Origin of the sequence: Cupriavidus sp. YAF13 (genome assembly GCF_052113425.1) — a bacterium.
Taxonomy (GTDB): Bacteria; Pseudomonadota; Gammaproteobacteria; order Burkholderiales; family Burkholderiaceae; genus Cupriavidus.
In genome coordinates this window covers 55,402-97,325 of the sequence record NZ_JBFRDD010000031.1, presented here as the reverse complement: position 1 = coordinate 97,325, position 41,924 = coordinate 55,402, and the positions used below count along the sequence as shown (strand labels likewise).

38 protein-coding genes and 1 pseudogene are annotated in these 41,924 nt (G+C 61.8%); 19 read left to right on the top strand and 20 right to left on the bottom strand.

Annotation, left to right across the window (positions count from 1 at the left end; translation table 11 throughout):
- Positions 1 to 370: 370 nt before the first annotated feature.
- Together AB4061_RS23870 and AB4061_RS23865 are read right to left on the bottom strand one after the other, a co-directional pair.
- On the bottom strand, positions 371 to 1,420 hold the full coding sequence (locus AB4061_RS23870) for a Bug family tripartite tricarboxylate transporter substrate binding protein (protein WP_441638093.1): 1,050 nt from the start codon (positions 1,418 to 1,420) through the stop codon (positions 371 to 373).
- A 196-nt stretch (positions 1,421 to 1,616) separates the two neighbouring features.
- A complete protein-coding gene (locus AB4061_RS23865) occupies positions 1,617 to 5,456 on the bottom strand; it encodes an SNF2-related protein (protein WP_441638091.1) in 3,840 nt (1,279 codons plus the stop codon).
- Positions 5,457 to 5,642: 186 nt separating this feature from the next.
- On the opposite strand from AB4061_RS23865, the gene AB4061_RS23860 reads away from it, so the two are divergent.
- The 6 genes from AB4061_RS23860 (at position 5,643) to AB4061_RS23835 (ending at position 10,387) form a co-directional block, all read left to right on the top strand.
- Positions 5,643 to 6,563, top strand: a complete 921-nt coding sequence (locus tag AB4061_RS23860; RefSeq protein ID WP_441638089.1) for a branched-chain amino acid transaminase — start codon at positions 5,643 to 5,645, stop codon at positions 6,561 to 6,563.
- A gap of 101 nt (positions 6,564 to 6,664) precedes the next feature.
- Entirely contained in the window at positions 6,665 to 6,859 is a 195-nt protein-coding gene (locus AB4061_RS23855) for a zinc-finger domain-containing protein (RefSeq protein ID WP_006158072.1), read from the top strand.
- 121 nt (positions 6,860 to 6,980) lie between these two features.
- Positions 6,981 to 8,003: a lipopolysaccharide heptosyltransferase II gene (gene waaF, locus AB4061_RS23850; RefSeq protein ID WP_183034520.1), complete on the top strand. Its 1,023-nt coding sequence runs from the start codon at positions 6,981 to 6,983 to the stop codon at positions 8,001 to 8,003.
- A gap of 57 nt (positions 8,004 to 8,060) precedes the next feature.
- The gene (locus tag AB4061_RS23845; protein WP_441638086.1) at positions 8,061 to 8,501 is read left to right on the top strand and encodes a YybH family protein; all 441 of its coding nucleotides are present in this window, start codon (positions 8,061 to 8,063) and stop codon (positions 8,499 to 8,501) included.
- A gap of 70 nt (positions 8,502 to 8,571) precedes the next feature.
- Positions 8,572 to 9,639, top strand: coding sequence for a YheT family hydrolase (locus tag AB4061_RS23840; protein ID WP_441638084.1), 1,068 nt, complete (start codon positions 8,572 to 8,574; stop codon positions 9,637 to 9,639).
- 154 nt (positions 9,640 to 9,793) lie between these two features.
- The gene (locus tag AB4061_RS23835) at positions 9,794 to 10,387 is read left to right on the top strand and encodes a DUF2946 family protein (RefSeq protein ID WP_441638082.1); all 594 of its coding nucleotides are present in this window, start codon (positions 9,794 to 9,796) and stop codon (positions 10,385 to 10,387) included.
- Positions 10,388 to 10,396: 9 nt separating this feature from the next.
- Here the strand turns inward: AB4061_RS23835 and AB4061_RS23830 are convergent, their stop codons facing one another.
- A complete protein-coding gene (locus AB4061_RS23830) occupies positions 10,397 to 12,109 on the bottom strand; it encodes a M48 family metalloprotease (protein ID WP_441638080.1) in 1,713 nt (570 codons plus the stop codon).
- A gap of 190 nt (positions 12,110 to 12,299) precedes the next feature.
- On the opposite strand from AB4061_RS23830, the gene moaC (AB4061_RS23825) reads away from it, so the two are divergent.
- Both moaC (AB4061_RS23825) and AB4061_RS23820 read left to right on the top strand, forming a co-directional pair.
- Positions 12,300 to 12,779 carry a cyclic pyranopterin monophosphate synthase MoaC gene (gene moaC, locus AB4061_RS23825; RefSeq protein ID WP_441638078.1) on the top strand — a complete coding sequence of 160 codons (480 nt, stop codon included), beginning with the start codon at positions 12,300 to 12,302 and terminating at the stop codon, positions 12,777 to 12,779.
- A gap of 138 nt (positions 12,780 to 12,917) precedes the next feature.
- On the top strand, positions 12,918 to 13,901 hold the full coding sequence (locus tag AB4061_RS23820; protein WP_441638076.1) for a tyrosine-type recombinase/integrase: 984 nt from the start codon (positions 12,918 to 12,920) through the stop codon (positions 13,899 to 13,901).
- A gap of 120 nt (positions 13,902 to 14,021) precedes the next feature.
- Here the strand turns inward: AB4061_RS23820 and AB4061_RS23815 are convergent, their stop codons facing one another.
- The gene (locus AB4061_RS23815) at positions 14,022 to 14,792 is read right to left on the bottom strand and encodes a hypothetical protein (protein WP_441638074.1); all 771 of its coding nucleotides are present in this window, start codon (positions 14,790 to 14,792) and stop codon (positions 14,022 to 14,024) included.
- A 278-nt stretch (positions 14,793 to 15,070) separates the two neighbouring features.
- On the opposite strand from AB4061_RS23815, the gene AB4061_RS23810 reads away from it, so the two are divergent.
- Positions 15,071 to 16,090 (top strand): DNA translocase FtsK, encoded by a 1,020-nt coding sequence (locus tag AB4061_RS23810; RefSeq protein WP_441638072.1) that lies wholly within the window; start codon positions 15,071 to 15,073, stop codon positions 16,088 to 16,090.
- Positions 16,091 to 16,115: 25 nt separating this feature from the next.
- Here the strand turns inward: AB4061_RS23810 and AB4061_RS23805 are convergent, their stop codons facing one another.
- The 3 genes from AB4061_RS23805 to AB4061_RS23795 all read right to left on the bottom strand — a co-directional run bounded on the left by AB4061_RS23805 (position 16,116) and on the right by AB4061_RS23795 (position 18,726).
- On the bottom strand, positions 16,116 to 16,604 hold the full coding sequence (locus AB4061_RS23805) for a YbjN domain-containing protein (protein WP_441638070.1): 489 nt from the start codon (positions 16,602 to 16,604) through the stop codon (positions 16,116 to 16,118).
- A gap of 92 nt (positions 16,605 to 16,696) precedes the next feature.
- Positions 16,697 to 17,011, bottom strand: a complete 315-nt coding sequence (locus AB4061_RS23800) for a hypothetical protein (protein WP_441638068.1) — start codon at positions 17,009 to 17,011, stop codon at positions 16,697 to 16,699.
- Positions 17,012 to 17,049: 38 nt separating this feature from the next.
- Positions 17,050 to 18,726, bottom strand: coding sequence for a lysozyme inhibitor LprI family protein (locus tag AB4061_RS23795; RefSeq protein ID WP_441638066.1), 1,677 nt, complete (start codon positions 18,724 to 18,726; stop codon positions 17,050 to 17,052).
- A gap of 120 nt (positions 18,727 to 18,846) precedes the next feature.
- Here AB4061_RS23795 and AB4061_RS23790 point away from each other — a divergent pair, with 120 nt between their 5' ends.
- The gene (locus tag AB4061_RS23790) at positions 18,847 to 19,149 is read left to right on the top strand and encodes a helix-turn-helix domain-containing protein (RefSeq protein WP_441638064.1); all 303 of its coding nucleotides are present in this window, start codon (positions 18,847 to 18,849) and stop codon (positions 19,147 to 19,149) included.
- 9 nt (positions 19,150 to 19,158) lie between these two features.
- Here AB4061_RS23790 and AB4061_RS23785 read toward each other — a convergent pair whose 3' ends face one another.
- Positions 19,159 to 19,794: a recombinase family protein gene (locus tag AB4061_RS23785; RefSeq protein WP_441638062.1), complete on the bottom strand. Its 636-nt coding sequence runs from the start codon at positions 19,792 to 19,794 to the stop codon at positions 19,159 to 19,161.
- A gap of 245 nt (positions 19,795 to 20,039) precedes the next feature.
- On the opposite strand from AB4061_RS23785, the gene AB4061_RS23780 reads away from it, so the two are divergent.
- The gene (locus AB4061_RS23780; protein ID WP_441638060.1) at positions 20,040 to 20,363 is read left to right on the top strand and encodes a glycine zipper family protein; all 324 of its coding nucleotides are present in this window, start codon (positions 20,040 to 20,042) and stop codon (positions 20,361 to 20,363) included.
- A gap of 1,151 nt (positions 20,364 to 21,514) precedes the next feature.
- On the opposite strand, the gene AB4061_RS23775 is transcribed toward AB4061_RS23780, so the two are convergent.
- Positions 21,515 to 22,291 carry a hypothetical protein gene (locus AB4061_RS23775; RefSeq protein WP_441638058.1) on the bottom strand — a complete coding sequence of 259 codons (777 nt, stop codon included), beginning with the start codon at positions 22,289 to 22,291 and terminating at the stop codon, positions 21,515 to 21,517.
- A gap of 1,279 nt (positions 22,292 to 23,570) precedes the next feature.
- Between AB4061_RS23775 and AB4061_RS23770 the strand changes: the two genes are divergently transcribed.
- Positions 23,571 to 25,466 carry an AIPR family protein gene (locus tag AB4061_RS23770; RefSeq protein WP_441638056.1) on the top strand — a complete coding sequence of 632 codons (1,896 nt, stop codon included), beginning with the start codon at positions 23,571 to 23,573 and terminating at the stop codon, positions 25,464 to 25,466.
- Positions 25,467 to 25,591: 125 nt separating this feature from the next.
- Here AB4061_RS23770 and AB4061_RS23765 read toward each other — a convergent pair whose 3' ends face one another.
- The 3 genes from AB4061_RS23765 to AB4061_RS23755 form a co-directional block, all read right to left on the bottom strand.
- Positions 25,592 to 26,527, bottom strand: a complete 936-nt coding sequence (locus AB4061_RS23765; RefSeq protein ID WP_441638054.1) for a competence protein CoiA family protein — start codon at positions 26,525 to 26,527, stop codon at positions 25,592 to 25,594.
- Positions 26,528 to 26,673: 146 nt separating this feature from the next.
- The gene (locus AB4061_RS23760) at positions 26,674 to 27,447 is read right to left on the bottom strand and encodes an HNH endonuclease (protein WP_441638052.1); all 774 of its coding nucleotides are present in this window, start codon (positions 27,445 to 27,447) and stop codon (positions 26,674 to 26,676) included.
- Between the two features lie 231 nt (positions 27,448 to 27,678).
- The gene (locus tag AB4061_RS23755) at positions 27,679 to 28,230 is read right to left on the bottom strand and encodes a hypothetical protein (protein ID WP_441638050.1); all 552 of its coding nucleotides are present in this window, start codon (positions 28,228 to 28,230) and stop codon (positions 27,679 to 27,681) included.
- A gap of 336 nt (positions 28,231 to 28,566) precedes the next feature.
- On the opposite strand from AB4061_RS23755, the pseudogene moaC (AB4061_RS23750) reads away from it, so the two are divergent.
- The 3 genes and pseudogenes from moaC (AB4061_RS23750) to AB4061_RS23740 all read left to right on the top strand — a co-directional run.
- A pseudogene (gene moaC / locus AB4061_RS23750) lies at positions 28,567 to 28,665 on the top strand (cyclic pyranopterin monophosphate synthase MoaC); the annotation flags it as partial.
- 252 nt (positions 28,666 to 28,917) lie between these two features.
- The gene (locus tag AB4061_RS23745; RefSeq protein ID WP_441638049.1) at positions 28,918 to 29,370 is read left to right on the top strand and encodes a hypothetical protein; all 453 of its coding nucleotides are present in this window, start codon (positions 28,918 to 28,920) and stop codon (positions 29,368 to 29,370) included.
- Positions 29,371 to 29,575: 205 nt separating this feature from the next.
- Positions 29,576 to 30,046 carry a YMGG-like glycine zipper-containing protein gene (locus AB4061_RS23740; protein WP_441638103.1) on the top strand — a complete coding sequence of 157 codons (471 nt, stop codon included), beginning with the start codon at positions 29,576 to 29,578 and terminating at the stop codon, positions 30,044 to 30,046.
- Positions 30,047 to 30,072: 26 nt separating this feature from the next.
- Here AB4061_RS23740 and AB4061_RS23735 read toward each other — a convergent pair whose 3' ends face one another.
- From AB4061_RS23735 to AB4061_RS23710, 6 genes are all read right to left on the bottom strand, one after another.
- A complete protein-coding gene (locus tag AB4061_RS23735) occupies positions 30,073 to 31,944 on the bottom strand; it encodes a PglL family O-oligosaccharyltransferase (protein ID WP_441638047.1) in 1,872 nt (623 codons plus the stop codon).
- A gap of 111 nt (positions 31,945 to 32,055) precedes the next feature.
- Positions 32,056 to 32,511 (bottom strand): pilin, encoded by a 456-nt coding sequence (locus AB4061_RS23730; protein WP_441638101.1) that lies wholly within the window; start codon positions 32,509 to 32,511, stop codon positions 32,056 to 32,058.
- Between the two features lie 383 nt (positions 32,512 to 32,894).
- Positions 32,895 to 33,590 (bottom strand): TerC family protein, encoded by a 696-nt coding sequence (locus AB4061_RS23725; RefSeq protein ID WP_441638045.1) that lies wholly within the window; start codon positions 33,588 to 33,590, stop codon positions 32,895 to 32,897.
- A gap of 305 nt (positions 33,591 to 33,895) precedes the next feature.
- Positions 33,896 to 34,777, bottom strand: a complete 882-nt coding sequence (gene sucD / locus AB4061_RS23720; protein WP_043343904.1) for a succinate--CoA ligase subunit alpha — start codon at positions 34,775 to 34,777, stop codon at positions 33,896 to 33,898.
- A gap of 81 nt (positions 34,778 to 34,858) precedes the next feature.
- On the bottom strand, positions 34,859 to 36,025 hold the full coding sequence (sucC, locus tag AB4061_RS23715) for an ADP-forming succinate--CoA ligase subunit beta (RefSeq protein WP_043343899.1): 1,167 nt from the start codon (positions 36,023 to 36,025) through the stop codon (positions 34,859 to 34,861).
- Between the two features lie 69 nt (positions 36,026 to 36,094).
- Positions 36,095 to 36,769, bottom strand: coding sequence for a DUF2889 domain-containing protein (locus AB4061_RS23710; RefSeq protein ID WP_441638042.1), 675 nt, complete (start codon positions 36,767 to 36,769; stop codon positions 36,095 to 36,097).
- A 23-nt stretch (positions 36,770 to 36,792) separates the two neighbouring features.
- Between AB4061_RS23710 and AB4061_RS23705 the strand changes: the two genes are divergently transcribed.
- Positions 36,793 to 36,984 (top strand): hypothetical protein, encoded by a 192-nt coding sequence (locus AB4061_RS23705; RefSeq protein ID WP_441638040.1) that lies wholly within the window; start codon positions 36,793 to 36,795, stop codon positions 36,982 to 36,984.
- Positions 36,985 to 37,097: 113 nt separating this feature from the next.
- On the opposite strand, the gene recX is transcribed toward AB4061_RS23705, so the two are convergent.
- Together recX and recA are read right to left on the bottom strand one after the other, a co-directional pair.
- Positions 37,098 to 37,565 carry a recombination regulator RecX gene (gene recX, locus AB4061_RS23700; protein WP_441638038.1) on the bottom strand — a complete coding sequence of 156 codons (468 nt, stop codon included), beginning with the start codon at positions 37,563 to 37,565 and terminating at the stop codon, positions 37,098 to 37,100.
- 128 nt (positions 37,566 to 37,693) lie between these two features.
- Positions 37,694 to 38,767 (bottom strand): recombinase RecA, encoded by a 1,074-nt coding sequence (recA, locus tag AB4061_RS23695; RefSeq protein ID WP_174428686.1) that lies wholly within the window; start codon positions 38,765 to 38,767, stop codon positions 37,694 to 37,696.
- A gap of 308 nt (positions 38,768 to 39,075) precedes the next feature.
- On the opposite strand from recA, the gene AB4061_RS23690 reads away from it, so the two are divergent.
- The 3 genes from AB4061_RS23690 to AB4061_RS23680 all read left to right on the top strand — a co-directional run bounded on the left by AB4061_RS23690 (position 39,076) and on the right by AB4061_RS23680 (position 41,756).
- Positions 39,076 to 39,762, top strand: a complete 687-nt coding sequence (locus tag AB4061_RS23690; RefSeq protein ID WP_441638036.1) for a response regulator — start codon at positions 39,076 to 39,078, stop codon at positions 39,760 to 39,762.
- Positions 39,763 to 39,876: 114 nt separating this feature from the next.
- Positions 39,877 to 41,433 carry a sensor histidine kinase N-terminal domain-containing protein gene (locus AB4061_RS23685; RefSeq protein ID WP_441638034.1) on the top strand — a complete coding sequence of 519 codons (1,557 nt, stop codon included), beginning with the start codon at positions 39,877 to 39,879 and terminating at the stop codon, positions 41,431 to 41,433.
- Positions 41,430 to 41,756 carry a DUF4212 domain-containing protein gene (locus tag AB4061_RS23680; RefSeq protein ID WP_441638032.1) on the top strand — a complete coding sequence of 109 codons (327 nt, stop codon included), beginning with the start codon at positions 41,430 to 41,432 and terminating at the stop codon, positions 41,754 to 41,756. The genes AB4061_RS23685 and AB4061_RS23680 overlap by 4 nt, the downstream gene beginning before the upstream one ends.
- Positions 41,757 to 41,924: the final 168 nt, after the last annotated feature.

The following is a 41,924-nucleotide window of genomic DNA, read 5'->3' as shown; positions in this document are numbered from 1 at the left end:
ATGCCCGAACACTCACCGAGCAAAGCGATGAGGGGCACCACCACGTGACCATTGGGTCATGCCATAGCGATATCCTTCGGGCCGGTTGGACACGCCAGCCAACACTCCGGGCCGTACGACGCAACCACCGAGGCTGAACAGCCTTATTGCTCTGCTCCCGGCAGGGCGGCTTTCTTTTCGTTAGTTTTCTTTGCCGGTCAAAGAAAAGTGACCGGCAGCCCCCGCAGGGGGATGTCGTATGGCTCTTGGGTCCAAAAACCATCGCCGATGAAATAAACAGCGACCAACCCCGCAGGGCAACGTCGTATGGCCCTTGGGTCCAAAAACCATCGCCGCTCAAAAAAACAGCGACCAACCACCCAACACAACATCAATCAATAGACGCCCCAACACTCCTAACCACCCCCGCCCATTTCTGCCGATCCGCCTTCACCGTAGTCCGGAACTGCTCAACCGTCTCAATCCGCGGCGAATTCCCCGCCTCGATCAACTTCTGCCGGATCGCCGGCGTTTCAAGAGCGACCTTGACCGCATCGTTGATCTTCTTGCTGATCTTGGGATCCAGCCCCTTGGGGCCGAAGAAGCCAAACCAGATGGTGCTGTTGAAGCCGGGCAACCCGCTCTCGGCTATCGTCGGCACTTCGGGAATCACCGCCACATGGCTCTTGGTGGTCACGCCAAGCAGCCGCACCTTGCCGGCGCGATACTGCGGCAACACGCTCTGCACCTGATTAAAAATGCAGCAGACCTCGCCCTTGAGCACGGCTTGCAGCGCATCGGGGCCGCCCTTGTAGGGCACATGGACCATATCCAGGCCGGCGCGCGCGTTGAATTCGGCGAAGGCCAGGTGCGTGCCGGTGCCGTTGCCGGTCGACGCGTAGTTGTACTTGCCGGGGTTGGCCTTGACCTTCTCGATGAACTCCTTGACCGACTTCACGTCGATCACGGCGGGGTTCACGGTCAGCACGTTGGAGACTTCCACCAGCGGCGCGACAGGCGTGAAATCGGCTTCGGCGTCGAACGGCAGGCTCTTGTACAGGGCCGGGTTGATGCCGTGGGTGGCGGCGGTGCCGAGCAGCAGCGTGTAGCCGTCGGGCTTGGCATGGGCCACCACTTCGGAGGCCACATTGCCACCTGCGCCGGGGCGGTAGTCATAGATGATGGTGGCCTTGAGCGACTTCTGCAGCGATTCCTGCAGCGTGCGTCCCACCATGTCCACGCCGGAGCCGGCGGTAAAGCCCATCAGGATGGTGATCGGCTGGGTCGGCCAGGCCGGGTCCTGCGCGCGGGCCGGTGCGGCCAGCGTGCCCAGCGCGGCGAGCAGGCCAAGGCTGGCGGCCAGGCGGGAAGCGCGGGACGAATGAGACGAACTGGACGAATGGAAAGCGGACGAGATGCGGCGGGTAGCAGTGCGGAACATGGGGTACCGTCGAAAAAAGGAATGCGGGTCGGGGCTGCCGGCCGGGGTCTGGCGCCCCGGGCCAAAACAGCAAGATACCAACGATCCGCCGCATTACCAACGATGGAGTTCGCTTGAAGGTATGCCATGTTGGTATAAGCAGACATGGACCGGAGTCCTGCCGCCGCCCGCACAGGCGAAAGCGCCCCTTGCGCCCCTAGCTGCGCAGCAGCCCAACCAGTTCGTCGATGTCCGGCAGCGCCGCCGCCGTGCCGACAAAGCCGGCACCGCCGTCCTCGCCCGCCTCCAGGATGCCATCGGCCAGCGCGCGCTTGCCGTGATGCAGCGTGAGGATGCGCTCCTCGATGGTGCCCGCGCTGATCAGCCGGTAGACGGTCACCGGGCGTTGCTGCCCGATGCGATGGGCGCGGCCCATGGCCTGGTCCTCTGCCGCCGGGTTCCACCAGGGGTCGGCGATGATCACGTAGTCGGCGGCCGTCAGGTTGAGGCCGAAGCCGCCGGCCTTCAGGCTGATCAGGAAGACATCGCCCTCGCCGGCCTGGAACGCCGCCACGCGCCGCGTGCGCTCGGCCGCTGGCGTGGCGCCGTCAAGGTACTGCCAGGCCAGGCCGGCCTCGTCCAGCCCTTGGCGCAGCAGTTGCAGGAAGTCGACGAACTGGCTGAAGACCAGCGTCTTGTGCCCGTTGGCGGCCAGCTCGCCCGCCAGTTGCACGAAGGCGCGCACCTTGGCGCCCGCCTGCCCGAGTTCCAGTTGCAGCTCGGGCGTGACCAGGCGCGCGTCGCAGGCGGCGCGCCGCATCCGCATGAGCTGCGCCAGCACATGGATGCGCGCCTCGGCAGCGGGCTGGCCGGCGGCGGTCTTGCGGGCCTGCGGGCCTTTGACCACGGCCTCGGCTTCGGCGAGCGCCTGGCGGCGCAGCGCTTCGTAGTGGGCCGCCTCGATCGGGTCCAGCTCGATGCGCAACACCAGCTCGGTGCGCGGCGGCAGTTCGTCCAGGACCTGGGCCTTGGTCCGGCGCAGCACGAACGGCGCGATCATGCGGCGCAGCCGCTGGGCCGCCTCGCGCACGCCATTGCGCTCGATCGGCACGGCGAAGTGCTCGTTGAAGCGGACCAGCGAGCCGAGCAGGCCGGGGTTGCAAAAGCGCATGATCGACCACAGCTCGGCCAGCCGGTTTTCGACCGGTGTGCCCGACAGCGCCATGCGGAAATCGGCCCGCAGCTCGAACACCGCCTGCGAGCGCTTGGTGGCGGCGTTCTTGAACGCCTGCGCTTCATCGGCCACCACCGTGTGCCACTCGCGCTGGCAGAAGGCGTCGCGCGCCTGCAGCAGCAGCGTGTACGAAACAATCACCACGTCATGCGGGCCGGCTTGTTCCAGCAAGGCCGTGCGCTCGCCCTCGGCATAGATGTGCACGCGCAGCGTCGGCGCGAAGCGCCTTGCCTCTTCGCCCCAGTTGCCGCACACGGAGGTTGGCGCGATTACCAGCGCGGCGCCGCCGCCGGCGCGCGCCAGCATCACGGCGAGCGCCTGCAGCGTCTTGCCCAGCCCCATGTCGTCGGCCAGGCAGGCGCCGAAGCCGGCCTCGGCGAGCGACATGGCCCAGCGGTAGCCGTCTTCCTGGTAGGGCCGCAGTTGCGCGGCCAGGTTGGCCGGCAGCGCGGCGTCGCTGTTGCGCGCCCGGCGCAGCCGCGCCACGCGCTGGCGGAAATGCTGGTCGGGGTCGATGCCGGCGCCGGCCAGCACGTCGTCCAGCCAGGGCGCCGCCATCAGCGGCACCTTGATACCGTCGGGCACGTTGTGCGCCACGCTGGCCAGGTCGCGCAGCCTGGCGCGCAGGCTGCGCGTGAGCGCCACATACACGCCCTGCCCCATCGGCATGAAGCGCCCGGCATGGCTGCCGGCCCAGGCCAGCAACTGGCCGAGCTGCAGCACCAGCCCCTCGGCCACGCCCAGCTCGCCGACCAGCTTGAACCATTCGCTCTCGGTCTCGATATGCACCGCCAGTTGCGGGATATCGGCGCCCACCACGCGGATTTCCTTGCCCCGGGGCCATTCCACCGCCAGCACGGCGGACAGCCCGGGCAACTGCTCGACCACCGACAACGCCTCCTCCGGATCGGCCAGGGTCCAGTCATATTCGCCGCTTTCGGGCGAGCGCGGCACCAGGAAGGGCAGCGCGTCGAACACTTCGGCCACGCTTGCCAATTCGGCCTTGAGATCGCGCACCGTGGCCAGGCTCTCCCCTTTGACCGCCGCCATCAGCCGCTCGCGCCCGCTGCCCGGGGCCAGCCGTGGCCCAAGCGGGCCCAGCGGCGTCACCACCAGGCGCAGCGAAAGGCCTTCGCCCAGCGGCGACAGCTCGGCGCGCAGCCGGCTCTCGGTCTCGAGCTCGCGGGCGCTGCCGTCGTGGTCGGAGTGCACCTGGAAGTGACCGGACAGCGCGCGCAGCGTGGCGTCAAGCTGCGCATGGGCCTCGGCCGGCACCGCCAGCCCGTCGGCGATCAGTTGCGCCGCGCCCTGCTGCGCGGGTGTCAGGCGGATCACGCGCAGGCGCTGCGAGCCTTCGCGCAGCACGGTGATCTGGCGCAAGGCCTCGGCGTCCGCGCGGCTGCCGGCAGGCAGGAAGCTGTCCATCGCCGGGGCCTCGCGCACCGGGGGTGAGACCCGCAAGGTGTAGCGGCCACCCTGGCGCACCACTTCCAGCGTGGGGGCGCCCTCCACCACTTCCAGCGTCTGCTCGGGCGCCTGCGCCAGCACCACGCCCGGATGCCCGACCAGCGCCAGCATGGCGGCGGCGCGATCGAGCACGTAGCGGCGGTGATAGGACTGGTCGCGGCGGACCGCGCGGGCGACGCGGGCGTCCCACGGCTCCAGCCGGTCGTCTTCGGCAAGGCGGGCCAGCGGGACGGGACGCGGCTTGTTCCAGCCGCGCGGGCCGCGCTGCTGCTCCAGCGGCTCGATGGTGCCGACCGCGCCGTCGGCGTCGATGGTCAACGCCCACAACAGGCGGCTGGCGCTGGCGCCGTCGGGCGCGCGCGTCTCGCCCGCCAGGGCCTGCAACGCTTCGAGCGCGAGCCGCCAGCTTTCCTGGCGCTGGCCGGCAAAGAAAGCTGGCGGCACCGGCTCGCCCGCATCCAGCGCCAGCGCGGCGTCCAGTTGCTGCGCGAACCAGTGCAGGCCGCAGCCTTGCAGGCGCGCACGCAGGGCCGCAACGGCCTCGGCGCGGGCGGCCGCCGGCTGGCGCCGCCCGCTGGCTTGCTTCACGTCGCCGAGCCAGGCGCGCAGCAGCACGCGCCAGAACTGCGCGAGCGGCGGCACCTCGGGGCGCAATGCGAACGCGGCCTCGTCCAGCCGCGCGTCACCCTTGTGCACGGCCAGCACGTGGCACCACAGCCCCCAGCGCTCGGTCGGCGCCGGGCTGCGTGTGCCCGCTTCCGCCTGGCAGAACTTGCGGGCTTGTTCGAGGTGGGCCGGCGTGCGCTGGGCCAGCAAGGACAGCGGATAGCAAGGCGCCAGTGAAGGCGGCAACAAGCCGGTTCGCTGGCGGCTTTCGGTCCGTAGCCGCTTGAGCGCCGCCTCGAAGCCCGCCTGGGCGGCTGGCCAGTCGCCTTCCTGCATGCGGGCAAAAGCGCGCAGGGCGTCGCCATCGCCGCCGCCCGCGTCGCCCATCGTGGATAGCAAGGCAAGGGCCGCCGGGCGCTCGCCGGCGTACAACCGGCCCTCGGCCAGCGCGGTGCGAATGGGGACCGGCAGCGCCTGCGGATCGTCGGCGTGGCAGGCCAGTCCGTAATCCAGGTAGGGCTGCAAGCGGGGATCCCAGTCGAAATAGAGACAGTCCAGGATCGCCAGCAAGATGCGCCAGCGCCAGGGCGGCACCACCTGGTCCAGCAGCGCGGCGTCGCCGCTGGCCAACGCCGCTTCCACCAGCATTTCGGCGCGGTCGGCTCCGTCCCCCCAAGGCGCCAGCATTTCGCCGATGGCCGCCTCCGAGGCTCCAGAGAACAGCATCTCGCGCAGCCGCCTGGCGTGCATGCGGCCTGGCGATTCACGATGGGAGGCGGAGGGTCCAGACGGCGGCGGCAGGGTCACGGGTGGCAGTGGCGGCATACACAATGTGACGATTTTAGACCCCGGCGCGCCCGCGCCCGCGTTGGCACAGGGGGTCTCGGGGTTTACAATGTCGCTTTTGCATGACTGATGGCGCTCTGGGAGAGAACCATGTCGATGGCGGATCGCGACGGTAAAATCTGGATGGACGGCAAGCTGATCGAATGGCGCGACGCCAAGATCCATGTGCTGACCCATACCCTGCATTACGGCATGGGGGTGTTTGAAGGCGTACGTGCCTACAAGACGCCGGCCGGTACCGCGATCTTCCGTCTCAAGGAGCACACCCGCCGCCTGTTCAACTCGGCCAAGATCTTCCAGATGCAGATGCCGTTCGACGCGGCCACGCTGGAGGCCGCGCAACGCGAGGTGGTGAACGCCAACCAGCTCGCGTCCTGCTACATCCGCCCGCTGGTCTGGATCGGCTCGGAAAAAATGGGCGTCTCGGCCAGGGGCAACACCATCCACGTGGCGATTGCCGCGTGGCCGTGGGGCGCCTACCTGGGCGAGCAAGGCCTGGAGCGCGGCATCCGCGTCAAGACATCTTCCTTCACCCGCCACCATGTCAATGTATCGCTGGTGCGGGCCAAGGCCAGCGGCTATTACATCAACTCGATCCTCGCCAACCAGGAAGCCACCAGCATGGGCTACGACGAAGCCCTGCTGCTGGATACCGAAGGCTACGTCAGCGAAGGCTCGGGCGAAAACGTGTTCGTGGTGCGCGACGGCGTGATCTATACGCCTGACCTGGCCTCGTGCCTGGACGGCATCACCCGCGACGCCATCCTCACCATCGCCCGCGATCTTGGCATCGAGGTGCGCGAGAAGCGCATCACGCGCGACGAGGTGTACTGCTCGGACGAGGCCTTCTTCACCGGCACCGCGGCCGAAGTCACGCCGATCCGCGAGCTCGACGACCGCGTGATCGGCGAAGGCCGCCGCGGCCCGGTGACCAAGCGCGTGCAGGATGCCTTCTTCGCCGCGGTCGGCGGCACCAATGAACAATACAAGCACTGGCTGACCGTGGTTTGACACCACCACCCCGGGACCCGAAAGCGCGCCAGGCAATCACGAACCGTTTAACCAGTCATACTTCAGTCCATACCAAAGACTAAAACCATCCCCGCAACACCATGACGCAAACCGCCTCCCTGATCGAAATCGGCGCGGAAGACCTTCCGCTGCACTGCCCCACCGGCAACACGCCGACCTGGAACTACCATCCGCGCGTCTTCCTCGATGTGACCGACACCGGCGAAGTGAAGTGCCCGTACTGCGGTACCGTCTACAAGCTCAAGCCTGGCACCGTGATCAAGGGTCACCACTGACACGGCCCACGCCTGACCGCACCACCCCGATGCTCCGGCCCGCCCTGCGGCGCGCCGGAGCGTCGGCGTGCGTGGCGCGCGCAGCTTGCGCCACGCCCACCCTTCCGGCAGCGCCCCATTCATGAAAAAAGCCCTCGTCATCGCCCCCAACTGGATCGGCGACGCCCTGATGGCGCAGCCGCTCTTCACCCTCATGAAAGCGCGCCATCCGCGCCTGCAGATCGACGCCCTCGCCCCTAAATGGGTGGCGCCGGTGCTGGCCCGCATGCCCGAGATCCACCAGGTCTTCCCCAGCGAACTGGCGCACGGCAAGCTGCAGCTCTCGGCCCGCCTGATGTTCGCCCAGCAGCTCAAGAACGAAGGCTACGACGCGGCCTACGTGCTGCCGAATTCGCTCAAGTCCGCGCTGATCCCCTGGCTGGCCGCTATCCCGCTGCGTGTCGGCTATCGCGGCGAAGCCCGCTTCGGCCTGCTCAATATCCGCCACGGCAATCCGCCCCGCGACCAGCGCCCGCCCATGGTGGAGCACTACGCGCGGCTGGCGCTCAAGCCCGGCGCCCGCCTGCCGGAGAACCTGCCCGAGCCGCGCCTGCGAACCGACCCGGTGCGCATGGCCAAGACCGCGGAGCGCTTCGGCATCGCGCCGCAGACGCGCCTGATCGCGTTCTGCCCGGGCGCGGAGTTCGGCCCGGCCAAGCGCTGGCCGGCCGCGCATTTCGCCGAGCTGGCGCAGATGCTCAAGCGCTCGTTCCCGTATGCCCAAATGGTCACACTGGGCTCGCCCAAGGACGCCGAGATCGCCGACGAGATCGTCAAGGCCGCGCCCTTCGTGCGCAACCTGTGCGGCCAGACCTCGCTGGACGATGCCGTCGACCTGCTGGCGATGTCGGAAGCCGCCGTGTGCAACGACTCCGGCCTGATGCACGTCACCGCGGCGCTGAACCGGCCACAGGTGGCGGTGTTCGGCTCCAGTGACCCGCGCCATACACCCCCGCTGTCGCAGGCTGCGAGTATCATGTGGCTGCAGCTCGAATGCAGTCCGTGCTTCAAGCGCGAGTGCCCGCTTGGCCACCTGCGCTGCCTGAAGGACATCGAGCCCGAAATGGTGTTTGTGGAGCTGCGCAAGCTCCTGCACCGGGCCTGAAGCGCTGACCCGCCGTTCGTGTTTATCCGGCCAACGAATCCCTGAGCCCAGTCCACCATGCCTCGTTTTGCCCGCCTGTTCGATTCCGCCGAAGACATCGTAGAAGCCTTTCGCGAGGCCATGAAGCTACGCGATGCCGACGGCGCGCTGCGCCTGTGGCTGGATGAGGACTCGGTTACCTGCGTGATGCCGGACGGCCAGCGCCTGATCGGCCACGAGCACCTGCGCCAGGCCTTTGCGCAGTTGCTGGAGGTACAGCCGGTGCTGATCGACGTGATCGAGACCAGCAGCCATACCTCGATGGGCGTCGCCATCTTCGACGTGACCGAAGCCCTGCGCTTTGGCGACGACCGCGTCGAAGCCGACCTCTATGTGCACACCACCTATGTGCTGATGCAGAACCACGAGGGCTGGCGCCTGGCGCACATCCATTGCAGCCCGGCCAACGCCGCCCAGGTCGCGGCCGTGAGCACGGCGCCAGGCCAGGCCCTCCACTAGGATTGGACGCGGCGCGGCGGGCCGGCCAGCCCGTCACGCGCGTCGCTTGACCGCCTATCGCCTTGCAGGCATGAGCCAGCTTCCGCCTTCGCACCACCGGCCCGCGCCGGACGACCTCCGCACCACCGACTCGTTCGGCGGCGGCCGCCGCATGCCCTGGTGGCTCGCCGGCGGCCACGCGCAGACCATCATTCCGGCGCGCTTCACGCAGCGCCCGCCGCGCGTGGCTTTCAAGCGCGAGCGCTGGACCGCCCCGGACGACGACTTCGTCGACCTGGACTGGACCACGCACCCGGTCACGCCCGATACCCCGCTGCTGGTGATGTTCCATGGCCTGGAAGGCGACTCCGGCAGCCATTACGCGCAGGCCATGATGCATGCGCTGGCGGCGCGCGGCTGGCAGGGCGTGATCCCGCACTTTCGTGGCTGCTCGGGCGAGCTGAACCTGGCGCCGCGCTTCTATCACTCGGGCGATGCCGAGGAGCTCCACTGGATCCTGGCGCGGCTGCACCGGCAGTATTGCGGCCACGGGCGCAAGCTGCTGGTGGTAGGCATTTCGCTCGGCGGCAATGCCCTGCTGCGCTTGCTGGGCGAACAAGGCAGCGCCGCGGGCCATATCAGCGCGGCGGCATCGGTCTCGGCGCCGCTGGACCTGGCCGGCGGCGGCGCGGCGCTGTCGCAAGGCTTCAACATGCTGTACACGCGCATGTTCCTGCAAACCCTGAAACGCAAGTCGCTGGCCAAGCTGAGCCAATATCCCCGGCTGTTCGACCGCGAGACCATGCTCGCCAGCCGTGACCTGTACGCCTTCGACAATATCGTGACAGCGCCGCTGCATGGCTTTCGCGATACCGATGACTACTGGGCGCGCGCGTCCAGCAAGCCGGTGCTCGGCGAGATCAAGGTGCCCACGCTGGTGCTCAACGCGCGCAACGATCCCTTCCTGCCGGCGCGCCACCTGCCGGGCCCCGCTGATGTCAGCCCGCAGGTCTGGCTGGAGCAGCCCGAGCACGGCGGTCACGTCGGTTTCATGACACCGCGCGAAGATTGGCTGCGCGCGCTGCCGGTGCTGCCCTTTGCGGGGCATATCGAGTGGCTGCCAGCGCGCATCCTGCGGTTTTTCGACGCCGTGGCTTAGCGCCGTGGCGTAGCGCAGTGGCGTTGCGCAGTGGCGTTGCGCAGTGGCGTTGCGCAGTGGCGTTGATTACGGGCCGCACCCGCAGCCCAGCGTCACCAGAACGAATGCGAGCGGGATGCCCGGACACGGGCGGTCCCGCAAGGAGGCACCGAAGATGGATGAGACCGTCAAGCAAGCCATGGCCCGCTGGCCCAACGTCCCCAACTGCTACGGGTGGCTGGCGCTGGACCGGCGCGGGCAATGGCGCATGCGCAACGAGTACGCCCAGCAGCATGGCCTGTCCGGCGACCCGATCCGCCACGAGGCGCTGATCGCCTTTATCGAGCGCAACTACCAGCGCGACGAACGCGGTGGCTGGTATTTCCAGAACGGCCCGCAGCGCGTGTTCGTGTCGCTGGCCTATGCGCCTTGGATCGTGCGGCTGCACCAGGGCAAGCTGCACACCACCTCGCGGCGCGCCTTCACGCTGCACGGCTGCCATGCGGACGAGCACGGCAACGTGGTGCTGGTGGGCACGGTGGAAGGGGAAAGCGGCGGCGGCCCGCAAGCCGCGCTGCTGCACGACCACGACCTGGATGGCTTTAGCAGCGCCTGCACCTGGCACGGCGAGGCCTGTGGCGGCAATCTCGGCGTGTTTCATTTCAACGGCGCCGACGTGCAGATCGAGCCGATCGCCGAGGACGAAGTGCCGGCGCGCTACGCCTTTGTGCGCCAGCCCCAGCCGCCTGCGGGAGAACAGGCGGCATGAGCATGGGCGTCAGTTAGGCATGCCCTTGTTGTCCTGCTTTTCCTCGCGGTACTGGCGCTCCAGCTGGTGCAGCCGCGCATCGACTTCCGACAGCGTGTAGAAATCGCCGTCGCCCGCCTTGCGTGCGATCTGCAACTGCTCGATGGCGGCCTGGTAGGCGCCATCCACGGCGTATTTCTCCGCCAGCGCCTGGTGCTGCTGCACGCGCCGGCCCTGCGCGGCATAGGCCCGCGCCAGCATGTCCCACCACTCGGAGCGGGCGATTTCCTCGCGCGTGCGCTCGCGCAGGAAGGTCACCGCCTGGTCCGTGCGGCCTGCGCCAAGCAAGGTCGCGGCATAGCTCAGCGCCACCGCGTGCGACAACGGGAACGCTCTCATCGACGCCACCACCTGGTTCAGCGCGTCCTGCTGCCGGCCCTGGGCGCGCGCCAGCTCGATCGCCATCACATCCAGCATGGGGCTGCCCGAGGTCGCGCCCGGGATCGTGCCGTACAAGCGGCGGGCTTCGGCCAGCGACTGCTCGGCCGCGGCGTTGCGGCCCAGCCGCTGCTCGGCGAACGCGATGCCGTAGTGGAGCGCAGGCAGGCGCGCCGGCGAGGCTGACGCCAGTTGTGTTTGCAGCGCTGCGCGCGCGTTCTGCAGATCGCTGGGCGAGATTTCCTGCAGGATGCGGGCGCGCATCCGCGCGAACTCGTACTCGGGCGTGCTTGCCACGCGGCGCACCGCCACATGGCTCACGCGGTCCTGCATGTCGGCGATCCGCTCGGAGGTAAGCGGGTGGGTGCGCACGTACGACGGCACCGAGCTTTCCGAAATTCCCACCACGCGCTGCAGCCGCTTGAAGAAGTCAGGCATGCCCTGCGGGTCAAACCCGGCAGCCGTCATGATCTGGAAGCCGACCCGGTCGGCCTCGCGCTCGGCGCCGCGCGAGAAAGACAGCTGGTTGGACACCGCCGCCGCCTGTCCGCCCATGGCCAGCGCCGCGGCCGCGTCGCCGCTCTTGGTGGCGGCCAGCCCGGCCAGCACCATCGAGGCCAGCGCGATCCACATCGACTGGTCCTGCGTGGTGATGCCGCGCGCGATATGCCGCTGCATCACGTGGCCGATTTCGTGGCCCAGCACCGAGGCCAGCTCGGACTCGGTGTCGGACTGCACCAGCAGGCCGGTGTGCACGCCGATATACCCGCCGGGCAGCGCAAAGGCATTGATGCTGCGGTCGCGCACCGCGAACAGCTCGAACCCCGTGGCAAAGGTACCGGCGCCGGTGGAGCCCGAGATGTTCTGACGGCGCGCCGCCTGCACCAGGCGATAGCCAAGCGCGTTCAGGTAATCGGCCAGCAGCGGATCGGACACGTAGTCCGGGTCGCGCCGGATGTCGCGCATGATGCGGTCGCCCAGGCGCCGCTCCATGTCGGGCGTGAGCGACGCGGTGGACGGATCACCCAGGTCGGGCAACTGCACGCCGGAGGTCTCCACCACGGTGTTGTTGCTGCGCAGGCCAAAATCGGACTTCTGCCCAGCCTTCACGCTGCGGTTCAGGTTGTCGTAGACCTGGTCGCTGCCGTCGCGGCTATCGCTCCCCGCTGCGGCGGCGGCCGCTGCGGTACGCGTGGGATCGTTCTGCAGCAGGCGCTGCTGGGGCCAGGCGGGCAGCGCGATCGTCAGCGCCACCAGTGCCGCCAGCGAGCGGCGGGCAAGGCCCACGGGAATCCTGGAAGGCATGAGGCACGCCTGTCGGGCGGGCGAGGAGAGCGCTCCGGCGAGCGTTTGGTTCTTGCGCATGTTGCTATGATAGCGGCCTCCGGAAGCCATTCCCATCGGGCGTCGCCCGGTCTTGCCACGCCCTGCCCCGGCACGCGCGGCAAGCGCATCCGTCAGGCATTCATTCCCCCGCATCCGCCAGGTCCACGCCATGAGCCAGCTCACCCATTTCGATTCCGCCGGACAAGCCCATATGGTCGACGTCGGCGCCAAGGCGCACAGCCACCGCGTGGCCGTCGCCACCGGCACCATCACCATGCTCCCCGCCACCTTTGCGCTGGTGCGCGACGGCACGGCCAAGAAGGGCGACGTGCTAGGCATTGCGCGCGTGGCCGCCATCATGGCCACCAAGCGCACCGCTGACCTGATCCCGCTATGCCACCCGATCTCGCTCACCAAGGTGGCGGTGGACTACACGATGGACGAGGCCAGCGCCACCATCCGCTGCACCGTGCGCACCGAGACCCACGGCCAGACTGGCGTGGAAATGGAAGCGCTGACCGGCGTGCAGGTGGCGCTGCTGACCATCTACGACATGTGCAAGGCGGTGGATCGCGGAATGACGATCACCGATGTGAAAGTGCTGGAGAAGCACGGCGGGAAATCGGGGGATTGGGTGGCGGAGGGTTAAGGCATTGTTTTCAATGACCTTTTATCTCGACGCTTTTGGCATTGCCCGCCGACCTCCGACTGTCGCTGACGGCCTCACTGGCTTACGGAAGGACGCTTAATTCGATCTTGCTCCAATTCTGCTCCACTGAGGACAGAAATGGCCGCAATTCAGCGTAGAAAAGACAGATGGCAAGCACGAATCCGCCGTCGAGGATTTCCCGTCGAAGTTAAGACCTTTGACACCCGCCAAGATGCTGAACAGTGGGCGCGATCCGTCGAAACCGACATGGATCGGGGAAGTTTCGTCAGTCGCAGTGAAGCCGAAGCAAACACGCTTGAAGACATCATTGAACGCTACATTGCTGACGTATTGCCGACACTGAGAAGTGCGGCGGAGGAAATATCGCGACTTCGGGCGACATGCCGCTCCAGACTGGCAAAACTCAGCATGGCCGCGTTGACCCCAAAGGCAGTCGCGGCTTATCGGGATGAACGGCTGAAACAAGTGAAGCCCGCCACCGTGATTCGGGAACTGGCCTACCTATCGGCAATCATCAACCATGCACGTCGAGAATGGGACATCAACATGACGAACCCCGTCGCGTTGATCCGCAAACCGCCGTCACCCCAAGGTCGAGATCGGGTGCTGTCCGCCGACGAGGAAGTACGGCTTCTTGCAGAACTTGTCCCGACTGGTCGCATAAACGTGTGGCTGCTTCCCGCAACTATCCTGAGCTTGGAAACAGGTATGCGGCGTGGCGAACTCGTCGAACTGCGCTGGTCGAATGTCAATCTTGAAGTCCAGACTGCTTATCTACCGATGACCAAGAACGGGACAGCACGGACGGTCCCATTGTCCAAGAAAGCTGTTGCCACCTTGGCTGCCCTTCCACGTTCCATCGACGGCAAGGTCATCCCGGTAAAGGGCAACACGCTGCACGCGGCGTTCAGGAAGGCGTGCAAACGTGCGGGCATCAAGGACCTCCACTGGCACGACCTTCGACATACCGCGATTACACGACTGGCGCAGAAACTGCCGAACGTCATTGAACTGGCTGCCGTCTCGGGCCACCGCAGCTTGGCGATGTTGAAGCGGTACTACCATCCGTCAGCTACCGAGTTGGCACGAAAGCTAGGCTAACAGGTCTCAAGGGGCGGCACTCTATGGGTGTCGCCAGTTCTGCCCTGACCTCTTGATGGTTACTGGCCCGGTCGCCGTGATCGGCGGGACACCGGACGCACCAACATCCTTCGCGCCCTTTCAGAACGGAATCTGGTCATCAAGCGAATCAAACGTTTTGGCACCGGTTGAATGAAACGTGAACTTATCCTCGTTCGTCTCTATCCACAACCACGCCTTCTCGGTCACGCGGACGCCGGGATAGGAATCCCCCCGTTCATCCTCCAATTCGACAGCCTCAATAAACCCCTTCACCTTCAATCGCCGCATTCCCAGATTGAAGCCCAAGTTGTTCAGCCCCGCACGTTCGCAATCGTTTCGCACGTTCCAGAGCGAAGTAGCGCCATCGTCCTGAGCGACGCTACTGGCGGCAACGACCAAGACATTGAGTTCTTGTGACGACAGCCCATCAACGCTGGCGACACTCGCCTGTTCCGCCATCTCTTCCAGCACTTCCCCCTGTTCAAGCATCGCTTTCAAACGTTCGGTCAGATTGTCCTTGAATGCCTGAAAGTCCCTTGGAGATTCGGTTTTGTAGGTGACGACGGCCCGGTGCTGGATGTCGAACGGAAACCGCTTCCCGGCCTTTTGCCGTTCATCTGAACAAGCCATCACGACGGGCCGTCCGGCTGCGTAAGCGAACCCAAGCTCATACCAGACGTTCGGATTGTCTTCCGTGATGTCCGCAAGACACACCGCCGCACGCTTGATGTTCTTCTCGATTGCTTCGACCAACACCGTCGCCGACGAATCCTGATCGACCCGATAGGCCGTCATCCCGGCAGCCTCAACGGCGGGTTTGTACAGATCGTCGAATCGCTTGTTGTAGAGGTCGGTGAACGGCTGAATCACGAAACATATCGGCATCGGACACCCTCACTTTACCCATAGAGGAACACAACCCGGAAATCCCGTCGCTGCGTCAGGGCGTTCTCGTCAGTTCGATTGACGCTGGACCTACGACCCTCACGGTAACGGATTGTATCGGTTCGAAGTCCGCTTGACACATGGGGAGCCGTCGCCCCACTAATTTGTAACAATCGGAAGGTTAGCAGTCGCCCGACGCTGTTTCTTCGGTTGGAGACTTACATCGCATTCGGCACGAACCCGATCTTCGGAGAAAAACGCAAATGAATGAAGCATCCACCGGCTACCCGGACCTCGTCGCAGCAGCCACGGCAGTCCTTGTCGCTGAACAGTCAGTTTCCATCGCGCTGCTACAGCGAAAATTTCGATTGGACTATAACGATGCCCTGTCGTTGATGGACACGCTCGAAAAACGGGGGGTAGTGAGCGCACCTCATTTCAATCATTTACGCACCCTTACCCCGGCATATATGAAGCCACTGGCGACGACACAGGCTTTGTCCGAACGAGAGAAGCACATTCGTCGAGTCTTCGAGACGGCGCTGTTTCTCTGGGAAGCCCATGAAGAAGGACAAGGCGGAAACACCAAGGCGATCCGCATTCTCTCGCCGCATGGAAACAAGGCGAATACGCGACAACAGCGAAACGTTGTGTTTGCAACACTAGATCACGCGCAACACAGGTCATTGCTGACAGCAGCGAGCGCCCTTGCCAATTGGCTGCCGCATGATCGACAAGGGACCGTCGATCACGGTGACATCATGGATGAGCTTACGGTCTTATGTTTGGTAGAGAACCGGGGATACCAGCGCATCACGGACAGAGAAGAAAAGATCGAACGATCCTACGTGCGACTTGCCCGCTACATCCGTCGCATATTGACGGAAGGCACGCCACCGAACACGGAAATCTTCCTGCATTTCATTCCGAATGAGTTCGTACCACGTGGCAAGGGCAAAGACGGTCCGGGCTGGGAAGAACATGTTGTTCCGCGCAAGTACCTTCTGCAAACCTGTCTTGAACTGTTCAAGGCCGGTTGGTCGGTGCAAGAAGTTGCGCGAACGTTGAGATTAAGTCTTGTGGTCGTCCCGATTACCGCAGTGCAGAGCGGCCTTCTGGATTCCAGCCTTGGAAACGGCGGATCGGGCTTGAAAGAAACCATGCCGGACGGTTGGCGTATCGGCATCGACTGCATCTATGCACGTCTTCACAGGGCCAACATCGGATTCGAACCAGCAAGCGAAGCCGCCAACTGTACCTGCTTGCACGACAGCCACGCATGATGCGACCTTGGCTATTCGTTCGCTGTCAGTGCAGCACTCCGCCGCTGGCTGGCCCTGAACTGGCGTCAGCAACGGCTGGCACCGCGCCGGAACCGCCGAAGTCGATCAACCCGTCATCGTTGTAGGTCTGGACGATGAATTCCAGCAATGACGCGAACCGCGTCACGATGGACACGAAGTTCCCGGCGATCAGGCCGTGTGCGTATGGTAGGACGTAGACCACGGTCAGGTCTTCGTCGGCATCCACGGTGAATACTGGCAAGAAAATTTGTTCGTTAAGCCGCTTCGCCAGCGCGTGCTTCTGGTCGATGGGCGCTTGCCGGTCCAGCGGCAAGTAGGTGTGGAACCGGATGAACTTCCAGTCCGTGATGAGCGAGATACGATAGCCAATGCCGTTCTCGCTCCGCAAGCGGATCGCGTCTGGCTTCACCGCGTAGGGAACCAAGCCGCTGTCGCGGAGATGTGCGTCGAGGGTTTCGATGGTGATGTCAGCTTCAGTAAACGTCTTCGTCAATAGGCTCTCCTTCCGTGGATTCTGCCGGTCTTGGTTGAACGACCGGGACGACATCCGGCGTACTGTCGTCCCGCTATGGCAGCCGCAAGGACTTAGTCGTTCGCCGGTCCAACGAACGTCTTACCGAACGCAGTCAGATGCACGTCCTTGCCAAGGTTGTACTTACGCGCATCCGCTGGATGTACGCCATCGGATTCATCAACTTCGATGATGCCGTCGATGTCGGTGTAGTTCCAGCTTGCATTCATGCCGCTCACGGTCGTGCTGGCTTCATATTCGCAGCTATCACACGAACGCTTGTCAGTCAGCGTAACGCGTTCGCTGCCATCTTTGATCGTGCCGATGACATGTGCGTTCGCTGCCGTCACGCCAGCAGCCAGCAACAAACCAATAATCAATTTCTTCATTGAATTCCCCTTATGTAATTACCCACATCGACAATCAGTCACATCGCAGACAACGCTTGGATACGTGCGTCGGTCACGTTGAGCAAACACGCTGCATCGGTGCAAGCGTTCCGTTCCTTCAACCAGTCTCGCTGCTGCTGTTTCAGGGCCGCTTGATCCGTCGATTTCGACGCTGCCGCACGGTACGCAGCGGCGAGACGACGATCTGCGTCCGCAGTCTGCTGGCTGGAACAGACCAGCGTCTCGATCTTCGAAGCCGCCTTCGAACAATCAAACGAAGCAACGATTGCGGGCTGCGAAGACTGCGCCGGGTCCGGTTTCATTGTCGCCGTGCCCTGATCCTGTTGCGAAGGCTGAGACTGCGCCGACACCGCTTGCGGGGCCGACTGCTGTGCTGTGTCGCTCACAGGTGTAGCGGCGTTCTCCACCGTGACCGGCGCTGCGTTCGCGGATGCCGCACCATCGTCACCAAGGATCGAAGCAAGGCTTTGCGTGGTCGGGCACTGCTGACCAAGGGCTGTGACCAGTTTTTGGAAATTGACATACCGAATGGCAAAGATTGGGCTGTCCTGCATGGCGAAACCGATCCGACCCATCTCCTTGTCGCTGACGACCTTCGCCAAGGCATTCATCCGGCACGTGCATCGTTCAACACCCAATGACTTGCTGCATGACTGGATCGCGCCATCCTTGAATTCCTTGCCCCACGGCGTCGTGTTTGCCGACGTAGCCGTGATGTCGGGCGTAACCAGCGACAGCACTTCATAGTAGGTCGCATAGGTTCGCAACTGTCGGTCAACGGCGGCGTCTTCGTCCGTCGTCATCGCAACGATCAAGCCGTTCTTCTTCTCGGCTGCATCAGCGGGAACAGCGACCTGATAGGTGACTGCTGCTTGGAATGTCGGACTGGACAGTGGCGCGAATCCGCGTAACTGCATCAGTGCCGTGAAAATCTCGCCCTGTTTTGTCGCACGGACCAGATCGTCGTTCGAGAAGTCGATTGCGAGGTTTGCGGCGCAATCCACGTTTTTCGATTCACTGTTCCGGGACGTTTCACGGATGGCGTCCACGTGGACCTTGACCCGGTTGTCGGCCACTGCGGACACCAGATCAGGGATGCCGGTCTTCACAAGCTGGTCGGTGTACGTCTCGGCGATGTTCTGCTTGACGCTGTCGGCGGCACAGTCCAGCTTCGGGCCGGTGCTGAACAAACTTGCGAGACTGAACGACGATCCACCCGATGAACCGGTCGCCGATTTCTGACCGACAGCTTGGTCGTCGCCAGCAGCCACCCCATGCGTGGCGATAAGCAGACCAACGATGATTCCGGCATAGACGATGACCAGCGCCAGCGCTATCAACACCGGCTTGAACAGCGACCGCTTCTTGAACGTCTTCCCGTACACCTGTTTAACGTGCGCGACTTGCAGTCGCCCGGACACGGCATACCACACGGCGAAGTAAGCCAAGGCGACCACATTCACTAGGCCACGACTGGTTTCATCTCCGCCCGCATATACGGACAATCCAGCGAGTCCTGCCAAAACCAGCAAGCTAATGTAAAACCAGACCTTCGATGATGCGGCCCTTTCCGGCTGCCCGAGTGCCTTCCAGTTCGACGCTTGTAGGCACGCGCCGAAGGCTGGCGTAAGGATGAAGCTGAGACCCGTCACGGTCGATGGATTCCAGATCGGCTGATTTTGAGTGTTCTGCATATAGGTTCCCCGCGTTGTTGTGCTTCTTCTGGATAGATGCGCTCGAATACTACCAAATCGGTAGCATTCGAGACGAGCCAAAACCCGACGATCTTTGTCTTCGCCCACTTGAAGGCAAGCATGTCGGCATTCGCCCAACGGCTCAAAGCAGCGCGTCTACGCACCGGACTATCTCAGGAACGTCTCGGCATCGAAGCCGGACTTGATCCGATGTCGGCCAGCGCACGGATGAATCGCTATGAGCAAGGAAAGCGTGTACCTGACGCGCCACTTGTCGAACGGATCGCCGCCGTATTGGGCGTACCCGTCGCATACCTTCATTCAGTCGATGATGACGAAGCCGATCTGCTTCTGAAGTTTCACCGCCTGAACAAGAAGCAACGCGCCAAGGTCATCGCCTTCGTAGACGAAGTATCGGGGTAGCGAAGCCGGTTATGAAGCAGCCTCAACCGCAGATTCGTCTTTGACCTGTCGTGCAAGCCGCGACAAGGTAGACCGGGAACAGCCGGTAGCCGCGACGATGGAATTCCAGCTGTCTCCACGACGCAGCATGTTCATGATGGCGGCGTTGCGTTGAACGTCCGGCTGGCGACCACGATAGCCACCGGCTTCCTTCTTCTTCGCAATACCTTGCGCTTGTCGGCGACGCCGGTCGTCATAGTCCTTTCTGGCGATGGCGGCGAGGACATCCAACATCATGGCGTTAAGCGCATCGAGCATGCGCCCGGTCATGTCGTCGGTCTGGGTCGTCATCATCCACGATGTCGGCAGATCAAGCGCAACGACGCGGACACGGCGCGATTGAAGTTCCGACTTCAACTTCTGCCAGTCGTCAGAATTCAGCCGCGCCAACCGATCCACGGCTTCGATCAGCAAAACATCGCCTTCGTGTGCATCAGCAAGAAGCCGAAACAGTTCCGGTCGCTGCAACGAAGCTCCTGATTCATTCTCGACGTAGAAGGAAACGATCCGAAGTCCCCGGTCCTTCGCGAATGCGATCAGATCGGACCTCGCACGATTCGCATCTTGTTCTTTTGTTGACGCCCGTAGATATGCCCTCACGTACATGCGCTACCCCATTCGGTTCTTTTTGCATTGGTTCGATAATATCAGTTCGATATGGGTCCTGTAAAGCCATTTATCGAACCACCTGCGAACCAGTTCGGTTGAGGCATACCCATCGAGACCATCGTCATGCGATTGTCATGCCTAAAGAAAAACACGCCACGGACGATAACTGATGTGTCTAGCGAAGAAGTCACGGCAAGCAACGCGGAGCGCCGAACTTCAGTATGAAAACATGGAGAACGTAAATGCACATCGTCTGTCCTAATTGCAAAAGCTCAAATATTGATAAACGCAACTATGCCAAGAAGACGGGCACCGCCGTGGGTGCGACCGCAGGTGCTGTTGGTGGTTGGGTAGGTGCGGGCGAAGGAGCCGCAGTGGGTGCCGCCATTGGTTCGTTTGTTCCCGTCGTCGGAACTTTGCTTGGCGGCGTTGCTGGCGGCATTCTGGGCGCACTAGGTGGCGCTGCAACCGGCGCGGTCGTCGGCTCCAAAGCTGGGGAGATGTTGGATTCGCATGTGCTTGATAACTACAAGTGCCTAAGCTGCGACCATACGTTCAGCTTGTAACCATCAAGGTACGTGTTGTTTATCGACAAGCGCATCGGTCATCGATCCGGGTCTGTCGATTTCAAGCACCGCTATCGGATGAACTGGTGAGAACCGGACCTGTGCGGGCGACGGTGTTCGCGAAGCGGACGCCGACAGTCTTGCGATGGCGTGACGCGAAGCGGAACGACGGAGCAAGTGAGGTAAAAAGACAAAAAGCCCCACTGGCCGAAATGACTAGTGGGGCTTTCTGCTTGTTTGGCTGAAACCAGTGAGTGCAGCAACCCGTGGTCGCGAAGCGGCACCGCAGGTGCGACATGAAGTCCAACCGACGAAGACCAGTCGATGTCCCGCGCTGATCGACCTCTTCATTTGAACCAATGATTGCACGGACTTGTGATCGCGAAGCGGCACCGCAGGTGCGACATGAAGTCCAACTAGTGAAGATCAGTCAATGTTGGTGCTGATTGATTTCTCATCTGAAACAATGAGTTCAGCAACCTGTGATCGCGAAGCGGCACCGCAGGTGCTAGATGAAGTCTAACCGGCGAGGCGCGGCAGCAGGTCCTGCAACAATATCAATCAGACCTCATGTGCTGCTTCGCAGGTATCCGTCGCTTCGCGCCGTCTAACGGGACCGGTGCGGTTTGATTGCTGATGAACCCGTGTTCACGAAGTGGTCCCGCAGGGACTTCGTTGATTCCGATTGAACATCATTGGTAATTAGTCCGGCGCTTCGCGCACTCGCTGCGCGAGTAACACTGGTTTGTAATGACTGGTCGGTTACTGATTAATTAACAATCGTGTCTTCCCCACTTTACGCTTTGAAGGTAGCGAATGCGTGACGAGGGGGACCGCCCGACAAATAACCTATTTTCTATAGACGTGCAGGGTCCTTCCTAAGGGATGGGTCGAAAGGTAGTGTCAGCTCCCCCGACAGATTGGTTACTGTCTCCATGTTTTTCTGCTCACCGCCGAAGCGGGTGGCTAATAGGTCATTTGACCGTTCGCTTTAGACTCGACCGTGCTTTCGCGTCTTCGAGTGTCACCGGGAGGAAGGCATCCCGGATTTGATTGTGTTTTCGTATCCTTGACGGATTAACGGGGGACTTGTTCTTCCCTTTCATCGATATGGTCTGTCTCCCACTCGGTTTTACTGTGCTACCTACTATTTATACAAACGAAGATTTTGAGGATTTTCTCGTCGGTTCACGGTTGGCCAGCCGTTTTTGCTGCGCGTCTGTTTTTTTGTCTTCACCTGCATCCTTCGGGGTTCGATGTTCGAGAAAGTCGGGCAGCCAGTCGTATGCTCGCCCACCTTGGGCTTTTGCTACGAACTCATGTTCGTGCGAACCGGGACAAGACGGAAACTGAATTCGCTGATTCCATGAAGCGTAGGCCGGGTGGATGATTCCACTCAATCGGCAGAAGCGCGTTGCAAAATGCATCGCGACCACTTTGAAATACTGTTTGGGTACTGGCGTGCGAAGTGCAACGATCAACTGATAGCTTCCGCTCGGCTGTCCCGACACGCTGTATTTGTGGGTGCTATACATGAAGGATGCAAGACCACCAACGCAGGCGAGAATGTCTTCGGCTTGCGTGCAATCTCGGACCTTCTCGAACTTGAATGCGAGAAAGCTGCATTCTTGCGCGTGGTATTCGTGAAAATGACCATGCCTGAAGGTGAACGGCGAAAATGTCGCGCCGTCGTTCTTCGTTCTGATCTCTGGTGTGCGGCATCGCATCGCCAATTCTTGGAAGGACTCAATCGTGCGTTCCGCTACCTTCGTGGTCCGGTTTCTGAACCGTGAATATGTCACCGCCGAACCGAACTGATCGTCGGCGCGATAAAATACGTAAGAACCCTTTGCGGCGGGAGCATGCGCTGAACGCTGGGTCGTTGCTTGTTGCTGAGTTGTTTGTTGGTTCTGATGCTTCAGATTCATTTTGGAGGTACTGCGTCTATACGTCAGCATTCCAAGCCGTCAGTCTTACCGCACGCATCGACAAAGCGTCGCATGCGCTACGGGAAAACCGTAGACCGCTTGAAGCCGAATGTTTTGCCAAGGATGTTCCCGGACATCGCTTCGCGCAGACGGCAAAGCACAACCAAGGTTCGCGCAAACGCGACACCGGCTAAGTCAGGGAACTGCTAGGGGACATTCATATAGACGCACAACCAGAACTGGTTGCCGCGTTATGGGCGTTCGACATAGTCGCCAAACGTCACTCAGTAGAAGTCTTCTAAGGATGCTCAACATCCGGCGAACGATTCGCTCACTGAAGAACCGCCAGTATAGCAAAAAAGAGTTATCTTCGCCACTCAAATAGTTGACACCGTGCGCTTTGTGTTGTATCGCGCCAACGCCTTGCGGATTTTCCAATCGCTCAAATATTGTTTCGTTTCGCTTTCAATTATTCGTAGTACTACGTTTACCTGATTGAAGGAAGTCGGTGTCGTGCAGTGATGGGCGGCGGTAAAGATCAGGCCATAGTCGGACCCAACCTTCCATTTGATTTCACTGGTGTCGGGCCGTTGCAACCGGTCGTTCAGTCGGCTACCACCCGTCGTACCACTGCACCGGACCATTGGTGCCGACTGGCGCGACTGTTGACCCGGCATAGTCCATTGCCGACAGTCGCAGGGTGCAACGGTCCCGCACCATTGGCACCATCTGGCAACCACCATCCATCAGTTACCAATGGTCCGGTGGCGACACCCGTACCAATGCAACAGCCGGGACCATTGAATCGTACTGATCCGGTACAGTCGCAATGGTCACCACAGTCATCACCATTGCCCGACACTACCAATTCGTACCATTGGCAGACCGATCATCAATGGTCAGTCGGCCATTGGTGGTATGACTGGACACTGCAACGGTGCGCTATCAGTCTGCCTACCATTGGTAGAGTTGTTCCCTGTCGTCTGCAATCCAATGGTGCAACAGTTAGCACCGGGAACCCAACAGCCCCGCGATGCAATGGTAGCGGCGGTCCGACTGCTTCCACCAATGCAGCGGTCGAAGGAGTATCAATGGTCGCGGTTGCATACCATTGCACCGGAACAGTGTTGCGGTCATTGAAGCGCCGCCCGCAACGGTCGCCAATGGTGCTGACCGGCACTGAGCGGTACAGTGGTCCCCACGTTACACTGCATGATCGCGCACACCGAATACGAACTTATCCCACGCAGCCAATACACCACAAATAGAGAACAACCAAATGAGTCACGAATTGACCTTCGATTCCTTCGAAAAAGAATGGCTTGTTGACATACAGGCCGGTGCCCCAAATACCATCGAACTCGGCAACCGTTTTTCGCGAAAACTAGTGACCCAATGGCTTGAAATCGCGGAAGATAACGGTTCACCCGATGACATTAGCTATTGTGATGGCACAGGCGACGGCGGAATCGATATTGCCTACTTACAAAGGAGTGACGAATCAGACGAGACGACCGAGTGTGGCGACGTTTGGTATCTGGTACAAAGCAAGTACGGTTCTGCCTTCGCAGGAACGACCACTCTGCTAACTGAAGCACAAAAGCTTATCGATACACTAGACGGCAAGCGGACCAATCTATCTTCATTTTCAGCCGGATTGGTCGATAGACTGCAAACTTTTCGTAAACAGGCGTCCGACCAAGACAAGCTTGTATTGGTGTTCGCGACACAGCGCCCGCTGTCCGAAAATGAGAAACAGGCAGTCGAAGACATCAGGGCGATGGGGAAGAATAGGCTTGGGGTGATCTTCGAAACGGAAGCTATCAGTCTCGAAACAATCTACCATAGAACGCTTGAAGAATTGAGTCAAATCAAGAAAACACAAGCGCGAATAACTGCGCATCTGGTCCCATCTGGGGAAGAGATGCTTGTCGGGTCCGTTGGCCTTGTCCAACTGTTCGAATTCTTAAAATCATACAAATCCGTCAGCGGCGACCTTGACCTTTTGTACGAGAAGAACGTAAGAAAATTTCTTGGAAATCGAAGAAAAGTCAACAAGGGAATCGAAGAAACCATACTTAAAAAGCCGGAACGCTTCGGGCTTTATAATAATGGAATAACGATTGTCGTTGAAGAGTTTCAGAAGCTCCCCAACAATATCGAATACGAGCTAACAGAACCCTTCGTCGTTAACGGATGCCAGACTACGCGAACCATATGGGAAGTACTTTATAAAAAGCTGGAAGCGGGCGGAACTGGATTGAACGAGGAACTGGAAAGCTGGAAGAAAAATCTCAGTAAAGGTATCGTCGTAGTCAAGATCGTAAAGGTCGGCGCTAAAGGCGAAGAGTTGCTGACGGAAACAACCCGATATACTAATAGCCAGAATGCTGTAAGCGAAAAGGATTTTCTCGCCCTTGAAAGTAATTTTCAACAATGGTCGAAAAACATGGCGACCAAATACAATATTTTCCTCGAAATACAGCGTGGAGGATGGGATTCGCAGAAGGCATACCAGAAGCAAAATCCCGATGCCAAGTCTTTTTCGGAATTTGTTAACGCCTTTGATTTGTTGAAAGTCTACGGCGCGGCTTGGCTTGGTGAAGCAGGAATTTCATACGGTAAAAACCCGCCTTTCGCACCCGGTGGCAGTCTATTTCACCGCATCGTAAATCAAGAAAACTTTGGGCTGGATGACTTATACGCGGCCTATCGCCTTCACAAGTCAGGGAGTCGTTTTAAATTTGGTAGGGGAGCCGAAATCCAACAGCGCGGGCAGACCAGACAACTGTTCTACATGCTGGCTACAGAACTTCTGAAAGACTGTTTGATTGCCGCTGATGTTCCCATCAGCAACAAGAATATTACATCTGCGTTCACGAAATTGTTTACGCATAGCGATGATGCCCCTCTGAATGCGCTTCTGGACTTCGCTGTATCAATAGCCGACGATTACCTGACGCTTGGACATGAGTATTCCATTTTTAAGGAACCGGCATTCTCGGAAAAAGGTAGTGACCTGAATAGTTTCTTAAAGTGGGATCAGCTTGGCAAGAGCAATCAATCCACCCCTCTATTGCTTAACCTAGTGTCGCAATATAAGATCGCAATGAAGGGTGGAATCGGCGGGCAGCCAAAGTACCGTGACATGATAAAAGATATAATCTCGACGTAGTATTTTGACTGGTCGAGCGTAAATTTTTAACCATCTTTCGAAACAGAGTCTCTACAAGACGTACTGCGACTGTTTGCGTCCGCGTCGAAGGTTAGTGCATAACCTTCGACGCTATCAGTCATCATTCAAAAATCGAACGAAGCAAGGCCGCGTAGGAACCGCCATTCCCCGGAAAATTCTCTGTCGCTGACAAAGACTGCATTTCCGATTAAAGGGCTGTCCGTGCGCTGATACTCTTCAAGGCGCGAAAGCAAATAATAGTTGTATTGCGGAGCACCGCAGTGGATACATGCATTGCAATAAGGAAATTTAACGGTCTTTCCTTTGAAATTATCGAATCGTTCAATCGTGTTTAGACCAAGGTTTCTCAACTCCTCGTTCGTTATGAATTTCTTCATTCCTTCGAGGACCGTCGAAGCATTCGGAATCGTCTTGATCGTGTCCCCATACACATCAATGGCATAGCCATACACTTGTTTCACCTTGCCCTTGCATTTCCAGCACTGATCTTCGAAATAGTGAATGTCATATTCCCACGGCGTTTTTTTCCATTTCAGCCGTTTGCTCAAGATTCCAACCGTGAATTCCGAGAGCAATACGTCAAATTCACTAACAACTGGCTCACCATCGTCACTAAACTGCTTCAATCGGAACAGCGGTATTTTCTCGCAAGTGGTCAAGTAGCCGTCTTTGAATTTCTCCCCCGATACGATCCACGCTGCCCGCACACCTGATTCACGATAATTCAAGTTCCTTCGTTCCAACTCTTCTGCCGTCTGGTACGAAAGCTGAACCTCGATGGCGACCTTGATTGCGCCTTTTTGGCAGAAAACATCAGCCACCCAGCGTTCGCCACTTGGTGTAGACCCCGGCCACTCTGTCACTACGGCCCAATCTGCACGCTTTGCGGCCCTCGCAATCAGACTCTTGAGAAATATGTGATCTTGACTTTCCGGCGCGGACGAACAATCTCCACGCGCCGCATGCGCGAAGAAGAAGTTGCCGAGCTTACTTGTCTTTGGAACCGCCGCTCGACCACAACATGGCATCTTGACAGCCATGTCCCTGTAAGCTGCTTTTAAGCTCGTCCAGCCGACCCCGTCGTAATCGAAGGCCAGTATGTCGGCGTCACCATGAATCGCCCGTAGTGGCACATCGTCCTCTAGTGTTACGCTCGATCCGACCGAAGAAGCATGCAGCGTCGCATCTACAGCGCAAGTCCGTTATTCTCGTAGTGAAGTGCCAAGGCGGCTTCGTTTGGGTAGTCCCGGAGGACGGCGGGGAGGCGCAGCTTGTTCCCATGCAGCGCACCATACTCCGTGGAGCGCAACGCTGCGGCGACCGCTACAACCTTAGTTTTTGGCTGGATGCCAAGAAGCCCGAGATCGAAAAGGGTGTGCAGGTCCGTGCGCAGCAGAAGACCGTTGCTGACATGGTTCGTTTGTGGCCCTCGGTAGGGAACAATGTGTGCCGCCTCTAAGACTTCGAGTACGTCGCAACCGCTGATCGCGCATCGATCCCCGTATGCTCGAAGCAGTTCGCGCCTGAACGTAGGCTGGCCTTGCCGTCGAACAATAGCGGCCAAGGTCTTCCGTCGTGCATCTTCGAGACTATGAGGATCAAATGCACCCGATGCTTCGGCCTCATCCTGCACGTCGTCCATCTCAACACTCAACGCGCCGCCGTTTGGCTTCGCGTTTCGCCGTTCGATCCGAAATCCCATCGCTTCGAGTTTTCGCTCGACCGTCGTCGCGCCGCCGCTGAAATCGCGCCAACGTAACGGCCCGAGTTTCGGGAACTGGTGTCCGTGCGCTGCGCCAAAGATGGCCTTGGAGTCGTAGCGCTTGCCGTTGATAACTAGAAAATAGTCCCTCGCTTTGCCAAAGCCGTACTTTTCGAGGAATGCGTCCCGACCGGTGCGGTCGAACTCTTCCACGGCTTTCAGCACGGCTGCGGGGTCATTGACATCAGTGAAGGCCATGTCTTTCTCTTGATAAGGCGAAAACCACTCGTCAGGTTAGACGATGACTCTCGATGGCGTCAGATCGCCAATGCGTCCGGCGCATCCTTCGATTCCATCAATTCGCCTACAGTCAGCCCCGGTTGCTGAATTTCCAGAACCGGTAGCGACTTCACGATCTTCATCGTTTCGATGACTGACCGGAACGACCCACTCAATACACTCGCACAATTGAAGTCAAGACGCGTTGAATCACTCGCAATTCTTGCACACTGCTTTCATCTTCTTCTTGAATTTCAGCCAGATTTCTTCGTCTTCCTGCAATTGTGCGGCATACGCATCAACTGCCGTGTGAAGTTCACGGATAAATTTTGTCGCGTTAATCGACTTTGTGGACCTGTCGAGCAGTTGCCCCCTTCGTAAAATGCGCCAGCCGTTGCGCGCTTCACTTTGGTGAAGGATGCCGCAGCGAATATCCCTATAAAACCAGTCGTTCTCGCCACCAAATACATTGAGTGCAGTATTCCTCGCGAAAAAATCCCGAAACATCGCCAACGAGTGTCTTTTGGTGTCTGCCCTTCCCTGATAGAAGGATTCCAGCGTCTCGATCACTAGACAGCCAATCGCCATGATCATGAAGCCATGCTTGTTTTGCGGTGGCATCGATTCAATGGGGAGAAAGTAACGCTCGTCAAAACGTTGCCGAACAAACTCCGCCGATGCTCTCCTGTCGTTACTCTGTTCCAGTCGTTGATACCGTTCGACGGTCACGGTGGCAGATAGCTTTGTATTGTGTGCGCTCATGTAGAGAAAGATGCAGTATTAAGACGAGCTTCCCCGGACCATCCATCATATGTCGATTCCGTCACGACAGGACTATCTCTTCCATCGAACCGGCAACATCGCGGGCTTCAAGACTTACATAGTGCCGGTGCAGCACGTCGCCGCGCTTCCGGGTTATGTCCAAGGATGCGGCGGATCGCGTAAACTGACGGCTGGCGTTGGAACCGCAGATTTTCTTGCTCCAATCCTGCTCCAATGCCGCTCCACTCAACCAATTGGATTGGTCAAGATCGAACTAAGCATCGCCCTAAGTCTTTGATTCTAAAGACCGTCTCACAAGGCTATGAACGGCATCCAGACATGTGCAAAGCGGTCGACCGCGGCATGGTGATGGGCGATGTGAGGCTGCTGGAGAAGCATGGCGGGAAGTCGGGGGACTGGGTGGCGGGCACCTGAGCAGGTTGCCCGGCACCCGCCACATGTGCCTGATCCGCATCGCCGATACGCGCCACCGATATGCACCGCCTTTCTTACCAATCCTGACACAGTCCAGCGCCAGGACCGCTTCCGCTGTAACAAGCGTAACGCCGCATTTCGCCAGAGCGCGGCGCATCGCGGCTTGCGGCAAATTGGTATTCAATGCAGTTTAGGGGGCGCAAGCTGCGCTGCCGGCGGAACCACGTTCCGCGTCGATGCAAGGTGGGCAACATGAACGGGCGTAGGGTTGGCCAGCTTTTGCTGGTGTTGGCGGCGCTGGGCGCGAGCGGTACCGCGCTGGCGGGAAGAGGCGGCGGCGGCTGGCACGGTGGTGGTGGTGGATGGCATGGCGGCGGTGGCTGGCATGGCGGCTGGCACGGCAGCGTAGGCGTCTATATCGGCCCCGGATTCGGCTACGGCTACGGGTGGGGCTACCCCTACCCGTACTACTACCCGCCCGGCTACGCCTATGGGCCCGCGGTCGTCGGGGTACCTGCGGCGCCGGCGCAGTACATCGAGCAGGACCAGGACGGCACGATGGAAATGGACAGCGGCGGTGTCGCGGCACCCGCGCCCCAGCAGCAGGCGTACTGGTATCACTGCGCGCGGCCTGACGGCTACTACCCGTATATCAAGGCCTGCCCCGGCGGCTGGCGGAAGGTGCCGGCACAGCCACCCGCCTAGCGCCTGCTGTGTGATTGATGCCCGCCTGATTTCCACCTGACGCCTGACAGACGGGCAAGCTGAATGCCCGAAGCGCTCACGGCGCGCTGCGCCGGCGTGCGCGGACCATGATCGATGACCGAGGTACCGAGGTGCCGAGATGAAAGTCCTAAACCACTTCAACCGCCCCAGCCTGCCAATCTTGCTGAGCCTGCCGCTCGCGGCGATGGTGCTGGCCGGATGCGCAGTGATGCCCAGCGGGCCAAGCGTGATGGTGCTGCCGGGCACCGGGAAGAACTTCGACCAGTTCCGGGCTGACGACAACAACTGCCGCCAGTTCGCCTTTGGACAGGTGGGTGGCGTCACCGCCAACCAGGCGGCCACCAATAGCGCGGTAGGCAGCGCCGTGGTGGGCACCGCGCTGGGCGCAGCGGCCGGCGCGGCCTTCAATGGCGGCTCGGGCGCGGCGGTGGGCGCGGGTGTCGGCCTGCTCACCGGCGCGGCGGTAGGGGCAGGCAACGCCCAATATGCCGGCTATGGCAGCCAGCGCCAGTACGACGCGGCGTATGTGCAATGCATGTACGCAAGCGGCAACCGGGTGCCGGTCTACGGTCACATGGCCTCGGCCCCGCGTCCGGTGGCCGCGCCAACGTACTACTATCCGCCACCGCCGCCCCCGGGCTACGCGCCGCAATAGCCCGGCGCGGCGCAGCTTAGCAAGGCTCACTCCGGTTTGCGTTTGGCGCGCAGCTGCACCCAGTCGCAGAAATCCCGCGGCTGCGCCGCCGCGTCGACTTCGGCGCAGGCGCGGGCGAGCGCCGCGAACTGGTTAGCCTCGTCCCCCGCAAAGTAGAAGCGCAGGCGCTCCAGCCACGCCCGGGCCTGTACCGGGTCACCGGTCAGCGCCATCAGCCAGGCGGTGCGCGAGATCAGCGTCGGCGTCGGCAGCAGGTGTACGGCGGCGATATGGGGCCCAAGCAACCGCGCGGCGTTCTCCGGCGTGATCTTGGCCTCCTCGATTGCGTCCGACGCGGCAGCCTGCCGAAACCAGAAGTTCGGCATCGGCAATGCGGCCCGGCGCTCGGCACGGGCGTACTCGCGCGCCTCCGCACGGCGGTAGTCCTGCCACATTGTCGTCAGGATGGCTGCCGCCACGCCGGCGAATGCCAGGCCCGCCAGCACGGCAAACCCGCGCGGCACGCGCAGGCGGCCGAACCCCGACGGCTCCAGCCAGCCCAGCATGAAGCAGAACGGCAGCACGAAATACAAGTAGTGCAGCGGGTACTCCAGCATCGAATGCGCGCACAGCATCGCCAGCCAGGTCAGCACCAGCCCCGTCTGCGCGCGCTCGCGCGCGTCCCCGCGCCACAAGCGCTGGCGCGCCACGCGCCATAGCCACGCCAGCAGGCTCAGGAACACGCCCGCCGCGCCGATCACGCCCATCTTGGCCAACATATCCAGCACGGCATTGTGCGCATGCAGCGACATCTCGACTTTCACGCCCACCCGCGCGAGCTGCTGGAACTGCGCCCAGCCATACTCACCCCAGCCCACCCCAAGCCACGGATGGGCGCGGAACATCGCCCACGCGTGCGTCCACATCGCGGCGCGCCACGAGAGCTGGTCGCCCCCCTGCATCTGCGCCACGGTATCGAAGAGGCGCCAGTCCATTGCCTGCCCGGCGCTCTTGATCGCCGGCTGCAAGAGCAGCAGCAAAACCACCATGGCCACCGCGGCAAACACCAGCCCGGCGGGACGCCGCATGGGGTTGCGCCCGGCGTGGCCAGCGCGCTGCATGGCGCCTGCGAATCCGCCCAGCTCACCGGTGCTGCCAAACGCCGCCCCGCCCCGCGCCATCCAGGCAGCCACCAGCGCATAAACCGCCGCCAGCCCCACATGCAACACACCGGTGCGCGAGCCGGACAGCACGATCCCGCTCACCAATAGCACCGCCGCCGCCAGCCAGGCCGGCACCCGCAACCACCCGCGCGCCGCCAGCCAGACCGCCGCCGCCAGCGCAATGCCCGCAACCGTAGCTTGGTGATTGGGCTGGTTCAGGTTGCCCCACAAGCGGCGGTTGTCATCGTAAAAGTAAGTGGACACCATCCCCAGCGTGTCGGGCTCCAGGCCAAACACCTGCACCCATTGCGCCAGCGTGCCCAGCAACCCCGCCACCAGCCAGGCGATGGCCAGCACATCCACCATCGCCTGCCGCTCCACGGACGACGCAGCACGGCCCTGGCGCCAGGCAGCCCACATTACCGCCGCGCCCAGCGCCAGCGAGAGTTCGGTCAGCAACCGGCTGCCCGACACATCGGCCATGCCGGTCAGCGTTTGCGTGATGCCGGTGGCGATCAGCCAGAGGGGAAAGAGGACGATCCAGGGGAACTGGGCAGGGGCGGCCTGGTAGGCCGTGCTCCTGCCCTGCCGCTGTGCCGAGGCGCCCAGCACGATGACGGCAAGCACGAACAGCAATGCGGAAGTCCATTCGCCGTAGAAGGTGGCGAGGGGGAGCGTGTGCCGGGAGACCAGCAGCGGTAGCGTGACGGCTACGGCCAGGAAGCTGAGAGGGATGGCTGACCGGGAGGGCAGCATGTGGGGTGCCTTGTTATGCCTTATTGGCAAAAGGCGGATGATAGCTTGGGGAGCGGGGAAAGAAAAAGCGCCCGAAGGCGCTTCTTGGTAATTAAAGCAAACCTAAAGTCGTTAAACGCCAGTTTGCGCCTTGCTGCAGGTCGTAGTGGCCAGTGTCCAACTCACTGAGGTGGCCGCAATGGCAGGCGTAACGGTCACCACGCAAGAGCCCACTGCAGCCGTACCAGTGATCGTGATCACTCCTCCGGTATAGGCAACGCTAGCTGCGTACTTAGATGCAGGCACCGTGGCAAATCCACCACCTGCCGTACTTCCCAAACCGGCAGCGCCCAATGCATCGCACGGTGCGGCGGCAGCGCCCGCAGCTTGGACATTATTTTGAACGCACTCTGCAATAGCCTGCTTCAACGAGGCGATGGAAGTAACATTCTCCGTCCAACGAGCACGCGTCACATAGTCCTGATATTGCGGAATAGCAATCGCCGCCAAAATACCGATAATCGCAACCACGATCATCAGTTCGATCAGCGTGAAGCCCTTCTGGACTCGGCGGCCCAGTTTTTTCATTTGTTGCACCCGTTGTTGCATGATTGACCCCTCGAAGGAATTTTAGATACAAATCGAAACATTCTGTTTCATGTGATGCCGTCAGTTCTTAGCACTTAGCGTGCCAGCGCCGGCAAGTCTTGATGTCTCGTCGGCGAGTGACAATTTTCGCCACTTCAGGCCCTTCCGGGTGTTGATCCCGCGCAAATTTTGTCACCAAGTATGACGCAGAGGGTCAGTAAGTCGATGTTTTAGCTTAAGTCAGTCTGAAATCGCACTGACATCACGGCCATTTCCGCGCCGTGGTCTGCGCGGCAACCCAAAAAACAAAACGGGCAGTTCCCGGGCCGCCCGTTTTTCCGGCGGCGCCCCCGACGGGGACCCCACCTACCCGACAAAGTGCGTCAGGCCGTCTGTGGCGCTCGCTTATTCAGCAGCTTGCCAACCACCACCACCAGCGCGGCGCCGATCACGCCGAACACCAGGTGGGCATGCGGCACGTGCATCTCGAACCATGCGGCGTCTACCGGGTCGCTGACCAGCATTTCACCGGCCAGGTAGCCCAGCAGCGCGGCGCCCAGCACGATGATGATGGGGAAGCGGTCCATGACCTTGAGCAGGATGGTGCTGCCGAACACGATCAGGGGGATCGACAGGCCCAGGCCCAGGATCAGCAGCATCAGCTGGCTGCCTTCCGGTCCCTTCTGCGCCGCGGCGGCCACGGCCACCACGTTGTCGAGCGACATCACCAGGTCGGCGATCAGGATGGTGCGGATCGCGGCCCAGATGTTGTCCTTGGCCGAGTGGCCTTCTTCGTCGTCATCGCCGGTGAGCAGCTGCACGCCGATGTAGACCAGCAGGATGGCGCCGACGATCTTCAGGTACGGCAGGCTCAGCAGCTTGACCGCGGCTACCGTCAGCACCACCCGCATGATGATGGCGGCGGCGCTGCCCCAGAAGATGGCCTTCTTCTGCTGGGCGGGCGGGAGGTTGCGGGAGGCCAGCGCGATCACCACGGCGTTGTCGCCGGATAGCACGATGTTGGTCAGGATAATGGATCCCAACGCGATCCAGAAAGCGGTGGAGGACAGCAGTTCCACGGTAAAGCTCCTCGAATTTCTTAAATTATGATTCTAACGCCACATGACACCGCCAAAAACTGCGGCGCCTGCGGAATTTCGGATGTCTGAGTCTTCAGACATGAAGATTTACCGTATCAAGCTTTCGATTCGGTTTCAATCGGCATGTCGCACACCTTGGGAGATACCCTAGGTAACGGTACTCCAGAATGACATGCCCCCGCACGCAGGCGGGGGCATGGAGAGCCGGTGTGCGGTCGCAGTCATGCGAGCGCGCCGGCTCCGGCAAGCTTTCCCGCCCGGAGGCGGGAGGCTGCAAATCGGTATTACAGGATCGACTTGAGCAGGCGAGCCATTTCCGACGGGTTCTTGGTGACCTTGATACCGCAGGCTTCCATGATTTCCAGCTTGGCTTGCGCCGTGTCGGCACCGCCCGAGATCAGCGCGCCGGCGTGGCCCATGCGCTTGCCCGGAGGCGCGGTCACGCCAGCGATGAAGCCAACCACCGGCTTCTTCATGTTTTCCTTGATCCAGTAAGCCGCGTTGGCTTCGTCCGGACCACCGATTTCGCCGATCATGACCACGGCGTCCGTTTCGGGATCGTCGTTGAACATCTTCATGATGTCGATGTGCTTCAGGCCGTTGATGGGGTCGCCACCAATGCCCACTGCCGACGACTGGCCCATGCCCAGCGCGGTCAGCTGACCGACTGCTTCATAGGTCAGCGTGCCCGAGCGCGACACCACGCCGATGCGGCCCTTGCGGTGGATGTGGCCCGGCATGATGCCGATCTTGATTTCGTCAGGCGTGATCAGGCCCGGGCAGTTCGGTCCCAGCAACAGGGTCTTCTTGTTGCCCTTGGCCATCTTGTCCTTGAGCTCCATCATGTCGCGCACGGGGATGCCTTCGGTGATGCAGACCACCAGGTCCAGGTCAGCGTCAACGGCTTCCCAGATGGCGGCAGCGGCGCCTGCGGGCGGCACGTAGATCACGGACACGGTGGCGCCGGTCGATGCCTTGGCATCCTTGACGCTTGCGTAGATGGGAATGCCTTCGAAGTCTTCGCCCGCTTTCTTCGGGTTCACGCCGGCAACGAAGCAGTTCTTGCCGTTGGCATAGTCGCGGCAGCCACGGGTGTGGAACTGGCCGGTCTTGCCGGTGATGCCCTGGGTGATGACCTTGGTGTCTTTATTAATCAGAATCGACATGCTGTAATCCTTTGCTTGGCTCAAAGCAGCGCGCGAAGGCCTGGCCCCGGCGCGCTGCTGGCGTTCGTGTTCGCGTCTGGCTTACTTGCCCGCGGCAGCAGCCACGACCTTCTGGGCAGCTTCTTCCATGGTATCGGCGGCGATGATGGGCAGGCCCGAGTCGGCCAGCATCTTCTTGCCGATCTCTTCGTTGGTACCCTTCATGCGCACGACCAGCGGCACGGACAGCGACACGGCCTTGGATGCAGCGATCACGCCTTCGGCGATCACGTCGCAACGCATGATGCCGCCGAAGATGTTGACCAGGATGGCCTTCAGGTTCGGGTTCTTCAGCATCAGCTTGAAGGCTTCGGTCACCTTCTCGGTGGTGGCACCGCCGCCCACGTCGAGGAAGTTGGCCGGCTCGCCGCCGAACAGCTTGATGGTGTCCATGGTGGCCATGGCCAGGCCAGCGCCGTTCACCAGGCAGCCGATGTTGCCGTCCAGCGAGATGTAGGCCAGGTCGAACTTCGACGCTTCGATTTCAGCCGGATCTTCTTCGTCCAGGTCGCGGTAAGCGACGATTTCCGGGTGACGGAACAGGGCGTTGGAGTCGAAGTTGAACTTGGCGTCCAGTGCGATCACCTTGCCGTCGCCGGTCAGGATCAGCGGGTTGATTTCAGCCAGCGAAGCATCGGTGTCCCAGAATGCCTTGTACAGGCCTTGCAGGGCCTGGCGGGCTTGCGCCACGCTTGCGTCGGGCACGCCGATCTTGCGGGCGATGTCGTCAGCGTCCGCGTCGAGCAGGCCGGCCGACGGATCGATGATCAGCGTGTGGATCTTTTCCGGGCTGTGGGCAGCGACTTCTTCGATGTCCATGCCGCCTTCGCTGGAGGCCATCAGGGCGACCTTTTGCGAAACACGGTCAACCACCAGGCTGACGTACAGTTCCTTCTTGATGTCAGCGCCTTCTTCGATCAGCAGGCGGTTGACCTTCTTGCCTTCCGGGCCGGTCTGGTGCGTGACCAGGGTCATGCCGAGGATGTTGGTGGCGTAGGTCTTGACCTCGTCGATGCTCTTGGCCACCTTCACGCCGCCACCCTTGCCGCGGCCGCCCGCGTGGATCTGCGCCTTGACGACCCATACCGGGCCGCCCAGTTGTTCAGCAGCCTTCAGGGCCTCTTCGACCGAGAACGCGGGGATGCCGCGCGGAACCGGCACATTGTATTTGCGCAGGATTTCCTTGCCTTGGTACTCATGGATATTCATGCGTGTTTCCTTTCGGGTAGGCGTAAAAGTGTGGAGATGGAATCTCGGCGGACTGCAGGCCGGCCTGGCTTAGCCAGAAGTACCGGTTGACCTGCGCGACATGGCGCCGCCGGCGGGGGCGGCGAGCGCCTCCGCTGGCTGCGCCGCCGGGGTCGAAGACCCTTCGGTCTTGGTCCTCGGTTTTGGCTGGTGACCATACCAGCGGGGGTAAAACTGGCGTACGACTTCGCCTTCGAAATGCAGGGCATGGCAGCCATGCAACTGGTAAGGCGGTTCGGTACTGGTGTCTTCGGCACCGCCGTCGCGAATGTTGAACACATCGCCGGCGAATGCCTGGATCGCGGTGGTCGGCAGTATGCCGGCCAGCTCGGTCAAATGCGTGCATCCGGCCACGCCCGACAGGCGCTCTTTCACCGACTTGCGGAAACCCTTCATCAGGTTCAGGCCGATCAGCTTGCGGTAGGCCGGGCCGATGGTGTCGCACTGGCCGGGATAAGGCACCCAGTCGGAACAGGCATCGGCGTCCACGACGTTCATGCGCAGGTCAATGGTGACGCGCAGCCACAAATCGTGCAGCGGCTCGCCCACCGGGCGCACGCCGCCGCCTGCCAGCGGAATCTCGCGCGGCTTGGTGTCAGTCAGGCGCGCTTCGATGTCCCATAGGCCGTCGTCCCTAAGATAAGCCTCCGCCGTGATGGCACGACGGTGACGCAGGGCGCGATTGACGGGCGGGGAAAGCGGCATAACACCAGGCAGGAGCGGGAGAAATGGACGGCTGGGCCGGAAAACCGCAGGATTTTAACATGCCGGCCAACCTTGGCCGGGAACAAACTGCGCGCGGCGCTGTTGTCTGGGATTGTCGAGCGACGGGCAAGCCCCGCGCATGCGGAAAAATCGCGGCATTGCGGGGGAAACGGCCTAAGGCATCAAGTCGTGAACAAGGCGTGAACAAGGCGTGAAGATTCGGAATACGCCTACTGGCAAAGCAGGTATGTGCCCGAAACCGGTGCAGGACAGGGCCGTGACATCACCGCGGCATCACTTGAACTTGTGGCTCCCGCGCCGGCGGACGTCAGTCACTGCCGTCCAGCCATTCATCCGCCCCTTTGATCACCTGGCTCACCACCGCGCGGGAAAAGCCGCGGGCGACCATAAAGCGGATCTGCTTGGCCTTGTCTTCCGGCGTGGCGGGCGGCGTGCCAAAACGCTTTTGCCAGACCGCGCGGCCGCGCTCCAGCTCCGACCCGCGCAGGCGATCCTGCAGGTCGGCAAGCTGATCGCCGCCGAGCTGATGGGTGCGGGCTTCCTGCATCACGCGGGCGGCACCATAGCGGGCCGCGCGCCGGTGCACCAGGCTGTCGACAAAGCGCGCGTTGGACAGCCAGTTCTCGCGCTCCAGCGCATCCAGCAGTTGCTCGAGGGCCTCGGGAGACTCGGCGTGCGGGGCCAGCTTGCGCGCCAGCTCCGCCCGGCTGTGCTCGCGCCGCGACAGGTAGCCGACGGCGCGGGCTTTCAGGGAGAGAGGAGGACGGGTAGCCATGGGGAAGGCGCGCTTGAACACCGCGCTTTATCAATGCGCTTTAAAAATGCAAACCGGGGCGGCGCGCGTCGCTGCGCGTGCCGCCCCGGGGTGGGGATCGCGGCCGGGAATGGCCCGGCCAGCGAAGCTCAGTCTTCGGCGGTGACCACGGCGCCGGCGGTGGCCGGCGTGCCGTTCATCAGGACCACGCCCAGCGACTCGCGCACCTTGTTCTCGATCTCGTCGGCGATGTCCGGGTTTTCGCGCAGGTATTCACGCGCGTTGTCCTTGCCCTGGCCGATCTTCTCGCCCTTGTAGCTGTACCACGCGCCCGACTTCTCGACGACCTTGGCGTCCACGCCGAGGTCGATGATTTCGCCCTGGCGCGAGATGCCCTGGCCATAGAGGATGTCGAAGAAGGCTTCGCGGAACGGCGGCGATACCTTGTTCTTGACCACCTTGACCTTGGTTTCGTTGCCGATCACCTCATCGCCCTTCTTGATCGAGCCGATGCGGCGGATGTCCAGGCGCACCGAGGCGTAGAACTTCAGCGCATTGCCGCCGGTGGTGGTTTCGGGCGAGCCGAACATCACGCCGATCTTCATGCGGATCTGGTTGATGAAGATCACCAGGCAGTTGGTGCGCTTGATGGTGCCGGTCAGCTTGCGCAGCGCCTGGCTCATCAGGCGGGCCTGCAGGCCCGGCAGCGAATCGCCCATCTCGCCTTCGATTTCGGCCTTGGGCACCAGGGCCGCCACCGAGTCGATCACGATCAGGTCGACCGAGCCCGAGCGCACCAGCGCGTCGGTGATTTCCAGTGCCTGCTCGCCGGTGTCGGGCTGGGAGATCAGCAGGTCGCCCACGGACACGCCGAGCTTGCCGGCATAGTTGACGTCGAGCGCGTGCTCGGCATCGATAAAGGCGCAGGTGCCGCCCAGTTTTTGCATTTCGGCCACGACCTGCAGCGTCAGCGTGGTCTTGCCCGAGGATTCCGGACCGTAGATTTCCACCACGCGGCCGCGCGGCAGGCCGCCGACGCCCAGCGCGATGTCCAGGCCCAGCGAGCCGGTGGACACGACCTGGATATCCTGGTCGATGTCGGCCTCGCCCAGTTTCATGATCGAGCCCTTGCCGAACTGCTTCTCGATCTGGGCCAGCGCGGCCGCCAGCGCCTTCTGCTTTTCGGCGCTTACGCCAGCACCCGCCTTCTTGCCGTCATCCATGGTCGTCCTTCCGTCAATGGTGTATAAATAGGCCGCATGTGGCGCGCCGCCTGCTTTTGCGGGTAACCGCCCGACCCGCGCCGCGCCGCGAACTCCTGATGACAATGAACCTGGCAGCAGGGGCAAACATTGGGCAAACGTCGGTAATTCGTTCGTTATTCGTTCGTTGCTAAATTCAGTACGATCCGGCCCGCTCACTGCGCGACCGGATCAAGCGAGTACTGTATAAAAAAACAGTATGCTTGGCAAGTCCCGCACGCGTCATTTGATGTAAAGCGACGACTAAGCCGGCCAGGGTGGAGACAACCATGCGTATTCTGATCGCCGAAGATGACGATGTGCTGGCAGATGGCCTGACACGCTCATTACGTCACTCCGGCTATGCCGTCGACCATGTCGCCAGTGGGGTTGAAGCCGACTCGGCGCTCTCGACCCAGACCTTCGACCTCCTGATCCTCGATCTCGGCCTGCCCCGCATGCCCGGGCTGGAAGTGCTCAAGCGCCTGCGCACGCGCGGCGCCATGCTGCCGGTGCTGATCCTGACCGCGGCCGACGGCGTCGATGAGCGCGTCAAGGGCCTGGACCTGGGCGCCGACGACTACATGGCCAAGCCCTTCGCCCTGTCCGAGCTGGAAGCCCGCGTGCGCGCGCTGGTGCGGCGCGGCGCCGGCGGCGGCGCCACGCTAACGCGCCACGGCCCGCTGGCCTTCGACCAGGTTGGCCGCATCGCCTACCTGAACGAGCAGATGCTGGATCTCTCCGCGCGCGAAGTCGGACTGCTGGAGATCCTGCTCACCCGCACCGGGCGGCTGGTATCGAAGGAGCAACTGGTCGACCACCTGTGCGAATGGGGCGAAGAGGTCAGCAACAATGCCATCGAAGTCTATGTGCACCGGCTGCGCAAGAAGATCGAGGTGGGCGGGATCCGCATTGCCACGGTACGCGGGCTGGGCTACTGCCTGGAGAAATTCCAGGCCACCGTGGCGCACGACTAGAATGCGCCATTAGAATCAGAATCGTCAGAATCAGAATCGGCTTCAGCACCGTTTCCCTTTCCCTTTGACGGCATGCCGGCGACGCCGCCAAGACCTGCCCGACACCCCCTCCCCATGAGCCTGCTGCGACTGCCCCGGCGGCGCGCACGGGCCGCACGGCCCGCGCGCGCGCCCTCCCCGCCCGATGAGATCGTCAGCGACGAAACGCTGGCCGGCGCCCTGCCGCACCTTGAAGACAGCGCGGGCCATCCATCGCCGCGCTCGCTGTTCGGCGAAATCCTGGACTGGATGCTGGCGCCGCTGCTGCTGCTGTGGCCGATGAGCATTGCCGTGACCTACCTGGTGGCGAAGTCCATCGCCAACGGGCCCTTCGACCGCTCGCTGGAGGCCAGCGCCATCGTGCTGTCGCAGCAGGTGCGCGAGGTCAACGGGCGCGTCACGCTGCAGTTGCCACTGTCCGCGCGCGAAATCCTGCGGGCCGATGAAACCGACAACATTTACTACCAGGTGGTGGGCACGCACGGTGAGTTCGTCGCCGGGGACAACGACATGCCGCTGCCCGGCGAGGACGATCGCGGCCACGCCGGGCTGGTCTCGCTGCGCGATGACCGCATCGCGGGCAACGACGTGCGCGTGGCCTACACCTATGTCGACCTGAAGCAGGCGGGCGACGCGCAGCCCGTGCTGGTGCAGGTTGGCGAGACGCTCGACAAGCGCGCGCGGCTGGCCAATGAAATCATCAAGGGCGTGATCCTGCCGCAGTTCGTGATCCTGCCGCTGGCGGTGGTGCTGGTGTGGTTCGGCCTCACACGCGGGCTGGCCCCGCTGACCTCGATCCAGCAGCGCATCCGCGCGCGCAACCCCGGCGACACCAGTCCCATCGACGAGCACGCCGCGCCGCAGGAAATCACGCCGCTGGTGGCCTCGTTCAACGACCTGCTAGCGCGGCTCGACGTGTCCGTGCAGACGCAGAAGCGCTTTATCGCCGATGCCGCCCACCAGATGAAGACACCGCTGGCCGGGCTGCGCATGCAGGCGGAACTGGCGCAGCGCGAGCAATCGCCCGAGGAGCTGCGCAAGTCGCTGGCGCAGATCGCCGGCAGCTCGGAGCGCGCGGCTCACCTGGTGACGCAGTTGCTGTCGCTGGCGCGCATGGAGAACCTGGCCGGCGCCGGCAGCATGGCACCGCTGGACCTGGCCGCGCTCGCGCGCGAGGTGGTCAAGGACTGGCTGCCGCAGGCGTGGGCGCGCCGCATCGACCTCGGCGTGGATGCCGACGACCACCCGGTGATGGTGCAAGGCAATCGCCTGATGCTTACCGAGATGCTCAACAACCTGATCGACAACGCCATCCGCTACACGCCGGCCGATGGCCACGCCACCGTGCGCGTCAGCGCGGATGCGTTCGAGCCCTTCGCGTACCTCGAAGTGGAAGACACCGGCCCCGGCATCCCGGTGGCCGAGCGCGAGCGCGTGATGGAACGGTTCTACCGCGTGCTCGGCACCAAGACCCAGGGCAGCGGCCTGGGCCTGGCCATCGTGCGCGAGATCGTGCAGCAGCACGGCGGCGATGTCAGCATCCTCGACCATGTCTACCAGACGGAGCCGCGCCTGGCCGGCGCGTGCTTTCGCATCACGCTGCGCCGGCCATCTCCCCTGGAGCCTGCATGACCAACCCCGACCATACACGAGGCGGGCGCGGCGGGCGCGACCAGGCCGATCAGTCCGAGCGCCGCGCGTGGCATCGCAACCTGCGCTGGATTGCCGTGCTGCTGTCGATCTGGTTCGTGGTCACCTTCGTGGTCGCCTGGTATGCGCGCGAGCTGCGCTTCGATTTCTTCGGCTGGCCCTTCTCGTTCTGGGTCGGCGCGCAGGGCGCGCTGATCGTCTACGTCCTGATGGCGGCAATCTATGCCTGGCGCATGAACCGCGATGAAGACGATGACGCCGGCGAGCTGCCCGTGCCCGCCCGCCGGCATGACGATGCTGCATAGCAAGAAGCCCGGCCCTGCCGCTCGAAGCTGATTGTCACAAGGCTCTCCAGAGGCTCTTCGCACCGCAGCGCAGCACCACCAAGCCAGCGTTTTGCCTAGCGTATACCCCGAGCGTTTAGTGGCGAATTCGGCCGAAATTGTCAGAACGCAGTAAGGTTCGCCTCCCAC

Excerpts from the sequence above, each read along its gene's own strand:
- AB4061_RS23775 (WP_441638058.1), bottom strand. The coding sequence starts at position 22,291 with ATGAATCTGAAGCATCAGAACCAACAAACAACTCAGCAACAAGCAACG.
- AB4061_RS23740 (WP_441638103.1), top strand. The coding sequence starts at position 29,576 with ATGGTGCTGGCCGGATGCGCAGTGATGCCCAGCGGGCCAAGCGTGATG.
- AB4061_RS23770 (WP_441638056.1), top strand. The coding sequence starts at position 23,571 with ATGAGTCACGAATTGACCTTCGATTCCTTCGAAAAAGAATGGCTTGTT.
- AB4061_RS23780 (WP_441638060.1), top strand. The coding sequence starts at position 20,040 with ATGCACATCGTCTGTCCTAATTGCAAAAGCTCAAATATTGATAAACGC.
- AB4061_RS23795 (WP_441638066.1), bottom strand. The coding sequence starts at position 18,726 with ATGCAGAACACTCAAAATCAGCCGATCTGGAATCCATCGACCGTGACG.
- AB4061_RS23845 (WP_441638086.1), top strand. The coding sequence starts at position 8,061 with ATGCCTCGTTTTGCCCGCCTGTTCGATTCCGCCGAAGACATCGTAGAA.
- AB4061_RS23865 (WP_441638091.1), bottom strand. The coding sequence starts at position 5,456 with ATGCACGCCAGGCGGCTGCGCGAGATGCTGTTCTCTGGAGCCTCGGAG.
- AB4061_RS23870 (WP_441638093.1), bottom strand. The coding sequence starts at position 1,420 with ATGTTCCGCACTGCTACCCGCCGCATCTCGTCCGCTTTCCATTCGTCC.
- AB4061_RS23690 (WP_441638036.1), top strand. The coding sequence starts at position 39,076 with ATGCGTATTCTGATCGCCGAAGATGACGATGTGCTGGCAGATGGCCTG.
- AB4061_RS23705 (WP_441638040.1), top strand. The coding sequence starts at position 36,793 with ATGGACGGCTGGGCCGGAAAACCGCAGGATTTTAACATGCCGGCCAAC.
- AB4061_RS23840 (WP_441638084.1), top strand. The coding sequence starts at position 8,572 with ATGAGCCAGCTTCCGCCTTCGCACCACCGGCCCGCGCCGGACGACCTC.
- AB4061_RS23685 (WP_441638034.1), top strand. The coding sequence starts at position 39,877 with ATGAGCCTGCTGCGACTGCCCCGGCGGCGCGCACGGGCCGCACGGCCC.
- moaC (WP_441638078.1), top strand. The coding sequence starts at position 12,300 with ATGAGCCAGCTCACCCATTTCGATTCCGCCGGACAAGCCCATATGGTC.
- AB4061_RS23755 (WP_441638050.1), bottom strand. The coding sequence starts at position 28,230 with ATGAGCGCACACAATACAAAGCTATCTGCCACCGTGACCGTCGAACGG.
- AB4061_RS23765 (WP_441638054.1), bottom strand. The coding sequence starts at position 26,527 with ATGGCTGTCAAGATGCCATGTTGTGGTCGAGCGGCGGTTCCAAAGACA.
- AB4061_RS23800 (WP_441638068.1), bottom strand. The coding sequence starts at position 17,011 with ATGAAGAAATTGATTATTGGTTTGTTGCTGGCTGCTGGCGTGACGGCA.
- AB4061_RS23830 (WP_441638080.1), bottom strand. The coding sequence starts at position 12,109 with ATGCCTTCCAGGATTCCCGTGGGCCTTGCCCGCCGCTCGCTGGCGGCA.
- recA (WP_174428686.1), bottom strand. The coding sequence starts at position 38,767 with ATGGATGACGGCAAGAAGGCGGGTGCTGGCGTAAGCGCCGAAAAGCAG.
- AB4061_RS23745 (WP_441638049.1), top strand. The coding sequence starts at position 28,918 with ATGAACGGGCGTAGGGTTGGCCAGCTTTTGCTGGTGTTGGCGGCGCTG.
- sucC (WP_043343899.1), bottom strand. The coding sequence starts at position 36,025 with ATGAATATCCATGAGTACCAAGGCAAGGAAATCCTGCGCAAATACAAT.
- AB4061_RS23860 (WP_441638089.1), top strand. The coding sequence starts at position 5,643 with ATGTCGATGGCGGATCGCGACGGTAAAATCTGGATGGACGGCAAGCTG.
- waaF (WP_183034520.1), top strand. The coding sequence starts at position 6,981 with ATGAAAAAAGCCCTCGTCATCGCCCCCAACTGGATCGGCGACGCCCTG.
- AB4061_RS23735 (WP_441638047.1), bottom strand. The coding sequence starts at position 31,944 with ATGCTGCCCTCCCGGTCAGCCATCCCTCTCAGCTTCCTGGCCGTAGCC.
- AB4061_RS23810 (WP_441638072.1), top strand. The coding sequence starts at position 15,071 with ATGAATGAAGCATCCACCGGCTACCCGGACCTCGTCGCAGCAGCCACG.
- AB4061_RS23680 (WP_441638032.1), top strand. The coding sequence starts at position 41,430 with ATGACCAACCCCGACCATACACGAGGCGGGCGCGGCGGGCGCGACCAG.
- AB4061_RS23760 (WP_441638052.1), bottom strand. The coding sequence starts at position 27,447 with ATGGCCTTCACTGATGTCAATGACCCCGCAGCCGTGCTGAAAGCCGTG.
- AB4061_RS23790 (WP_441638064.1), top strand. The coding sequence starts at position 18,847 with ATGTCGGCATTCGCCCAACGGCTCAAAGCAGCGCGTCTACGCACCGGA.
- AB4061_RS23820 (WP_441638076.1), top strand. The coding sequence starts at position 12,918 with ATGGCCGCAATTCAGCGTAGAAAAGACAGATGGCAAGCACGAATCCGC.
- AB4061_RS23785 (WP_441638062.1), bottom strand. The coding sequence starts at position 19,794 with ATGTACGTGAGGGCATATCTACGGGCGTCAACAAAAGAACAAGATGCG.
- recX (WP_441638038.1), bottom strand. The coding sequence starts at position 37,565 with ATGGCTACCCGTCCTCCTCTCTCCCTGAAAGCCCGCGCCGTCGGCTAC.
- AB4061_RS23835 (WP_441638082.1), top strand. The coding sequence starts at position 9,794 with ATGGATGAGACCGTCAAGCAAGCCATGGCCCGCTGGCCCAACGTCCCC.
- AB4061_RS23855 (WP_006158072.1), top strand. The coding sequence starts at position 6,665 with ATGACGCAAACCGCCTCCCTGATCGAAATCGGCGCGGAAGACCTTCCG.
- AB4061_RS23710 (WP_441638042.1), bottom strand. The coding sequence starts at position 36,769 with ATGCCGCTTTCCCCGCCCGTCAATCGCGCCCTGCGTCACCGTCGTGCC.
- sucD (WP_043343904.1), bottom strand. The coding sequence starts at position 34,777 with ATGTCGATTCTGATTAATAAAGACACCAAGGTCATCACCCAGGGCATC.
- AB4061_RS23730 (WP_441638101.1), bottom strand. The coding sequence starts at position 32,511 with ATGAAAAAACTGGGCCGCCGAGTCCAGAAGGGCTTCACGCTGATCGAA.